Consider the following 57,671-nt stretch of genomic DNA (forward strand, 5'->3'; position numbering starts at 1 on the left):
AGGAATTAGGGTAGTGATTTTTGGTGTCGAATTCATATTTCCTTCAGGATAGAAGAAACTGACCTGGATAGCTCCCTTGTCAGTTATAGCAATACTTTTAGTCACTGTAGTACCATAGTTATTAGTTTTACTTGATATAGGAACACCATTGCTAGCTGCCTGATTAAATACCTTGATCAAAGCTTGCTCATTGTTTATACCTAAAGTATTAAGATCTTTCATGTTTTGGGCAGATCTCTGGACATTGTGTGGATTCCCAGTTGTCACTTTGCCAAAGAAATAGTCAAATTTGCTTGGATCAACATTGTAACCCTGAGGCGATAATTGCTTACTATCGTTTCCAGCCCCAATATCGGTAGATGGTTCTTTAGCCCGAGTCTTCCAGATCCCGGCAGCGATCCCCGCCGCACTGGTTCCTGCCACAAGTGCCAGAGAGTTTATCGCAAGTTGCTTAGCTTCCGGCGAATCACCAGACATTAACGCATTGTGAATAGCTATGTTTCTGTCTGCTTCAAGCTGGATGGTTGTTACCTGAAGAATAGATAGTTCGTTCTGTTCTTCCGGAGTTAAGCCGCCATTAACACGTGCCTTTTCTAATAACTCGTTTGCACGTTTGGCATATTCAGCCTGTATAAGGCCAACTTCGTTAGCCTTATCTACACAGTTCTTGGAGCCTTTACATTCAACAACACTTTCATGTTGTTCGGCATTAATTTTCTTGTACTTATCAATAACGCCGTTTTCACAAGCAGAACTACCCTGGCACTGCGCCATCTCCTGAGAACGTGACTTGTTTTCAGCAACACTCAGCGCATTATTCTCAACGTCACTTCTGACTTTCTCTTATTCGAACCGGGCGAACGTGAGCCTGAAGATGATATGAAGTTACGTTTTGAAGCGCTGGCGGCGATGTCTGTCGAAGACCAGGAAGTGGCTAAAGCGGTACTTGATGCGATGATTGTAAAAAGCCAGGTCACACAGACCGTGGCGCGCGTCAGCAAAGCGACGGCTAAAGGAAAGAACTAATGTAATTAGCGCGGTCAGTCAGTGTCACGAGCACTGACTGACCGCTCATCACCACCAACTATCGAGGAGTTGATCATGACTGAACGCGATTCTACGTCAGAACCCGCCACACCCCAAGCCCGTCAGAGTATTGTGGGTTATCGCCCTAACCACGGGCAACCCGATCCGTATCCGCAGATCACCCTCAAGGGCCGCTGGCTCGGGCAACTCGGTTTTACTACGGGGCAGAAGCTGGAGGTGATCACACAGCCGGGACAGCTGATCATCCGGCTGGCGACTGAAGCGTAATTAGCTGACGTATAACGTAAAATCCCGCCAACAAGGGCGGGATTTTAATGACTAATAGAAGTCTGGGTCTATTCGACCTTCCGCTTTCAGGATCTCAAGAAAGCGTTTGTAGGATACCTCATCCAATCCAAGTAAATCGTCCAGCAGTTTCTCTTTGATCAGGGCCCAATGGTAAATTCCACATGCATTATTATGAAAATAAACCGCCTCAAAATTTAAGTCAGAATCAATTACAGTAACTTCTGACGCTTTATACGCTGCAAGCCCGCCATAGTTTCTTGGGAATCCCAAAAACACAGTTTCATTTCCAAACCAATAAATTGAGAATATATCGATTATCTCACCGTCTTTTTCTTGTAATTTCATTTAACTTTATCCTTTATTGAATCGATCACTTTAGACGGATCTGCCTGTATTCTTTGCGGTGTTGTAATTTTCATATCATAGGCTTGCCCAGTATTAGAGTTGTACTGGTAATGTATTGTTATTGTTGAGCCATCCGCGAGTTTTTGCTTTGCTTCCATCTTTTGGAATCCTGCTGACTGAGGGAAACGAGGATCATTATTCATTCCCTCCAATTTAACACCACCTGTAGGATTAGCCTTAACCCCATTCCACAAGACTTTCTCATTCAGATCTCTCGGGAACGGATTCTGTATCCCCTTAGCCGTCGTGATGTATTCTGCATTATTGATTAACTGCTGCTGCTCTTTTGTCAATGAAGACAAACCAGATGTTGAGTTGCTACTGAGCGGTTTATCGACTGTCAACGCTATGATAACTGAGGCAAGGATCCCTTTATTGAGATTGTTTTCATGCAGTTGCGTGTTATTCGCTACAGGTTCCAGTTCTGAGATGGAATAAGCTGCCAGTTCCTGACACTGCGCGGTACATTCTGGTGAAGCAGCAAGAGCTTTTAAATCTGCCAGTGCACCTTTCTGATCTGCTACTGATATTCCAGTAGATAACGCCTGTTTCTGATTCTCTGCATCCCGTTTTTTCAGGTCTGCCAGGACTTGTTCCTTCTCAGCATCAGTCTTCGCAGCGGCATAATTCTCAGTGAAGGTTTTGATGTCCTTATCACTCAGATAATTATTCTCAACAACTATTGTTAAAGATTTCAAACCCGCTTTATCTGCCAGATGACCATCACCGCGTACAGTAAGCCATATTCTGGTCATCAGGCAGGTACAATTCCGCTATGACTGCCTGAAGTGTGGCCGGGGCTGGCTTTTAAAAGTTAAAATCCCAACCGCAAGAGATTGGGATTTTCAGATCATAAAAGTAGTTTAGCCAGTAAACTGTTTACTTTTTCTGTATCTTCAGGATGCAGCAGAAGATACCTTTCACATGCCAGACGGACGTACTGATAGCAGGTTTCTTCGCTAACAATGACAGTATCTGCTTCAGAAGCGGGATAGCCGACGGCAAATTCAACGCCTTCAAAATGTTCGCTTTCATCATAACTTTCCATATCTGGAAAATTACAATAAGCACCATCAACATTTAACGTCCATTTTTTAGATAGTAATTCTAAAGCATCCAAAAATTTACCATCTTCATACATTCTTTCAAAATAGGATATAACGACTAAATTAAGCCCGTTATCTACATCCTGTTGACTAAATAATTCTTTTCTCATCGTTCACCTCAGTTAGGATGGAAGTTACGCACAGTTCCAGTAGTTCTATCCACGTAAATTCTGAAGTTAACCCCATCAACCGATACGTTGGCCTGGCCATTTTTGCTAGCCATAGCATCTTTGTAGCCTTTAGCCGCAGCTTGTTGACCAAGCTCTAATATTTTCTGGTCAGAGAATAACTTAGGATCGTAGATAGTCTTAGTTTCAGTAGTCGCTTTATAATCTCCGGTAAGATTTCCTGCCCGATCTTTTGTCGGTATTAAATATTTCACCTCAGTAATACCTTTTACGCCAGTAGGCGTCTCACTGACGATTTTTACATTGTATTCTTTAGCAGCATCGTAAAACGCATTGGAATTATGCCCCCCTGAGATTCCATTTTTCTGTGTAAATCCATCTACCATAGATAAATGTTTCGGTTGGTCGATGCGGAAGTTAATGCCTGAAGGATAGATGACGATGTTTCTAGTCATTACTCCTATTTTGCTGACCACAGCCGCACCCAGCACAGGTTTCAGCGAGGATGCGATCATCTGCATTCCGTCATAGGTTTCGACATAATTCTCTGCCGTCACCTTATCAACCCCAAGCTGCGACATGGCATAATTCGCCATCGCATCCTTCACCTGCTGCTGATTCTGTGCATCAACGCTGGTGAAATTCAGCAGGTTTACTATCTGACCATAAGCGTCCGGATACATCTGGCTGACTTTGTTATTGTAGTTCCCTGTTTCGTACTCACCTTTGGCCGCTATGACCTCCAGCCTTGCACTCGCACAGGCCGCACTTCCGGCATTGCCATTGCTACATGCATCAATAACCTTCTTATCGCTAGCGATATCTTTCTCACGCAGTTCATTGATGGTCTGCTGTGCCTGCTCACGTTCCGCAAGGTTTGAACTGTTAAGTTTCTGCTTAGCCAGCTCGAGCTCTGTCTTCTCCGACACGTGCAGATAGTTATTCTCAACCTCATTCTTCCCAGCCTTCGCCCCATCAATCGCCGAGCTAACATCTCCGCCAACAACGCCGCCTGCGATCCCTGAAGCTAAGGTGGCCAGAGCCACAACACCTTGTTTTTCCTCCTCTGTCAGGTCTTTGATGTCTTTGCCCGGATAGAGCTGGTCGGCGATGTATTTCGCGCCTGCGGCGGAAAGCCCCGCGCCCGCAGCCCCGGCTGCCGCATTTCCGCCCTGCATTTCGGCGACGATGGCGCCGGCGAGGGCGTGGCTGATGATGCGTTCGGCACCTTCGGCGGTGTTATTTTTGATGAACTCGGCCATGTACGGCGCGGCGGCTCCGGCGACGGCGGAACTCCAGTCGCCGCCCGTCAGGCCCTGTATGGCGGCTGTGATGGCCTGAATCGCCTGCTGTTTGTAGCTGCCGGTGCCGTATTCGTTCATCGCCGCTTTGTAGGCGTCGGTATTTTCCAGCGTTTCGTTGTAGGCGTCCCACTCGCTTTGCTCTGCGCCTTTGGTCGGCGTCGGCGGCAATTTGCCTTCTTTTGCCAGCTGCTCCTTGGCGGCTTCCTGCGCGGCGATTTTGCCTTCGGTGCGTACGATGTCCGCGACCTGCGAGCCGATCTGCGCGATGGCGCGGTTTTCGTCGATGTGCTGCTGTTCTTTTGCGGCGTCGAAAATCGGGGCGAGGGTGCTGTGCGCGTTGTCGGTGTCGCGGCTTAAGTTGGCGATATCCTGTTTTTGTGCGTTCGGGTCGCGGATAACAATCGTGCCACCGGCGATGGCGGAGCCGGTAGTGCTGGAGGCTGAACCGTCGCCGTTGAGCCCGGCGAGCATGGCGTTGGCCATGTTGCCCATGAACTGCGACGTTGAGTTGCCGCTTGAACTCATGCTGATACTGCTGCTGTCGACGCTGTAGCTGGCTTCGTTGTGGATGTCGTTCCAGCCGAGCGTGCCGGTGTCGAGGCGGTTTTTGTCGGCGCTGGCACCGGAGGCAATGACGCCGCCGTTGAGCTGGGTGTGATTGCCGGCGGTGATGTCGAACCCGCCGTTGCCCGCGAACATACCGCTCTGGTCGGTGACGCTGGCGTAGTCCGAGTTCATTTTGTCCTGCGACAGGCTGATGTAGCCGCTGCCGCCGCCGCCGCCCCAGGTAAAGCTGCCGCCCGCGGCGGCGCTTTGCTGCTTCGAATCGTAGTGGTCGGTATCCTGCAAACTCTCAATGATCAGGTTGTGGCCGATGTCGGCGGTGATTTGTTCACCGGACACCTGCGCGCCTTTAATGTTCAGGTCGTTACCGGCGCTGATGTTGAGGTTCCCGCCTGCGCCCACTTCTGAGTTAGTCCAGGTGGTGCCGTCACCGTGGTTTTTGCCAGCGGCGGCGTTGACGTCGGCGAAGACGCTGATCCCCGCCTTGTCATTACTGACGCCAAAACTGATGCCGATATCGCCACCGGCGCTGGAGTTTTTACCGGTGGTTTTTTGGGTGTTATCCGCAGCCAGCAGGTTGATGTCGTCGGTGGCGAACAGGTTCAGGTCACCGTCGGCTTTGACTTTGCTGCCAATGACGTTGAGATCGCCGTCCCGCGCTTCAATCGTGGCGTTGCCGCCTGCCATCACCGTGGAACCGGTGGCGGCATGCTGATCGGTGATCTGCTCGGAGCGGCTTTCCTGATGGCTGATGGACGCGGCAATGCCGATAAAGCTGTTATTGCCGCCGTTGTTGCCGTCGAGCTGCGTACCCTGATACGCCTGATAACCGTTCAGCGCAGCTTTGATGCCGTCGAGTGCTGCCATGCGTCCGCTGTCGTCGTCACTGGCGCTTTGGGCGGCGGTGTAGACGCTGTTTACGGCGCCACCGGCGGTACCGGCGAGGGTAATGTTCAGACCGGTAGTTTTTTGCTCGAAGGTTTCTTTGCGGTGAAGCGCGTCCTGACCGGGGTCGATCTGCACGTTTTTGCCACTGATCAGCATGTCTTCGCTGGCGATAATGTCTGAACCGCTGACGTGTACATTGTTGCCCGCCATCACCGTGACGTCGCCGCCAAGGCTGCCGACGGAGCTGGCGCTCTGGCTTTGCGTGGTGCCGTCTTCGTTGACGCGGTGGCTGGTTTCAGTGGTGCCGATGGTGAATCCCAGCCCGCCGCCGCTGAACAGGCCGCTCTTTTTCTTCTCGTCGAGACGATAGGACGACTGCTCTTCGGTGGACGCCAGAATGTTAATGTTGTTACCCGCCAGCAGGCTGACGTTGTGATCACCGATAATGCTTGAGCCGTTGACGTTGAGGTCATGGCCTGCGGTCATCGAAACGTTGTCGCCGCCAAGTTCCGAGCCTTTCTCGTGAGTGGCGTAATCCTCGCGCACCGTATGAGTGGTGGTTTTGGAGAACATTCCGCCCGAGGTTTTGGTCTGTTCGAAGAAGGAATAATCGCTTTCGGTGACGCTGTTCAGGGTGATGTCGCGCCCGGCGGTGACCGCCAGATTTCCCGTGGCATCGACCTGTGCGCCGTTAAAGGTCGCGTCCTGGCCCGCCTGAATATGGGTGTTTCCACCGCTTACCAGTTCGGTGCTTTGCTGGCGAATCGTCTCTTCGACCTGCTGCTTTTTGTTGCCGTGCGATTCGCTATAGCTGCTGATTTCTTCTGCGTTGAGATTGATATCGCGACCGGCGGCCAGCGTGGCGTCTTCCCCGGCTTTCATGCTGGCTGCCTGAGAATTGAGGTCACGCCCCGCGACCAACGCTAAATCGCCGCCCGCAGTAATCGTGGTGTTATCCACCAGATCGAGACGCTGTTCTGTCTTGTTGGTTTTGCTGTGTGCGTTCTGTTCCTGCGTTTGCAGGTTAATGTCGTTCCCGGCTTTGAGCGCCGCATCGCCTTCTGCGGTGACCTGGCTGGCACTGATATTCAGGTCATGACCGGCCTGCATCGCGAGATCGCCGCGGGAAGAAATCTGGCTGGCCTGCGTGTCGCTGCTTTCGGTCAGCGTATTTTTACCGCGTGAACTGTGCTGTTCGAGGTCACGGGTCTCAAGCGCGGCGATATTGATATCGCCCAGCGCCTGCAGGGTGAGATCGCCGCCTGAAGTGAGGTTTGCCCCGGTGATGTCGATGTTTTTACCGGCGTACATCGTCAGCGAGTCGCCTGCGGATATTGATGCAATATCGCCGATGTCGGTGTGCGAGAAGGCAAGGCTGTCGCGACCGGATTTTCCGCTAATGCTCCACTGGTTGGTCAGCGTCTGGTTAATGATGCTGCCGTTGTAGCTGATAAGTTGTACGCCCTGACCGCTGAGACTTGAGCCGATGTTGCTGATATCGCCCGTCGCAAACAGGCTGAGATCGCCACCGGCTTTCATCAGGCCCGCGTCGAGGTTATCGATCGTGCTCTGGCTGGAGACGTAAAGGCCGCTGTTGGCCTGCAGGGTTGAACCGCTGTTGGTGATGCTGCCACCGGCCAGCCCGACGTTGTTCCCGGCGATGACGCTGCCGCTGGCTGGCGCGACATCTTTCGGGGAAAGATACAGTCTTGGCACCAGCACGTTCTGGCCGTTTACGACGGCGTTTTCCCACCACAGGATACTTTTATCCAGCGAGGCGATTTGGTCGCGGGTCAGTGCGACGCCAAATGCCAGCCCGAGGGAGTGCTGTGCGCTGGCGGCGTTGTCCATCAGGTATTGCATCTGCGCCAGATCGGATCCGAAACCGCTGATATAGCGGCTGCCGGTGGCGTTGATTAATGCGTTGCTGACGTAACGGGTATCAAAAGCCGCATCGCCCAGGAAACGATAATCGTAGTCCGGGTGAAGATTGAGGCGGTCGAGGAAATACGCCGAGCCGATAAAGCTGTTTTCATCGGTGTACTGGCGTCCCGTCTCGCGTGGGACAACCGGCGCCGTCATGCCCTGCATGGCATAGATTTCGTTGAACAGGTTGTTATCGAGTTGCCCGAGTCCGTCCAGTTTCGGGTTGGTGACGATCAGATACGGGCTTTTCGGATCGGCATTAATGACGAAATAACCGTTGCTGCTGGTGGGCAGCGGGTAATCACCGGTGTTGAGCGCTGTGCCGCCGCCCAGTGCCTGAATCGTATCTGCAACGTGGTCGCGCCACTGCGGAGAATTGATATCCGTGCCGGAGGTCTGCGGTAAATCCTGCATTTTTTCACCGGCAAATTCCGTCGGTGCGCTGAGGGTGCTGAGCGCCGGAGCTACCAGATTATGGCTGATGCTGCCCGCGCTGGCGGTGGTGGTGGTATTGCTGATATCGCTGAAGAAATTAGCAATCAGATTGCCACCGGCCTGAATAACGGCGCGGTAGGAATATCCGCCGTTGCTCGTTTCATAAACCGGTGCGCCCGAAAGCTCGAAACGCAGCGTGCCGGAAGAGGCGAACTGATTACCGTATTCCGAGGCTGAAATTCCCTCACGGCAGCCTGAAGCTTTCGTGCACGTATAGGAATAAGTCTGGTACTTCGAAACTGTGCCGGTCTCGAGAGAGTTGTTGTTCAGCTGGCCGCCGCTCAGCGACATGTTTCCGCCCGCAAGAATATCGCTGGCGTTGTTATCCAGCACGCTGGCCTGAACTGTGAGATCCCTGCCTGCCGCAATTCTGCCCGCGCTGCCATCAGCGTGAGCCGTGACCGATTCGTCACTGACTAATACTTTCTGGTTGGCCAGAGACGGGCTGACCACAACGTAATAATAGGTGGTGCAGTGGTCGTTCACGCCGCCGCCGCACAGGGTGCCCTTATCAAAACTCAGGGAATCCGGGTCGAGATCCCGCCATAACACATCGATATAAGCCTGATCGCCGGAAACATAGTCGTGGGTTTCTTTGGAGAAACTCAGCCCGTCCCGCTCATTAAGCAGATGCCCGGTGTAAATACTGATATCACCGTGAGTGGTCTCGATATTGCCTGAACGGTTTACGACTTCGGTATTCGCGCTGCCGCGGGCATCTTTCATCATCCACAGGCTGTTGCCCGCCAGAATGTCGCCTTTCAGGTTGTGGATGGCGTCCGCGAGTAGCGTCATGTCGCTGGCGGAATAGAGCAGGGCAGTGTTGGTTAGTGTGCTGGCGGCGCTGAGCAGCAGGTCGCCGGTGGTGCCGATAAAGCCGTTGTTGGCGATAGCGCCGCGGCTTGTCAGGCTGACGTCGCCGCCCGATTGCAGGCTGCCGTTATTGGCCTGAGTGATGCTGCCCGCATTCACGGTGAACGCGCCGTTGCCGCCGGTCAGGATGCCCTGATTGCTGAACATCCCGCTACTGCTCAGGGCAACACTTTGCCCCTGCAATGTACCGTTTTGCGTGAAATCGCCTTCCGTGCTGACGGAAAGATTATTTCCCGCCGCCAGCGTGCCGTTCTGAGCCAGCGCATCCAGCAAGGTGAGGGTGATGTTGCCCAGCGCGACAATCTGACCGGACTGGGTCAGGGCGCGGCTGTTAAGCGTGATATCACCGGCGCTGAACAGTTTGGCTGCGGCGCTGTTGCTGAGATTTTGCGACTGAATATTCAGGCTTTGTGTGGCGAAGAGTGTTCCGTGATTATCTATAACTGACTGATTCAGCGATAAATTTGCGGCCTGAACGAAGCCGGTGTTCGTCAGGTTCCCGCCGGTGAAGAGTGATTTTCCCTGAGCAATCAGGGTGCCGCTGTTGGTCAGTGTGTCCGCGACATTGATGTTCTGGCTGTCGCTTTGCAGCCATCCGCTGTTGCGAAATTGCGGGGCGCTGAGGGTGAGTACTCCGCCGGACAGCAGGTGTCCGAGGTTATTCCCGCTTTCGGACAGGTTGAACGTAGCGTCCGTTGTGCCTTGAGCGATACCGGCGTTCGTGAAGCTGGCTGCGCTCAGGTTCAGTGAGCCGTCACTGAGCATCAGGCCGCTGGCGCGGTTATCCGCCTGACCGGAAAGCACCAGACTGGCGGCTTCGCGGGCCTGAAGCGTGCCGTCGTTGGTGAGCGTACTCGCATGCAGCGCCAGCGTGCGGGTCTGCAATTGCCCGGCGTTATCCACGGTTGCGGCATCAATGCGGGTCAGCCCGTTGCTTTGCAGTTTGCCGGACGCCTGTTGCGTCAGGTTACTTTGCAGGGTGGCGGTCAGGCTGTCGACGCCGGTGATTTCACCGCTGTTCGTTAATGTTCCGGCGGTAAGCGTCAGGTTTCTGGCGATCCATTGCCCCTGATTACCCGCCGATAACGCCTGAATAGCCGCCGCGCCGTTCGCGATCAGTTTGCCGCTTGTGGTGTTGATGAAGGTATTGGCGAGGCTGAACGTCAGCGCATCGGCGCTTTGTACGGTGCCGGTATTGGTGAAGTCCTGCGCATTGAGCAGAACGTTTACTCCCTGCCAGACGCCGTCGTTACTGACGTTTCTGGCTGTCACGGACAGCGAGCCCTGCGACAATACCGAGCCTTGCGCGGTGTTGTTCAGATCCTGTAACAGGTTCATGGCCAGGGTTTTCAGCCCGATCAGCGTGCCACTATTGGTCACCGCGTCGCTGCGGATATCCAGCGCGCTGGCCTGTACGCTGCCCTGATTGCTGAACGCGTTGCTGTTCAGGGTGACGCTGTCGCCCTGAACAATACCGTCATTGCTGAGCTGGCGGGTGTTTAGCGCCAGCGACTGGCCGCTGAGCAGTCGTCCGCTGTTCCGGTTACTGAGCGTCGTGGCGCTGATCGTCAGACCGCCGGTTCCCTGAATTGTGCCGGTATTTTCGAGGCGCTCCGTGCTCAGAATAAAATCATCCGCCAGCACCAGACCGGCGTTGGTGAACTGCGGCAGCGTCAGTTTCAGCAGGCCGCCGCTGACAATCTGCCCGTGGCTCAGGTTACTGATCGCGCCGGTATCAAATTGCAGCGCGCGGTTGCCCTGCAATATGCCGTTATTGATGAGGTTTTTCGCCGTCAGATGGATGTCATCGGCCACCACGTTGCCGTCGTTGCTGATCTGTTGCGCGTTCAGGGTGATGCTGTGTCCGGCGGTTTGACCGCTGTGCGTTAATGTTGCGGCGTGGACCGTAATATCGCCTTTGGCGGCCTCCGTGCCCTGTAAATCCGCCGATTGGGTTGCGGTCAGAGACAAGTCTTTTTGTGCCTGCAACTGCGCGGTTTTGCCGGTGATAACGCGGTTGCCAGCGCTGAGCGTCAGTGAGCCCAGTGCAGCGAGTTGTCCGTCGATTTGCGCGTCAGTCAGAGTCAGGGCGATGTCGCCGTCACTGGTGAGTAAGCTGCCGTTAGCGCTGGTAAAACGGTCGCCATTGAGTGAAACGTGCTGGCCGCCTTTTGCCATTCCCGCGAGTGCGAGCGAACCGGTGTTGAGAATAAGATTACGGCCTGCAAGCAGTTGCCCGGTGTTTGCCACCGTCAGCGCGTTGCCGGAAAACGTCAGATCCTGCTGTGCGCTGAGAATTCCGCCGAGCTGCACATCCCTCGCATTGAGCGCCAGAGAGCCGCCCGCCAGCGTATGTCCGCCGTTATTGAAGGTGTCGAGATTCAGGGCCAGATCGCTTTGCGACTGCACACTTCCCAGGTTGTTAAACGCCGTTCCGCTCAGGGTTACGCTGCGGTTGGCGGCGATATTACCCTGATTCGTCAGCGTCGGGCTGCTGATGCGGACATCCTGCCCGGCGGTGAGCTGACCTTTCCAGTCGGTGTTTTTGCTCTGCGCCAGTTCGACGTCGCGCTGTGCATCAATTTTCGTTGCGGCATCGGTGGTCAGTTCGCTGCTGGCAAGGCGCACGTTCTGGCCCGCCGTCATCTGCGCGCCGTTCGCCACTAACTTGCCGCCGCTGGTTAGGGTGAGATTTTCGTTGCCGGCAATCGTGGCGTTTTGCAGCTGAACGTCGCCTCGTCCGGTGAGCGCCACCGACTGTGCCTTATGGCTGCCGCTGAGCTGGATTTCCTGTGCGGTGGCAGTGAGATTGCCCGCCGCGGCGCTGTTGCTGAGCGTCAGTTTTCCGCTGGCATCCAGCTGCATATCGCCTTCGCGGGCGTTGATATTATTGAGGTTGACGCCCACGCCCGTTTCGCTGGAAACCAGCCGGATGCGGTTGGCGTACATTCCGCCGAGCGCGCCGGTATCGATGGCGACATGCGGGGCATTGCCCTGACCGGCAACTGGCGTGACGTTGCCGCGCGCATCGACGCGGTTGGCCCCGGCGATCACGGTCAGATCTTGGGCGCTGAGTTTGGCGTTAATTTCCGTGGCGCGGGAAATCAGCGAGAAATAGCCGGTCTGGCTGGCGTCGAGCCCTTTGCCTTCGACGGTGATTGCGCCCTGCGTGACGTCAATGGACTGAAGGTTGCCGTCGGCACCCATAACCGGTTTGCCGGTGGTCAGCGTGGCATTGGGCGTATTAATAAATCCGCAGCCGTTACAGGTGATCCCGTACGGGTTGGCGACCATCACGCTGGCGTTTTTGCCCGCGACTTCCATGTAGCCGTTGAGCTGCGAGCGGTTCGCCGAGGTGACTTCGTTGATGATGGCTTTGGCTTCGTTACCGGCTTTCAGGTTGGGGTTGTTCTGAATCAAACCGCCGAGCTGGCTTTGGGTCAGGCGGTCCGTGCTGTTATTGAGAATTAACCCTTCGCTGCCCACGTTGAAATTCTGGTACTGGTTATGCGAAACGCCCGCCTGATTAGGCGTGGCGATGTTAACAACCGGCACGCCGTTGGCGGCCTGATCGACCTGCGTCGCCCCGGTTGCCGCCTGTACACCAGCGGCCAGCGCGGGCATTACCGGCTGGAAAACAAGCAGCGAACTGAGCGCATAAGTGGTCAGGCGACGCCACGCAGAAACGGGCGGTAACGTAGAGTTTTTCACGGTCGATATCCTTATCGGGGTTACAGCACGAAGTTCAGGCGGTAATGAACGGCAACGCGATCAGGGGCTAAATCACCCGGATAACGCAGGGGCCAGCCGACGGTAAACTGGCTGGAAAAATAACGTGCGCTGCTGTTCAGCCCGACCGCACCACCCCACAGCGTGCCCGCTGCATTGATGTCGTGGTTATCGTGATGCAGGTAGCCGCCGTCAATGGCGGCCACGGCGGTGATTTGCCCGAACAGCGGCGCGGTGAACAGCGCGGTATTGAGTTCATTGCGCCAGTAACCGCCGTTATCGCCAGACAGGTATTGTTCTTTGAAGCCGCGCACCGAGCTTTCGCCGCCGAGGGTCAGCCGTTCGCTGCCGTACAGACGGTCGCCGGTCCACTGCCCGTAGGCGCTGGAAAGAAAGGTGATTTTCTGACTGACCGGCCGGTAGAAACTGCCGGAAACCGACCATTTGGAGAATTCTGCTTTGGGCGCATCCGCGGGTTTATGCTGATCGTCTTCCGCCCCTAACCACGGCACGCCGCGCGAGAAGGTCGGGTTGAGCGTCGACAGGCCGCCGAAAACTTTCTGGCTGTGATTAATCCCGACATTCACGTTGCTGAGTTTGCGGCTGCTGCTGGCAAGCGGTGCATCGTTAAGATAATTGCGCGCCATGTTGTTGCTGATGCCCAGCAAAACGCCGGTTTTGATATCGCTGTTACGGAACAGGACGCGGGAAAGATTCACCCGGTGCGTTTGCGAATCGCCGGAAGAGCGCCAGCCAAAGCCACGCGAACTGACCGTGCTGAGATAATCGCTGTAGCTGTAACTGTAATTGAGCAGCCAGTAGCCGTAAGGAACGCTCATTCCCGCCTGTACGCTGCGGGCATCGTGAGAGCTGGAAAAATCACTGCTGCGCGCACCGCTGACAAACCATTGATCCGCCAGACCTAACACATTGCTGGCCGTCAGCGAGCCGTTCATCTGGCCAGTTCCGGTACTTTTCTGGCCGCTGTTATCAAACCCTGCCCCGGCAGTGACCGGGAACTCCGGCGTTGCCGTCAGATTCACCACGGAAAAGCCCGGCTGCTCCGCCGGTAAGATTTCAATCTGCACCGGATTTTGCCGCAGCCGGTTGATTTGCTCCATTCCCTGTTCAATGTCGCGCAGATTAAGAATTTTGCCTTTAAGACTGGGAAATGCCATTGCCAGCATACGGTCATTGCGATGATCTAACTGAATATCCTGAAGCTTTCCTTCCATCACCCGGATATTTAACTTCCCCTGCGAGAGATCTTGCTCCGGCAGGTAGGCACGGCTGGTGATATAACCCTTCCTGATATACTCATCAGATATTTCCTGCACCAGTTGGGTAATATTCTTAATGCCTAAACACTTTCCAATAAACGGCGCGGTCAGTGCCTCTTTTTCACGTGCAGGCAAATGTTCCGACCCGGAAACGGTGATAGTAGAAACGGTAAAACAGTGAGCGTCGTTCAGTTCTGCGGGTTTCTGTACGGGCGCGGAGAGCGGCTGGCCCCGTTCGAGATCTTCACGTTGCAGCTGTTCCTGCTGGAGCCGCCCGCGTTGTTGCTGCTCAATCGAATCTCTGTCCGCCGGGCTGAGCGGAGCGGCATGCACAGAAAATCCGGCAAAAACTATTGCCAGAAATGAGAACTTAACATTCACTGTAAATATCCTTATTTACGAATTTATTATTTTAAATTATGAAATGAGATAACCAAACGGCTTTATATCAGGAAGTGATTAATTGTTCAAAGTTGTTTCTGAAAAAAACGCCTAAAAAAGTTTCTGACTGGAAAAGTCTTATTTACGATTCGGATTTTATTTAATGAGCGATATATTAATATTGATAAGTCAATTAAATAAGTTATCAGCATGAGATATTCCGAAATAAGGTGACGACTTTTCCGCACCGGCAGAACCGGCCTCTTTTGCTTTCAATCCTTTCCAAATCAACGCAAAATCTGTCTTCTTGAGCGGCGACAATAAGGGATGCGGGCGTGAATTCAGGTTTGATGGTGTTACACGGAAATCACTCAGAGGCGCTGAGGGATATTCTGGTGTCGTGGATGGCGGCGCATCCGCTGTCTCCGCTGGAAAACGAAGTGATTCTGGTGCAAAGCAACGGGATTAATCAGTGGCTGAAACTGGCGCTGGCGCGCGATGTGTCCGAAGGCGGCTGCGGGATCGCGGCTGCGCTGGATATCAAATTACCGGCGCGCTTTTTCTGGCAGGTTTACCGCGCGGTGCTGGGCAAAGATCAGGTGCCGGATTCGTCGCCGTTTGACCGCCCGCTGCTGACCTGGCGGCTGATCCGTCTGTTGCCGGAATTACTGCCTGAACCGGTTTTTGCTCCGCTTGCGCGTTTCTTAAAAGACGACGGTGATATGCGTAAGCTGCATCAGCTGGCGCAGCGTCTGGCGGATTTGTTCGATCAGTATCAGGTTTATCGCGCCGACTGGCTGGAAGACTGGGGCAACGGGCTGGACGTGCTGCGCACCAGCCGCAAAGGCAGTGAGCCGTTGCCGGAAAACCTGCTGTGGCAGCCGCAATTGTGGCGCGCTTTGCTGGCCGATGTGCCTGAAAGCGAACGGGGGACCAGCCGCGCCGCGCTGCATCAGCGTTTTCTGCAACATGCCCAAACCATTCCTGAAGACGAGCGTCCGGCCGGTCTGCCTGCGCGTCTGATTGTCTTCGGGATCTCTTCGCTGCCGCAACAATCATTAGAAGTTCTGGCCGTGCTGGGCCGCTGGACGCACATCTTTATGTGTGTGCATAACCCGTGCGAACACGACTGGAGCGATATTATTGCCGATAAAGATCTGCTGCGCGCGGAACGTGCGCGTCAGCGACGTAAACCGGGCATGCCGCAGGTGATTGCCGAAGGCGATTTACACCAGCATGCACATCCGCTGCTGGCGGCGTGGGGCAAGCAGGGGCGCGATTACATCGGCCTGCTCAATGAATATGACAACCACGAATCCTACGCGTCCACGCTCGCGCCGGTGATCCCGCGCATTGACCTGTTCACCTCCAACGGCGAAGACACTTTATTGCATCAGTTGCAGGAAGATATTCTGCAACTGCGGCCGCTGGCGGAAACGCAGAAAAAATGGCCGGAGATTGATACGCTGAAAGACGAATCCCTGCGTTTTTCGATTACGCACAGTGCCCAGCGAGAAGTGGAAGTGTTGCACGACCGCCTGCTGGCCGCACTGGCCGCCGATCCGACCCTGAAAGCGCGCGATATCATCGTGATGGTGCCGGACATTAATGGCTATGCGCCGCACATTCAGGCGGTGTTTGGCCTGATGGAACGCAGCGATCCGCGCTATATCCCGTTCACCGTGGCCGATCAGGGGCCGCGTCAGAATAACCCGCTGCTCGGTGCGCTCGAAAGCCTGCTGACGTTGCCGCAGTCGCGTTTTGCCGTCAGCGATTTACTGGATTTACTCGATGTGCCGTCGGTGCGTCAGCGATTTGGCATCGGCGAAGAACAGTTGCCGCTGCTCCACCGCTGGATAAGCGCCGCCAACGTACGCTGGGGGCTGCATGCGGAACAGCGTCAGAGTCTGGAACTGCCGCTATCGCCGGAGCAAAACAGCTGGTTCTTCGGTCTGCAACGAATGCTGCTCGGTTACGCCGTCGGCAGCGGTGACGCCTGGCAGGGCATTGAACCGCTGGACGAAATCGGCGGGCTGGAAGCGGCGCTGATTGGTCCGCTCTCGCATCTTTTAAATTGCCTGGATGAAACCTGGCGTCAGCTGTCTGAACCCGCGCCGCCGCAGGTGTGGGGCGAACGTTTGCAGGCGTTGCTGAGCGGTTATTTTGCCGAAGATGACGGCGACGACGGCTTTATTTTAGTGCGTCTGCATACCGAGCTGGAAACCTGGCTTCAGGCCTGTGAAAGCGTCAATCTTCAGGCCGCATTGCCGCTGTCTGTCGTGCGCGAACACTGGCTGGCGCAGTTCGACCAGTCCGGCCTGACGCAGCCATTCTTTGGCGGCGCCGTTACGTTTGCCACACTGATGCCGATGCGCGCTATTCCGTTCCGCCATGTCTACCTGCTGGGGATGAACGACGGTGATTACCCGCGCAACCGCGTGCCGATGGATTTTGACCTGATGGGGCGTGATTACCGGCCGGGAGACCGTTCGCGCCGTGAGGATGACCGTTATCTGTTCCTCGAAGCATTGCTGTCGGCGCGCGAACGCCTGCATATCAGCTGGGTCGGGCGCAGTATTCACGATAATACCGAACGTCCGCCGTCGGTGCTGGTGGCGCAACTGCGCGACCATCTGGCCGCGGGCTGGAAAGCACAGAACGACGGTGATCTGATTCATGCGCTCACCGCCGAACATCGCCTGCAACCCTTTAACCGCGATTACTTCAGCAAGGGCAGTGAGCTTTTCAGCTACGCCCACGAATGGCGCGCCGGGATGGACGCGGATATCAGCGCTGATGCGCCGCAGCCATTGCCGCCGGTCGGGCAGGAAGGGGCGCTTACGCTGCGTCAGCTGGCGGATTTTCTGTCCGATCCGGTGCGCAGTTTCTTCCGCCAGCGGCTGAATATTTACTTCGAACTGGAAGATGCGGGAAGTGAAGATCAGGAGCCGTTTGATATCAATGCGCTGGAAAACTGGCGTTTGCAGGATGAACTGATCCGCGCGCAGAAATGGGCGCTGGAGGCCGGAGAGTCGCGTCAGGATATTTTGCGTCAGCAGCTTGAACGCATCGAACGGCGCGGTGAACTGGCACCGGGCGAATTCGCCGCCGTGCTGAGTGAAGATCTCGCCGAGCCGATGGAGACGCTGTTCGCCAGTTATCAGAGCGTGCTTGATGAATGGCCGCAGACGCTGGCGAATGAAGCGCTGAGCGCTGAAACCGCAGGCGTGATTGTCTCGGACTGGCTCGGTGATTTACGTGCGAACGCCAGCGGGGATCGCGCCCGCGTGGTGCTGGAAAGCATTGGCATCATCAAAGACCGCAATTACCGCCTTGACCGTTTGCTTCCTTATTGGGTCGCGCATCTGGCCGGACACCTCGGCGGACAGCCGATGCACAGCATTATTATCAGTAAAAACGGGACGGCAGAATTACCGCCGCTGGAGATTGCCGACGCGCAGGCGCTCTGGGAGCAACTGATCGAAACCTGGCAACAGGGACAATTAAGGCCGTTGCCGCTGGCGGTCAAAACGGCCTTTGTCTGGCTGAAAAAAGACGGCACCGCGCAAAGCCCGCCGGACAGCGATGCCGGGCTTGCGGCCCGCGACGCCTATGAAAATCACGATCCCGCCAATATGAAATTTGGTGAACGCGACAGCAATCCGTATCTGGCACGCGCGTGGCCGGATTTCGCCACGCTGTGGTCCGGCGGCGAATTCGCCGAACTGGCGGATAAACTGCTGGCACCGCTGAAAAATCATCTTTCCCGCAGCAGCAAAAAAGGAGCGAAAGAATGAAGGAACGCATTTTTCCCTCTGCGCTGAATGTACTGAATTTCCCGCTGACAGGCAGCCGCCTGATTGAGGCCAGCGCCGGGACGGGTAAGACCTTCACCATCGCCGCGCTGTATGTGCGGCTGGTGCTTGGTCACGGTGGCGGGAACGCGTTCGGCCGCCCGCTGACACCGCCAGAAATTTTGGTGGTGACGTTTACGGATGCCGCGACCAAAGAGCTGCGCGACAGGATCCGCGAACGCTTGTCCAGAGCGGCGGCGTGCTTTCTGGAGGATCCGGACCAACCGTCGGCAGGCGACGAATTTTTGCTGAACCTGCGTGCGGAATATCCGCCGGAAGAGTGGGCGGGATGCGCGCGTAAGCTGCAACTGGCGGCGGAATGGATGGATGAATCAGCGGTCTCCACCATTCACGGCTGGTGTAACCGCATGCTCGGTGAACATGCTTTTGACAGCGACAGCCTGTTTACCCAGACGCTGGAAACTGACCAGACCGAACTGCTGATGAACGTGGTGCGCGATTACTGGCGCAGCTTCTATTTTTCCCTGCCGGAACCTGACATCAGGACGCTGCGCGCGTGGTGGCGTTCGCCGGAAGACCTGCACAAGAATGTCTCTCCGCTGCTGGAATACGCTGAGATGCTGGGTACCGACGAAACCCCTGCTGTCATTTTTGAGACAGTGAAGCAGCAAAAAGCCGCAGAGCTGAGCGAGCTGAAAGCGGGCTGGGTGCAATGGATAAAGGAGTTGAAAGTCCTCTTAGATGATGCGTCTGCTAAAAAATTGTTAAATGGGACCAAACTCCGGCCTGCCTATTATGATCCATGGTTCGACAAGCTCCATAGTTGGGCTACTTCAGATGAAATCAAACCTGAGTTAAATAGAGGCTGGGAGCGGTTAACTAATGCGGGTCTTAAAGATGCGTGGAAGGGCGAACCGCCTGCGCATCCGGCGCTGACGGCAATGGAAACACTGAAAGCGCGTCTGGAAACGTTGCCCGATGCCCGCAGCGGCCTGCTGCAACATGCCTGCCGCTGGATTGAAAACCGTTTTGACGTCGAACAGAAAAAACGGGCGCAGATGGGCTTCAACGATTTGCTGACCCGCCTTGACGCCGCGCTGCGCAGCGATAACGGCGAACGGCTGGCGGAGATTATCCGCACGCAATTCCCGGTGGTGATGATCGACGAATTTCAGGATACCGATCCGCTGCAATACCGGATTTTCGACACCGTTTACCGCGTGGCCGGAAACGCGCCGGAGCAGGGGCTGATCCTGATCGGCGACCCGAAACAGGCGATTTATGCCTTCCGCGGTGCCGACATTTATACTTATCTGCGCGCCCGTCGTGACACCGGTGGGCGTCACTACACGCTGGCGACTAACTTCCGTTCTACCCGTGCGATGGTGGCATCAGTTAACAGCGTATTTTCGCTGGCCGAAGACCGTACTGCCGGAGAAGGTGCATTCCTGTTCCGCCGTGGCGATGAAAATCAGGTGCCGTTCCTGCCGGTGGACGCTCAGGGACGCAAAGAAACCTGGGAGATTGACGGAAAAGAAGCCGCGGCCATGACCTTGTGGTATCCGGAAAATCAGACCGACGCGCTGCCGAAAATGCAATACGCCCAGCTGATGGCCGAAGGCTGCGCGACGGAAATTGTCCGTTTGCTGCGCCTCGGGCAGCAGGGCGCGGCCGGTTTCAGCCAGCCGGAAAAACCGTTTAAACCGGTCGAGCCGGGAGACATTGCCGTGCTGGTGAATACCGGTCGGGAAGCGGCGGCGATCCGCACGGCACTGTCCAAACGCGGCGTGCGCAGTGTGTACCTTTCTGACAAAGAATCCATTTTTCAAAGTGCGCAGGCGGGCGAATTGCAGTTCTGGCTGGCGGCCTGCGCCGCACCGGAAAACGATCGTCTTCTGCGCGCCGCGCTGGGCACGCCTTCGCTGCATTTAAGCTGGGAAGCGCTGGATCGCCTGAATCAGGATGAAAACGAGTGGGAACGCTACGTTCATCAGTTTCAGCAACTGCGTCTGTGCTGGCGCAAACAGGGCATTTTGCCAATGCTGCGGCGTCTGATGTGGGAGTTTGACGTACCGCGTCATCTGCTCGCGCACGGCGACGAAAGGGCGCTGACCGATTTGCTGCACCTTTCCGAATTGCTGCAACAGGCCAGCGTGCAGCTTGATGGCGAACATGCACTGATCCGCTGGCTGGCGGAGCAGTGTCAGGATGAAAATCAGGGCGGCGATGCGCGCAAGCTGCGTCTGGAAAGTGACGCAGCGCTGGTGAAAGTGGTTACCGTACATAAATCCAAAGGGCTGGAATATCCGCTGGTGTTCCTGCCGTTTGCCTGCGCATTCCGCGCGGTGAAAAAACAGGATTCGCCGCTGAAATGGCATACGCCGGAAGGTGAACTTGAAATTGCGCTGAGCGCCACGGAAGAGCTGCGCGAGCTGGCAGACCGCGAACGTCTGGGCGAGGATCTGCGTAAATTCTACGTGGCGCTGACCCGCTCGCGTTACGCGCTGTGGCTCGGCATGGCGCCGCTGAAAGAGTTTGAGAAAAGCGCGCCGGGTTACCTTTTTCACGGCGGCGAACCGGTTGAGGCTGAAGAGTTGCCCGCCAGTTTGCAGGCGCTGGAAACGGAAAATATTCAGGCGTGGCCGCTGCCGGTGCCGGTCGGCGTGGTGTACCGCAGCGAGCAGGCGTTGCCGGAGCTCGGACCGCGTCCGCCGTTGCGCACGCACAAAGGCCCGCGCTGGTGGGTATCGAGTTTTTCCGGCCTGCAAATCGCGCCGGCCGGTACTTATATTGTGCCGGAAGCGCTGAATCGTGAACCGCCGGTTGAAATCGAAAGTGCCGCGCAGGACAGCTATTTAGAAGATAAAAAGTCAGAGAACAAAGAGCCTGCCGACGGGCTTTTGCAGCCGATGACCGGTGAGAATTTATATGCTTTCCCGCGCGGGCCTGCGCCGGGTAATTTCCTGCACGGTTTGCTGGAATGGGCAGGCGATGAAGGTTTTGCCGCACTGGCGGAAAACCCGGAGCGAATCGCCGATCAGGTGGCGCGGCGCTGTAATACGCGTGGCTGGGAGCAGTGGATTGTTCCGCTGACCGGCTGGCTGACCGCATTGCTGACACAGCCGCTGGCGTTGCCGGGCGGAGAGAGTTTCACGCTGGCCGCACTGCCGCCATATCAGGTGGAAATGGAGTTCTGGTTCTCGCTATCGCAGGTGTCCACGCGGCGTCTTGATACTGTCGTTCAGCACTTCACTCTTGAGGGCGCAGAGCGCGCACCGCTGCTGGCGGAAGAGCTTAACGGCATGCTGAAAGGTTTTATCGATCTGGTATTTGAGCACAACGGGCGTTATTACGTGCTGGATTACAAATCCAACTGGCTTGGCGATGATGCCACCGGTTATGACCAGACGGCCATGACGCAGTCGATGCGGGATCACCGTTACGATTTGCAGTTCACGCTCTATTTGTTTGCGCTGCATCGCTTGCTGAAATCCCGTTTGCCGGATTACGACTACGATCGCCATATCGGCGGTGCGGTGTATTTATTCCTGCGCGGCAGCCACGCGCCGGGCAACGGGGTCTGCGTCCAGCGGCCGGATAAAGCATTAATGGAAGAACTCGACGTTCTTTTCAGCCGCACTGAGGAACGCGCATGAAAATCAACAGCCGTGAAGATATTTTAAAACTGCTGGCCAGCTGGGTGGAGTGCGGCTGGCTGCGTGAACTGGATCGCGCGCTGGTGACGTTTCTGGCAAAGGAAGTGCCGGATGCACACCCGCTTTTATTACTGGCGACGGCGCTGACCAGCTACCAGCTGGGGCGCGGCCATGTGTGTCTGGATTTACAGGCCACGCTGGCGGACAGCGCGTTTTCGCTCTCGCTTCCGCCCGATGGCGATCACTCCGATGGCGCGATTTCCCGTCCGTCGGCGGTGCTTGACGATCTGAGCCTGGAAGAGTGGATGGCGGCGCTGGTAAACCCGCAACTGGTGGGCAGCGGCGACGGCAATTCGCCGCTGGTGCTCGCCGGACATCGCCTGTATCTGCGGCGTTACTGGCAGTACGAGCAGAATGTGCGCGAGGCCGTTGAACAACGCCTGAGCCGAACACAGCTGAATGCGCTGCCTACTGAATCGCTGCGCATGTCACTCGATGCCCTGTTCCCGCAGGCCGGAAATGCAGGGCAGGTGAACTGGCAGAAACTGGCATGCGGGCTGGCGGCGGGGAGTGCGTTCAGCATTATTACCGGCGGCCCCGGCACCGGGAAAACCACCACGGTTGTGCGTCTGCTGGCGTTATTGCAGGCGCTGGCGCTGGAAGAAAACGGCCAGCCGCTGCGTATCCGGCTGGCTGCGCCGACCGGTAAAGCGGCGGCTCGTCTGAACGAATCGGTGGCCGGCGCGGTTTCCCGGTTAGATCTGCACGCGCTGAACAACGGCGATGCGGTGCGCGACAGCATTAATACCGACGTGGTGACGCTTCACCGTCTGCTCGGCAGCAGACCGGATACCCGGCATTTCCGGCATCATGCGGGCAATCCGCTGATGCTCGACGTGCTGGTGGTGGACGAAGCGTCGATGGTTGATCTGGAAATGATGGCAGCACTGCTGGCCGCACTGCCGCAGAATGCGCGCCTGATCCTGCTCGGCGATAAAGATCAGCTGGCCTCGGTGGAAGCCGGTGCGCTGCTCAGCGAGTTATGTCAGCGTGCCAGCAGCGGGCACTATCTGCCACAAACTCGTGACTGGCTGCAAAGCGTGACGGGGGAAAAAATCCCGGATGCGCTGGTCGATCCGGCGGGAACGGCGATGGATCAGGCCGTGGTGATGCTGCGCCACAGCTACCGTTTTGATGCGCAAAGCGGCATCGGACAGCTGGCGGAAGCGGTCAACGACGGCGATGTCAAAGCGCTGAAACAGGTCTGGAAACAGGGCTATGCCGATCTTGCTCAGCTTACGCTTAACGCGGATGACGATACCGAACTGCGTGACTGGGTCATTAACGGCGCGGCGGGGCGGTTTCCGGCTGCACAAAGTCGCAAAGGCGTCGAGCCGCCAGTCGGTTACCGCCATTATCTGAACGTGATGACAGATGAACGTCCGGCCGATGATGCGCCGCCGGAAGCGTTCAGCGCCTGGGCGGCGAAAGTGCTGCTGGCGTACAGTCAGTTTCAGCTGTTGTGCGCTTTGCGTGGCGGACGCTGGGGCGTGGAAGGGCTGAACCTGCGGATCGCGGAAATTCTGTATAAAGACGGGCTGCTGAAAGCATCGGTCGGTTGGTTCCCGGGGCGTCCGGTGCTGGTGACGCGCAATGATTACAGCCAGCGGCTGATGAACGGCGATATCGGTATCACGCTGGAAATTCCTCACCGGCTGGTGGATGGTTCCGTGGTGCCGGTGCTGCGCGTGGCATTTCTGACCGGCGACGGCACTCAGGATATCCGCTGGGTGATGCCGGGGCGGTTGCAGGCAGTCGAAACGGTGTTTGCCATGACAGTGCATAAATCGCAGGGTTCTGAATTTACCCATACGGCGCTGCTATTGCCGGACAATCTCAGCCCGATCCTGACACGCGAGCTGATTTACACCGGTATTACCCGCGCGCGTCATTGGTTCAGTCTGGGATGTGTGGGAGGAATTAACGCGGTGCTGCCGGAAGCCGTTCAGCGCAGGGTGCTGCGCGCCAGCGGGCTGATTAATTAAAACTCGTATTCGTGCATTTTTGCCGGTTTACGCAGCGGGCGGGCTTTCGGGCCCGCGACTTTCGTGGCTTTGTGCGGATCGCCCGCAACAAACTCCAGCGTGGGCGAGTAGTAAAAAGGCAGCCAGCCGCCGTAGCCATTCTCCCACTCCCAGCGAACCGGGCAGGGCCACAGAATGTCTTCGAACATAATGTAATAGGTCCATCGCCCGTGCGGACGACGCGGTTTGCGGTTATTCATAAGCAGACGGTCAGGCTCTTAAACATCACGGGGTATATTTTCGCCTGCACGGCATCAGGTTTCAAGCCCGCTGGCCGATTTGTTGATTATTTAATCAGCAAGACGTGACCAACAGACGTTCAGTACCGCAGCGGTTAGCCTGAATCAGGGCAAGATATTTGGGCAGGAAGGGCGGAGTGAAAACTGAAATACGGGATAAAGTCAGGGGCGGCGCATTTCTTCCAGAAAGATGAAGAACTGGCTGATCCGCAGGCTGATACTGCCGATATCAAACAAAACCATTCCCCAGACAATCATGATCAGGACTAACAGAACTTCTGCCACACGGAACATGCCGTGTTACCTCCTTGTATTCACACGGGAAATAACTTAACTCAAATTGATAGTGTGGACAACCCGTCCGGGGAGATTATCCCCAGATCATGGCGGCCCAGCGGAGGAGCATCAGCGCACCACAGATGCAAAGAAGCACCACCACCATTTTCCAGTGTTTGGCCATCATCCGTTTTGTCACCATTTTTCCTCCCTGTTTTGGGGGGCATTTAGCCCGCCATATGCTGATCGACATAGTGAACAACATGTTCTTTGAGTTCTGGCACCGTCTGATCGGCGAGCCATTCGAAGGCCATCAGCAGCAGGGCTGCTGTGGCCAGAACGGTTAAGAACAAACCCGCTTTTTTACGCGCTTCCATGGATCTCATTATTTCTAATTTGCCTGTTTTTTACTCTACCAGAACAGGCCGGGATCCGGGAAGAATTCAGGCGTCTGGTTCGGGAAAGGTTTAAGAAATTATACCTTTTGTGCCTTTCCGAAACTTTGATCCTGCGCCTGATGCGCGTGAGAATGCCGCGGGCCGGGCCTGAAGCCCTGTTTTCTGGCACACCAGGCAATCAGTAAACCGGCAACCAGCAGAATCTGCATTGCCCACGGGAAGACACCAATCCCGGCAGTTTCCAGCAGTATTCCGCCGGACAAACTGCCGCCCGCAATGGCCAGATTCCAGGCCACCACGACCATCGATTGCGCCATGTCTGCGTGTTCACCTGTGGCATCGGCAATCGCGGTTTGCAGTAACGTCGCCGCGCCGCCGAACGTCAGCCCCCAAACCGCAACACACAGCGTCACGATGAGCGCGGAGTGGCTGCTGAGCGCCAGCACCAGTGAGGTCACCGCAAACAGCGCCAGGCTGGTGAGCAATGTCTGGCGCAGACGTTTATCCACCAGCATGCCGGTCAGCCCGATTCCCGCCAGTGCGCCAATGCCAAACACCAGCAGGATTTGATCCGCATGACCGGCCAGACCGGAGAGCCGAAGGAACGGCACGATGTAGGTATAAAGCAGGTTGTGGGTCAGCATCCACAGCAGGATCACCGCCAGAATGCTGCGCACGCCCGGCATCTGAATGACCTGTCGCAGCGACTGTCGCTCTCCGGCTTCCTGACCGGGATAATCCGGCACCTTGCGCAGCACCCAGACCACCAGCAGTAACGTCATCGCAGACATCACTCCGAAGGCCATCCGCCAGCCGAGCAGCGTACCCATCCAGGTTCCCAGCGGCACGCCAACCGACAGTGCCACCGGCGTGCCCACCATGGCAACTGACAGCGCGCGCCCCTGCTGATGTGCGGGTACCATGCGCCGCGCGTAGCTGGCCAGTAATCCCCACGCCAGTCCGGCGGCGGCACCGGCCATCCAGCGGGCAAACAGCGTCAGGGCAAAATTCGTAGAGAACGTGGTCAGCGTGTTGAAAATCAGGAAACCGGCGATGGCCGTCAGCAGCGCCGTGCGGCGGTTCCAGCCCCGCGTCAGGGCAACCAGCGGCAGTACGGCCAGCACAGAACCGGCGGCATACGCGGTAATCATCTGACCCGCCATGGCCTGCGACACGTCAAGGCCATCGGCAATTTGCGGCAGTAATCCTGCGGGCAGCGTTTCCGTCATGATGGCAATAAAACCGGTCAGCGCCATCGCCAGCAAGGCGGAGAGCGGAAGCGGCGTCTTTTTCGGTGTCTGATTCATGACTTCACTCCATATACCGCATCGCGTAATTCATTTACAAAAGCACCCGACATCCCTTCGTACAATGTGTTGGTGAAGGCGACAACGCTCAGCCCTGCGGCGCGATCGACAAACCAGGAATGACCGTAAGCGCCGCCCCAGCGCCAGGTGCCGGAGGATTCCGGCGACGCAGCTGCCTGCGGATCGCGCAGGACGGAAAAGCCCAGTCCGAAACCGGTGCCCGGCATGTCCGGCAGTTCAAGGCCGCCGGTCTGGTCGCGACCCATTTCATCCACCTGCACCGGTGTCAGTAACGGGTATCCACCCTGACGAAGCATTTCCAGCATTTTCATCACGTCGTGCGCGCCGCTGATCATTCCGGCTCCGGCAGACGGGAAAGCCTTTGCATCCAGCGCCCTGAGAGGCGAATACGCGATGCCCACGGTGTCTTCGAAGGCGGCGACCTTTTCGCCTTCCTGCAAGCGGTGAGGCACGGGGGAATCGCTGACATACGGCGTCGCCAGTCGCGCCGGATTGGCGGTATAAAACGCGGTGTCGTTCATGTCCAGCGGGCCGGTCAGCAGGTTTTTCACCACGTCGCCGAGCGGTTGCTGACAAACCTGTTCAAGCATTGCACCAAGCACGTCTACAGCAAGGGAATATCCCCATGAGGTGCCAGGCGCATACAATAAAGGGACAGCGGCCAGACGACGCAGGTTTTCCTCCAGCGAAATCCCGCTGTTATCCATGCCGTCAGAAACACCGGCAAGTGCATACGGACCCTGCTCATCAGGCTCGAAAAAGCGGTAACTCAGGCCGGCTGTATGGCTTAATAAATTTCGCACGGTGATCTGCGCGGGCTGGCCACCGGCAAGGGAAGGGGAAAATTCCGGCAGCCATGTCTGAATATTGTCATCGAGCGCCAGTTTACCTTGTGAAACTAAGATCATCGCGACGGTTGATACGATGGGTTTGCTGACTGACGCCAGACGGAACAGCGTATTTTCTGTCATTGGCCGCCCGGCCTCGCGGTCAGCCAGCCCGGCGGCGTGGTGATAAATCAGCTCGCCTTGTTTAGCGACCAGCAAAACGGCACCCACAAGGCGTTGTGAGGCGATCGCCGTTTCAATGACGAGGTCGAGGCGGGATTTCAGCGTGGAGGAATTCATGGTGTTATCTCAGTTTCTGAATGTGTTAAATCACGATAGAGAACTCCTCAGTACGGAAAAAGTAGGGTAGATTTCCAGAATATACGGACACAAATGTCCGCAATGAGAGGTGGCAGTGGAAAGTCTGAGCAGCCTGAATGTGTTTGTACACGTCGCGGAAACCCGCAGTTTTGTTGCGGCCGGTCGCCTGCTGGGCGTTTCCGCCTCGGCGGTGGGCAAAACTATTGCGCGCATGGAAGCCAAGCTGAATGTTCGCTTGTTTCACCGCAACACCCGCAGCGTGACGCTGACGGCAGAGGGCGCGCTGTTTCTCGAGCGCAGCCGCCGGATTGTTGCTGAACTGGAAGCGGCGGAAAGCGAGTTGTTGCAGCTTTCCGAATCCCCGCGTGGTCGTTTGCGGCTGAGCCTGCCGCAGGTCAGCACGCTGCTGTTGCCAGTGCTGGGCGAATTTATGCGGCGTTACCCGGATATCGAACTGGATCTTGATTTCACCGATCGCATTGTTGATGTGGTGGACGAAGGGTTTGACGCCGTGGTGCGCACCGGTCAGATGGCGGATTCGCGCCTGTCAATGCGTAAACTGGGGACGTTTCGCCATTTACTGGTGGGTTCACCGGCGTATTTCAAAGAGTATGGCGTTCCGGTTTCGCCGCCCGATTTGCTGAACCACCGGTGCCTGCATTTTCGTTTCCCAAACAGCGGAAAGCTGGAAACCTGGCCGCTTTCCGGATATCAGGATCTGGCTCTTCCGGTTTCGATGGTTTGTAATAATATCGAGACGCGCCAGTGTTTTGCGTTGCAGGGCCTGGGCATTACGTGTCTGCCGGATTTCAGTATCCGCAAAGAGCTGGCAAAGGGGCAACTGGTCACCGTGCTCAATGAGTATGTCAGCCGCAGCGCCGACTTTTTCATTCTCTGGCCGTCGGGTAGGTATATGACGCCGAAACTGCGGGTGCTGATCGACTTTCTCAGCGAGCGGGTTTTCCCTGAAATCCCGGAACTGGCTTTACTCTGTCTTAATTAACCGTGTCTGTAATGTAGGGAGTTTTTTGATGAACAACGCTGTTGTAATTGAACGCTTTTCTGCCGCTGACCAGCGCGGCGTGGTAGAGGTGATTTTGCCTATTCAGAATCAGGAGTTTGGTATTCCGATCACTGAACACCAGCAGCCAGATCTGAGCGATATTCCGCAGTTTTATCAGCAAGGTTCCGGCGATTTTTGGGTGGCCAAAAGTTGCGGAAAAGTGGTGGGTACGCTGGGGCTGAAGGATATCGGTAATGCACAGGCGGCGTTGCGCAAAATGTTTGTCAGTGCGCCCTACCGTGGTCGGGAATTTGGGGTGGCTGCATTGCTGCTGAATACGTTGTTGCAACACGCGCAGTCTGAAAACGTCAGGGACATTTTTCTGGGTACAACCGACAAGTTTCTGGCCGCGCATCGCTTTTACGAAAAAAACGGGTTTGAAGAAGTGACAGTACCTGAACTGCCGCAAGCTTTCCCACGGATGGTTGTAGACAGCAAGTTCTATAAGCTAACTTTCTGATTGTAAAAGTTGTCACTAAGCTGTCGTGTAGATGTCAGGTTGCTGACGTGTTGATTGCCGGTCACGTATTGCATGCTGTTTCTGTGTTCAACATTCACGTAAAGGTAAAAATATGAATCAGAGCAAAATCAGACAACTCAGGATCTCCCGCGCGTGGTCGCAGGAACAGCTGGCAGAACTTTCTTCACTCAGCGTGCGCACCGTTCAGCGTATCGAAAACGGCGAACAGGCGAGCCTTGAAACGCTCGGTGCGATTGCGGCAGCGTTTGATATCAAGGTTTCAGAACTGACAGAAAACGATCCGCAATTTGGGGCGACGCCCGAACAGGCGCTGGACGGTCAAATCGAAAAAGCCAGAAAGCAGGTTGAGGAAGAAAGCGGGTTTTACCGTTCGGTGGTCTTCTGGGCGGTGATCAATATCGGTTTGTTTGCGATTAACCATTACACCTCGCCTCATACCCTCTGGTTCGTCTGGCCGCTGTGTATCTGGGGCGGCATTTTGCTGATCCGCGGACTGGGGATTTTTGTGTTCCGCGGCTCCGTCGAACGCTGGCAAAAAGCGCGTTTACAGAAACTGATCCGCAAGCCGTGATGTGCGGGCGTCATAATTAGGACAGAGTGCTGCCTGCAAATTCAAAGAAGACCGCCCTGACTGAGACATATCAAATTTCCGGCTGAACATGCTGCTATCCTCTGTAGTATTCATGGTTATCAGCTCAACGGACAGAGAATGGATCAGCCCCGGCGGTTTGCATTTACTCTTAAAAGACTGATATTGCTTCTGGCTCTGGTGAGTACGCTCATCATTTTGCTCAGCAGCTATCTGGCTATTTTTCAGGTCGAGAGAAAACTTCTTATCGATTCCTCGCTGCGCGCCAGTCAGTCCTACGCGGCGCGACTGTCCCTGACGGCCGATCTTTTCTTCAATGCTGCGCAAAAACAGCTGGTCTTCAGCGCCGGTTTGCTGGGCGAAGAGTTCGATAATCTTTATGCCGTCGCCGAAGAAGCGGACCGTTTGCAGATCCAGAGCAAGCGCTACAGTTCTGTTCTGGTGGTGGACAAATCCGGCGTGGTTCGCGCGGCGTCGAGAAACTCCGCCAATATGACCGGTCTCAGGCTGGTGTCAGACGCCAACACGCAGGCGCTGACCACGCAAAATCCGGTGATCAGTTCCCCTTTCCGCACCGCACAAAATAATCACATTATTGCCATGTCAGTACCCATCCGTAATACGCGGGGAAAGTATCTCGGCTACCTGGTGGCGGAAATTACCCTGCAACAGGGCGGCATTATTGATTCGCTGATCAACGCCCGGAATTACCGCAAGGACGCGTATATCTACGTGATCGACAACGAAGGCGACGTGCTGTACCGCGCCGCTGACGGCTGGACGGAAAGTACGCCTCAGGGAAACGTGAACAAAGCGCTGCTCGAAGGCCGCGATCAGGGTTTCCTGCACATGAAAAATTTGCAGGGCGAAGATTCTCTGGCCGGGTTCTCCACGATGGAAATCTCAGGCTGGACGGTGCTGGTGCTGCACCCGGCGCGGGCTGACGTCGTGCTGCTGTATCAGGTAATGTTGCAGGTTCTGATTTATACGCTGCCATTTGTCATTCTGGTGTTTATCGTGATCTGGCTGCTGGCGCGCTACATTTCCCGCCCGCTGCGCCAGCTCGCGTCGAAAGCCGACACCATGGATTCACAAGATGTGTCGGCAGAAATTCAGCAGATTAACGCCTGGTATTATGAAGCGTCGAAGCTGAAAAGCGTGATGTTGCAGGGCATCCGCCTGTTACATCAGCGCATTGAGAAGCTCAGTACGCAGGCGCATACCGACCCGATGACCGGCCTGCTGAACCGGCGCGGGTTGTATGAACAGGTGGATAAGTTGCTCGGCGAGGAGTCGCAGATCGGGGTGATCACCCTCGATATCGATCACTTTAAGGTGATCAACGATACGTTCGGGCATGACGTGGGAGACGCAGTGATTACGCAGCTTTCGCGTCTTATTTTGGGAAACTCGCGCGATGACGATTTGCTGTGTCGCATGGGCGGGGAAGAGTTTCTGTTGCTGCTGCCGGGCACCTCGCTGACGCGGGCGGTTCAGCTGGCGGAACGGTTGCGGCGTCAGGTCGCCGGGCATAATTTTGAAGGTGCCGGAAACGTGACGATTTCGCTGGGCGTCACCCATTTTAATCCCGCAAAAGTGAACATCGACAGCGCGCTGAAATCGGCAGACAAGGCTTTGTATCAGGCGAAAAATGACGGGCGAAACTGCGTGGTGAGCCGTTAATGCGTTGAAGGGAGTTATCGTAAGGTTACTGTAAAAAGGCCCGGTTTTTGACCTGGCCTTTTGTATTGCGTATCGCTTAGCGGCTGCCGGGCAGCAACGATTCTGCACATTTGAAGACATCTTCACGGAATTTCCGCGAGGCGTCGTCCAGATCGGCCTGATTGGCGACGTCGGCACGGTTAGCTTCCAGCGCCTGATTGACGGCCACGGTAAAGGCATTTTCCTGACTGGCGTTCAGCACGTTGCCCACGCTGCCAAACAGCAGGCGCATGGCGGAAATCTGCACCAGCAGTTCACGGTTTACGCGTTCAAGCTGGTCTACACGTTTCGTCAGGGTTTCGTCGTTCATGGGTGTCTCCTTATTTAATTGCCGCACACCATAGCAAAAGCACCGGCATGAAAAAACCACCTTGCGGCGGCGATGGAGACGTCTTCCTGTTTAACGCACCATTTGCTGCATCTGGCGGCTCAGTTGCATCAGCTGCGCATTCAGCGGCACCAGTTGCTGCTGGATGGCGTTGTATTTATCCAGCTGTTTCTGGTTGGCAAATTGCAGGCGATTCCCGGTAATGGTGACATTTTTGCCCTGACTTTTGATGAAGTCGGCTTTTGCCACAATCAGGTTGAGCACCTGGGGCAGCAAATCAAAGACTTGTTCGGTGACGGCCGCCGGTTTGCTTATCGTTTTCTCATAGGCCAGGTCGTACACTTTTTTCAGGTCATTCGGCTGCCTGAGCGCCGCGTGCTGCGTGTCGGCCTGCGTTTTGAGCAGCACGATTTTCTCTTTCCAGTTCGCGCTGCTGTCGGCCATTTTTTTCAGGTCGTCGCGTTGATCAAGCAGGTTATTCACACTGTTAACGCCGTTCATTCCGGCAAAAACCGGCACCAGCGAGGAATCCAGCTCGATATTCATCTGATGATGGAAGCCGGTAATGATCGCGTAATCTTTGCTGTAATCCCCAAACTCTTTGGTTTGTGCCTGCGTCAGTTGAGGGACGGCTAAAACCGGCTTGTCCAGAATGCGGGACTGGAGAAAATCCATGAAGGCTTTGCGCTGGGCCGGTTCTTTGTCGCCGCATCCGCTGACCACAAAAATCATCAGCAGCAGCATAAAAGGCATCAAAAATGCGCGGCTAAAGTGTGAGTTCTGCATAAATTCCTTGCTCCCTAAGCTCCGTTATCTGGATCCTAACCTTACTGAGAAAGGCTATTTTTTGCTAGATAGTTGCCGATATCTTCGTTAACGTCTTCGGCAAAGCCATTGATTCAGGGAATGTTTAACGTTGAACGTAAAGCGATTTTCAATTAACCGATCTGCCGTGATGCTGGCTGTGATGATCCTCGCCGGATGTACAACGGGAAAGAAAACCGAAGCGCCTGTGCAGAATCCGCGTGACGTCAAAGCCGATATCGTGCGGCTGATGCCGTCTTCCGCACCGGACAGAAAAGGCTGGGCGACGGACATTACCGCCGCTTTCACCGCGCAGGGTATTCCGGCGACGACGGAAAATATCTGTTCGGTGCTGGCGGTAGCGCAGCAGGAATCGAATTTCAATGCTGATGCGCCGGTACCGGGGCTGGGAAAAATCGCGTGGAAAGAAATCGATCGTCGCGCGGATGCGGTTCATGTGCCGAATTTCCTGGTTCACACCGCGCTGCTGATTAAATCTCCGAACGGAAAGTCCTACAGCGAGCGGCTGGATAACGTAAAAACCGAGAAGCAGCTCAGCGCCATTTTTGATGACTTCATCAACATGGTGCCGATGGGGCAGAAGTTGTTCGGGAATCTGAATCCGGTGCATACCGGCGGGCCGATGCAGGTCAGCATCGCGTTTGCCGAAGAACATGCCAAAGGCTACCCGTACACAATTGACGGCACAATCCGCAATGAAGTGTTCAGCCGTCGCGGCGGCGTCTATTTCGGCGTGAAGCATCTGCTGGGGTATCCGGCCAGTTATTCCCAGCCGCTGTACCGTTTTGCTGATTTTAATGCCGGGTGGTACGCCAGCCGGAACGCGGCTTTCCAGAGCGCGGTGAGCAAGGTGACGGGAATTCCGCTGGCGCTGGACGGTGATCTGATTAACTACGGCACCGATAAACCGGGTGGCACGGAGCTGGCGGTGAGAACGCTGTCGAAGCGGCTGGACATCAGTCATTCCGCCATACGTAAAGCGCTGGAGAAGGGCGAGCAGCCGGAGTTTGAGGAAACCAACTTGTACAAACAGGTTTATGCGCTGGCGGATAAAACCACCGGTAAGCGTCAACCCCGCGAGTTGTTGCCGGGGATTACGCTCGAAAGCCCGAAAATCACCCGCAAGCTGACCACCGCGTGGTTCGCAAAGCGGGTAGACGGACGCCGCGCGGATTGCATGAAACGCGCATCTGCCGGGTAATCCACTGGAGGGAATATTCCTAAAGCCCGCTGATTTTCAGCAGGCTTTAGGTTTTATCATCAGCCTGTAGCCACCGTCAGCGGCGGGTTGCGCGTTATTTCCCAACGAATATAAATTGCGTCAATATAATAGCGATGAAATAAAAGCTTGCTTAATAAATCCCCCTGTGTGTAAATAGCGTCAACGGTTTGTAGTTAAGACCTATTTATGTAAGACATTTTAGTAAAGTAGTTCCTGGTTCAAGTGATATAGCAAATCCTTTCTCCGACGAATTTCCTTCTCTGATGCATCCATAAGTATTTCAAATAAAAACAGACCCCTATTGCCCTATGGCATCATAAAATAAAAACGAAGAAGGTATTTCCTATGTCTACTAAAATGACTGGTTTAGTAAAATGGTTCGACGCTGGTAAAGGTTTCGGTTTCATCAGCCCTGCAGACGGCAGCAAAGACGTGTTTGTTCACTTCTCTGCAATTCAGAGCAATGATTTCAAAACCCTGGACGAAGGTCAGAACGTTGAGTTCACCATCGAACAAGGCCAGAAAGGCCCATCAGCCGGTAACGTTGTCGTTCTGTAATGTCGCCAGATATTGAAAGTAATCACTCTGCAATAGCGAAGATGGGGCAAACCCGGAGCAGCCAGAATAATTAATTCAGTATCGACATGAATAATGACAAAAATAAGCCCTGGCCAACGCCGGGGTTTATTATTTAAAAGCTTCCAGAATTATTTCGGGAGCCACAACAGAAAAGCCGGTTAGCATATTTTATTCGTTTAGCCGTTTTTTCTGTTGTGACAAGGCCGTGCTCAGGCCGCGTAATGTTGGAGTGTACGATGAACGCTTACGCCATAATGTGACAGCCGGGAAAGCACCGGCAAATTCCCTTCATCCTTTTGGCTGGCTCTGCGTTGGCTGCCTTCACTCACCCCAGTCACATACTTATTGTATGCTCCCGGGGATTCGCTCCGTTGCCGCCTTGCTCCCACCCAAATGATTTCGGGAATTGGCTACGGTGTCTGTGTTTCAAAATCTAAAAATTTCCTGAAAAAAAGCCAAAAAAAAGCCCGCACACGGCGGGCAAAATAACAGGGTTCTACAGGGGTATTACACAGGGACTTAACACAGGAACATCACACAACATTTGATGGATTTAAGATAACAAACGCTGTGTATGGTTTTGTCATTGTCCGGTAATGTTACTCCAGTAGATGTAAGCCTTATTTGTCTGCGTAATGACCAATGATCTGATCTATTTTGGCGTCAGCCATCGCAATTCCCTTCTGTATCAAAGACTCAGAGCCGATACTCGCCAGCACAATAACCGCAGCAACAATCATTAATCCTTTCCAGGTCATGATTTTCCCTTCCGTTTGTCACAGTGAATGGCAGCATTATGCGGCGATACGCAAAGTATCGCCACCGGGCAGGGCAAAACAATGAAAAGGCGTTAAGCGCCTAAGTGGCCGACGGTGAAGTAAGTGACCAGGCCGACGATGACCAGCAGCGCAATCGCCGCAGCGGTGTAGAGGATGATGCGTTTGGGGCTGTAAAATGCCATAAAAATATCCTTATTTATCCGTGGTGTTCAACGTTGCTGGATTAGAAAAGTTCCATCATCAGTGCCATCACGTAGCCGATTCCTACAGAACCGCCCGCCATGATTAACCAAAATGCTGTTGCCTTCATTTCACACTCCTTGTGCGTGTTGCGGGACAAATCGCCCGAATGATCGATTTCAGGACGTGATTATAACAAACATATAATCCGTATGGATAATTATCCGTTCTAATTTTAGACACTTTACCGGAGTAAGGGTGGCTTTTGTGATCTTATTTCAGATAGTCGCTGCGGGAAGTCAGTTTGCTGTGTGCGCTGGAGTCCAGTGTGGTGGACGGGCGGGAACCGCTTTCGCTGGCTTTGCGGCTAAGTTCAGAAGCCACTTCCTGTGCGCTGGAAGGGTAAACCACGGCAAAACTGTTCATGGCGGTCATCGCCAGCATAAGACTGAAAAGAGCGAGGGTGGTGCGTTTCATTAACGGGTGTCCGGTCTGTTCACATTTGTTCATAGGATTTTCGTGAATCAGCAACCGGCTTTATATGCTTCACTCATAAGAAACGGGAGCAAATTATGCTCCCGTTCATCATTTATGATGCGTACAGCTGCTGCTTTACACGTGCTGGAGCGTATTATGACCGGCTTCTGATTTATTCGGTAAGCGAATCGTGGCAGAAAGAATCAGTGATACGATCAATAGTGCGGTGATGATGCTAAACGTTACTGCGAAGCCGCCGAACAAAGACGCCACCAGAGAAGCGAAGATGCTGCCGATACCGAAGCCGAGGTAAAGAAGACCGTAGTTTTTGGTCATGTTGTTCAGGCCGAAGAAATCGCTGACCAGTGAAGGATACACGGTGATGGTACCGCCGAAGCTGAAGGCCACACAGGCAACGGAGATGAAGAACATCGTTTCGTTCATGTGGGTGAACAACATCATGCTCATACCGGCCAGGGAAACGATCTGTGCGATGGAGATAACGCGGATACGCTGCATTTTGTCAGACAGAACGCCCAGAACCAGACGGCCGCTCAGGTTAGCAATCGCTATCACGGTCACGGCGTTCGCGGCGGTCAGTGCGTCGAGTTTAACCAAACTCTGGCCGATATCTTTTGCCACACCAATCACGTACAAGCCGCTCATGCAGGCTGTCAGGAACATCAGCGCCAGCATCCAGTATTGCGGAGCGCGCACCGCTTCAGCCAGCGTGAAATCACGGCTGTCATTGCTGCTATCGTTCAGGCTGTTTTCTTCGCGGGTCACATCGGCGGTTTGCTGTTTCGGCGCATCTTTCATCATCATCGCACCGACAATCACCATCACCATCGCCACGCCACCCCAAATCATGAAGGTGTTTTGCAGGCCTTCGGTTGCCAGTAAATGCCCGCAAACGAATTTGAATAACAGGCTGCCTAAACCGTAAGCACCGATTGAACAGGCTGAAATCAGGCCTTTGCGTTCAGGGAACCATTTTACGCAGTTGGTCAGTGTCAGCAGGTAACCGGCGCCATCCGCCAGGCCGACCAGCACACCGGCGCTGATGTACAACATGATCACGTTGTCAGAATGCGCGGTCAGGAAGAACCCGGCGGCCATTAGTAAACCGGCGGCGATAGTCACGGTACGTACACCGAAACGTTCCTGAAGTTTACCGGCGACGGAAGAGGCGAGAGCCAGACACAAGCTCAGGATCCCGAAAGTCAGTGCCACGCTGCTGATAGGTTCGCCCAGCTTCTCGGACAACTGGCCGTTGAACAGGCTCCAGGTGTAAACGGAACCCAGAGCAAGCTGAGTAAGAATGGTACCGACCAGTGTCAGCCAGCGGGTACGGTTGGTGTTCTGCATGCCAGATTTGTCACTCATAGCGGGTTCTCCCGAGCGAAGTAGATTCAATTAACTGTCGCTATGATAGTCCTCGTGAATAAACGCAGTTCATTTGCGGCGTGAGATGCATGAGTTGTGGAATGAAATGCATCTCACGAGGCATGAGTCGCCATTTTGGCTTCAAAAACACCCTGAAATTGGACTTAAAACGTGGCTGCAGCCCTTGCGGGGCGCGGGTTTTAGTTGATCTGGATCACTAATCCTTCAATTAACCTTTTCGTGCATTCTCACAAGTTTTGTTACAAACCTTTCGTTGTATCATTTGGTACATAACGTTGTGCTCACGGTCATTTGGTCGTACCCTTCCGGCACTTCCTCTTTTTACTTTCAGTGCTAATTAAATGACTTCTTCAGCGGAACGGGCGCGCGCGTCACATTTTCAACGTGCCCGTATTCTGACGCCATCGCGGATTTTTATTCTCAGCCTGCTGCTGTTACTGGGCGGAATCATGTATTCACTGACGATTGGCCGATATCCGATTTCATTTGCTGAGCTGATTGGTTTTTTCCATGCAGATGCGTCAGCACCGCGATATGGGCTGTTGCACAACATCATTATCGATTCACGCCTGCCGCGCATTCTGGCCGCGGTGCTGGTCGGTGCCGGTTTGTCCGTTTCCGGCGCGGCTTATCAGGCCGTATTCCGCAATCCTCTGGTGTCGCCCGGTTTACTCGGCGTGCTGAGCGGCTGCGCGTTTGGTGCATCGCTCAGCATTGTGTCCGGGCTGAACGGTTTGTGGATCCCCGCGCTGGCCTGTTTGGCCGGTTTACTGGCGGTCGTACTCGGCGTGGCGATTGCCAGCCTGTTTGCTTCACCGTCCATTCTTATGCTGATTCTGGGCGGCATTATCAGTAGTGCGCTGTTCACCGGATTGCTGTCGATCGTCAAATATGTCGCCGATCCGCAGGATCAGTTGCCAACCATTATTTACTGGATGTTGGGCAGTCTGAGTGCGGTAGACAATCATGCGTTGTGGGTGACAGCCCCGGTGCTGGTTATCGCGATTGCGCTGCTGGCGGGGCTCGGACGGGTGCTGGACGTCATGACGCTCAGCGAAGATGAAGCTTACAGCCTCGGTATTCCGGTTCGTTTTTATCGCTACGGCATTATCGTGCTGGCGACGCTGATATCTGCCCTGACTGTCAGCATTGCGGGCATGGTCGGCTGGGTCGGATTGCTGATCCCGCATCTGGCACGGCTGCTGGTGGGTGCGAGTAATGTCTGGCTGTTGCCGGTTTCAGTGTGTCTCGGCGGCTGTTTTTTGCTGTTGTGTGACGGGCTCGCACGCACGCTGGCTCCTGGGGAAATTCCGCTGGGGATCATTACCGAATTACTCGGCGCACTGGCGTTTATTGCTTTGCTGAAATACGTCCGCGGGGGCTGGCTATGATTATCTCCGCCCGCGATCTCTGCTATTCACTGCCTCAGCGCCCGCTGCTCAGCGATATCTCGTTTGATCTTTATGCCGGGGAATGCGTGGCGCTGCTCGGTGCTAACGGTGCCGGGAAAAGCACGCTGCTGAAGCTGCTTTTGCGGCTCTTGTCACCGGAAAGCGGCAGTCTCCGGCTGGCGGGAAAACCGCTGGAAACCATGAAACGCCGCGAAATCGCCCGGCATATCGCTTATGTGCCGCAACATCATCAGCCGCATTTTCCGTTTACCGCCTGGCAGGTCGTGATGCAGGGCAGGTTGCCGGTGAACGGCCTGGCTCGCAGCCCTTCGCCACGGGACATTTCCCGCGTTGAAAATGCGTTTGAAGAGAACGGTATTGCGCATCTGGCTTCGCGGATTTACACCCATCTTTCCGGCGGTGAGCGCCAGCGCGTGCTGATCACCCGCGCATTAGTGCAGGACACGCCGGTGATTTTGCTCGATGAACCGGTGAATGGCCTCGATTATGGCCACCAGCTGCATCTGCTTTCGCAACTTAAGACCCTCGCCTCGCAGGGCTACACGTTGCTGATGATTACCCATCAACCTGAACACGCACTGATGGCCGCCAGCCGGGCATTAGTGCTGCATGAAGGTCGGCTGATAGCCGACGGTGTGCCATCCGATGTCGTGGATAGCGCGCTGATTTCCCGCATTTATCAGGCACAGGTACAACAAATCGACCTGAACAGCGGACATCGTTTTTTTATTCCTTAAGGGATTGATTACAAATGCAAAGAAAAATAAAAGCGCCGTTAGTGGCTGGCGCCTGTGGTCTTCTATTGTCTGCAGGTACTGCGCTGGCCGCAGTAACGACCGACACGATGACTGTGAATGGCAATGTGAAAAATGGTGAAACGGCGTCGGGTGACCCTTCGGCCTCAGATTCACAAACCGCGACCGTCGGCGTTCTGGGCAAACGTGATGTGCTGAATACGCCGTACTCCGTGCATTCTGTGCCGGAAAGTATCATTACCCGCCAGCAGGTAAAAAGCGTCAAAGACGTTTATAAATATCTGCCGTCCGTGCAGGGTGACGGCGCCCGCCCGCAGACGCGCGGGATCCAGGGCAGTGTGGTGCAAAACTCTATGATCGACGGCCTGAACGTCGTCTCCACCACAGATTATCCGGCCGAGCAGTTCCAGCAGATTGAAGTGCTGAACGGGCTGGCGGGATCGCTTTACGGCCCGGCAAACCCGGCAGGGATGTTTAACTTCGTTTCCAAACGCCCGGGATATACCACCAAAAACAGCATTACGCTGGGAATGGGCACCGGGATTTCCGGTCTGGGTGCGCTGGATTTAAGCGGTCCGCTTGATGATGGCGAACGTGTTCGTTACCGGCTGAATCTGCTTAACGATCAGGGCGGCAGCTATACCTCCGGCAGCCGCAAGAAACGTCAGCTCGCCAGCCTGGCGCTGGATTTTCAGCTGACGGATCAAACCGTGCTGGAAACCAATTTCAGCTATTACCGTTATGAGGAAAAAGGCTTGCCGGGCACGTTTGCGCTGGCAAGTGGCGTAGCCTTCCCGAAAGCCATGAACCCGACGCAGCGTAACCTGGGGCAAACGTATGCCGGGAATGACAACCACACCAGCACTTACAGCGCTCATCTTAAACATGATTTTGATGGCAACTGGCAGTCTGATATCGGTTTCCTGCATCAGGTGGCTGACCGTCAGTCCACGGCGGTGACCAATACGCTGGTCAACAATAAAGGGGATTACAAAACTACGGTATCCAGCGCCACGGCGACCCGTTTTGTGATCAACAGTTATATGGCGACGTTGAACGGTTCACTGAATACCGGCTGGCTACAGCATGATTTATCTTTCGGTATGCGCGGTTTTGTGTGGAAAAACTATAACCCGATCAACGGTGGTACGGCGACGCTGGGCAGCGGAAACATTAATAATCTGCAAAGTTTCCCTGAACCCGCATATCCGGACTTCTCTAACCGTTATCAGTCTGCAACCAGCACTCAGCAGGCGTTTTCCGTCGGTGATACGCTGACCTTCTCGCCAAAATGGAGCCTGCTGGTGTCGGGCAGCGAAAGTTTCCTCACCTCTGCCAACTACGCCAAAACCCGTCAGCGCACCAGCGATTCGAACGACAGCGGTTTCAGCGGTTCAGCCAGCCTGATGTATAAGCCGGTTGAAAACCTGACGCTCTATACAACCTATGCCGACAGCCTGCAACAGGGCGATACAGCTCCGGCTGGTTCGACCAACGCCGGGCAAATCACCGCGCCTTACCGCAGCAAACAGATTGAAGTCGGCAGCAAACTGCGCGTCGGCAAGACCAATCTGTCGGCGGCGCTGTTCCAGATTGATCGCCCGTTTGCGTACACGCTGGAAGACGGCGAATTCGCCAACGACGGCAATCAGCGTAACCGCGGCCTTGAGCTGATGGCCGACGGCAACGTCAGCCGCGACGTGCATATTTACGGCGGCGTGACGATCCTCGATCCGAAACTGCGCGATACGGCGTCCTCTTCCAGCGATAACAAACAGATCGTCGGGTTATCCCGCGTGACCGCAAACCTGCTGACCGTCTGGAGTGTGCCAGCCGTCGAAGGTCTGGATCTGGATACCAACGTGCATTACGTCGGCAAACGTCCGACAGACAATGCCAACGACAACTGGGTCGGCAGTTACGCCGTCTTTGACGCCGGCAGCAGCTACCGCACGCGTCTGTTCAATACCAACACCACGTTCCGGTTTGACCTGACCAACCTGACTAACCGCCATTACTGGACCAACATCGTGCCGGGCGGCCTGAACGGTTACAGCGGCGCGGGCAATGCGTCCGCACAACTGGGTGCACCGCGTATGGCGCAGGTTTCCATGCAGCTCGAGTTCTGAGGATAAAATGAAATTACCGACACGTTTGATTCTGGCGGGCGCGCTGAGCCTGCTAAGCCTGAGCGGCTACAGCGCCACCCGCGAAGTGACTGATGATGCGGGCCATCAGGTTATTCTGCCCGCGAAAACTGACCGGATCGCCGACGCCTGGTACGCACATCATTCTTTGCTGATGACGCTGGGCGCGGGCGGCAAGATTGTGGCGACGGTCAATCATCCGGAAAGTCAGCCGTGGATGTTCCGCGTTCAGCCTTCGCTGAATCAGGCGTTGTCGGTAAAAGGCACCACGTTTAATGCCGAAAGTTTGCTGGCGGAAAAAGTGGATGTGGTGTTTGTCAGCGCGGGCAACCGGGATGCGGTGGCCTTGCGGCAGGCGGGTTTACCCGTTATCGAAATGAAATTTACCGATTTTGATTCAATGAAACATTCCCTGCGTACAACCGCGCAGGTGCTGGGAACGCCTCAGGCGGCGCAGCGTGCCGGAGATTACATTCATTATCTTGACGACAATCTTCAGGCCATCAGCGCAAAAACGGCAAGTCTGACCCAACAGCAACGCCCGCGAGTGCTGCACATTCAGTCACTTAATCCGCTGAAAGTCGATGGCAGCGATACGCTGATTGACCAGTGGATCCGCGTCGCCGGTGGCCGGAATGCCGCCGAAGGGCTGAAGGGCAACATGCAGCCGGTTTCTGCCGAGCAACTGCTGGCGTGGCAACCGGATGTGATCATTCTGGCGGCCAGCGCCGGGGATATCTCAACCTCCGCTTATGCCAGCCAGTTTGCATTGCTGGACGCAGTGAAAGCGGGGCGTGTGTGGCGAAATCCGGCAGGCGTTTTCCCGTGGGATCGCTACGGCACTGAAACGGCATTACAGATCCAGTGGGTTGCACAAAAACTGCATCCGCAGCTTTTCCCGACGCTGGATATTGTGAAAGCGACGCAGGATTTCTACAGCCGGTTCTTCGATTATCCGCTGACGCCAGGGGAAGCGGAGGAGATTATCGCAGGAGAGTTTTGAGGGCGAAATCAGGTGAGGATATATATTTTTCCTAATGTCATTTTTTCAAGGTTTTCGCCACTGATGCGGGGATACACTTCCGGCGTGCATGAGGACGTATGCATATGGCTGTTGACGAATGTCAACGGGTGATTATACTACAGCCACAGGAGGCCAATGAAGGCGCATCCTAATAAGCATATTCACGCAGCCGTTGAATATGCCATTTCTAAAGGCTGGCATTTTGTCGCTGGCGGCAGCAGTTCACACTGTTTCGGACGGGTTCGTTGCGGTATTCCTGCACATCGCGAACATATGATGAGCATCTGGTCTACCCCGCGAAATCCGGAAAACCATGCCGTGCAAATTATCAGAAGGGTTGATCATTGTTCTCCTGATAAGACATAACACTCAGGCGGGAAACCGCCTTTTTAGCAATTATCCGGACAACGAGGTTTTGTGGCACCTTTTAACTTCACGCTGACGCTTTCAGGCGTTACATCTGATACAGAAAAACTGGAAGATGCGCTCTTTGAGAGCGGCTGCGATGACGCGCTGATTTCTTTCTATGGAACGTCGGTCTATCTGGAATTTGACCGGGAAAGCACTTCATTCGCGAAAGCGCTGCTGACGGCGATCCGGGATATTGAATCTGCGGGCCTGAATGCACGTGTCGAGTCGGTCGATTCGGCGCTGGTCGGGCTCAGCGATATTGCGGACCTGACCGGGCTGACCCGCCAGTCGGTGGCATTATTGAAAGACGGATCTCGCGGATCCCGTAATTTCCCTAACCCTGTTCAGCGGCTCAAAGGAAACTCACCGCTCTGGCGCTGGAAGAGTGTGGTGGATTGGCTGGTCGCAGAGGGAAGATTACCCGCCGGAGATCATCGTGTGGAAGGTTCCCGCATCCTGGAAAATATCAATCTGGCGCTACAGTTACGTTCTTCTTCTGAGCCCAAACAGGTTAAGCAATTTGCACACCTGCTTGAGCATCAGAAAGAAATGACCGATTTGTAATACGTACTTATAAAACTTCTGCATTCAGCGCCGCATTGATTGCCGCCGCCACGCCGGTGGGATTTTCCCACATCATCGAATGACCTGCCTGCGGTACCACGGTGGTATGCACACCATGCTGAGGCAAAATCGCGACATCAGGTTCTGGCAGTGAAAACTCGCCAAACAAAACGGTGGCCGGCATTTCCAGGTTGTAGAGCTGTTCGCGCCACGACGTCGGTTCGCCATTGACCAGCCCGACGGCTTGGCGGTGAATGGCCAGCGGAGACGCCACGCTCATCGATCCCGCCCAGACTGGATCATTGCTGCGCACGGCGACATTAATCAGATGCGCGTGGCCTTTAGCCAGATAGTCTTCTTCTGAATATTCCGCGACTGCGCGGCTGAATATTCCGCCGCCTGCATCGAGATTGGGTTCAGCAACAATCAGGCGCTGAATCAGGTCAGGCCGTTGCGCCGCCACCATGATGGCAATACTGCCGCCCATGCTGTGGCCGATTAAATTGACCTGCGGTACGCCGAGGCTTTCCAGTAATGCGATGACGCACAGCGTATGATCCTGCAGGCTGTAGCTGAAATCCTGCGGTTTATCACTGAAACCGGAACCGGCTAAATCCAGCAGGAACGAACGGCGCGGGCGCAGTGATGCATCGGTCGCGACCCGTGGGAAATCACAGGATGCCGCGCATCCCAGACCGTGGATAAAGACCAGCGGGACGCCCAGACCTGACAACTCATGGAAACGTAAGACCATTTCCGTTCCGGGTACTTTGAAAGATTTCATCTCAATCCTTTGTTAACTGCTCAAGTGCAATCTGCGGATTATAGGCAGGATTTTTCTGAGCAGCAGTACAAAAAACAAGTAAACGAACAGAGCCATCCGTTTTACTTCGAAGTGTTCACGCATTCATTTATCAGATTTCTGTTTCAGTTAAATTTTGGAATATTCCCGACCGCCTCCGGCGGGGTAATCAGTAGCGATAATCGTCAGCGGATCCTCTGCATGTAGCTTCATATTTGTCTAAAAAAACGCCGTTCATACCGCGTACAGTCCCGAATTTGGCTTAAAGTATTTAGCCCGTGAAAATATCTTTTGCGGGCTCTTTTCATCGGGCAGCCAAGTGATAGCATGGAACTCTTGCTCACTTTATGGATTTATCTGATGGTCAGGTTAGGCGGTTGTGTGGCGGTTGTCTTGGCGCTGGCGTCGTTTTCAGCATCGGCTGTCACGCAGTATCAATGTATTTTAACGCATCATACGCAGTCGGATGACGGCAATGATGTTTCTGAAGTTGTGAATAAAGATGCGCGTGTTTATGACGCCGGAAATACGTTCAGTTTTTCCCCGGACGGCAGCAAAATGGTGACCAGTCCTGAACTGACGGACATTATCGGTAAAGACAATCAGCCGATGAAAGCCGGTGCGCAGGATAACCTGATGTATATCCATGTAAAAGACAGCTTCGTGGTTGCGACGCAAACCGAAGGTTATGTTTATGGCGACTGCAAGGTCAACACGGCGAAGTGATGCGCGGCATATTTCGCCGGAATAACCTGTCGTTAATAAATAGAAACACTCCTGCCACTTCATTAGCACACTTCTTATAGTCGCCCGTTTCCCGACGGGCTATCCTTGCGCACTTTTCCAGCCCCGAATTTTTCTTTTTTCGCCCGCTTTAAGAAGCAGACAATAAAGGTATTTGCCCGCTTATGGCCTTACTTAACGACGAAATCCGCGACCATACCGCAGAGTCCGTCCTTTTCGTTCGTCGCGCCGTGATCGCGTTTCTGGTTGTGGCCTTAATGTCTGCCGCTCTGGTCTTCAATCTGTATCATTTGCAGGTCGGAATGCATGATTTTTACCAGACCCGCTCGAATCAGAATGACATCAAAATGCTGCCGATTGCCCCGAGCCGCGGGTTGATCATGGACCGTAATGGCGTGGTGCTGGCGCAAAATATTACGCTTTACCAGATTCAGGTGATCCCCGGAAAAGTGCCGGATCTTAAAGCGACCCTGAATGCACTCAAACCCATTGTCGATCTGACGCAGGACGATCTGGACAGCTTTCATGACGCGATGATTCATGGCCGTCACTTCGCGCAAATCCCGTTAAAACTGGCGCTGACCGACGTCGAAGTCGCCCGTTTTTCTGTGAACCAGTTTGATTTCCCCGGTGTTTCAATCAGTACTTATCAGCAGCGTCGTTATCCGTACGGTGCGGAGCTGGCGCATGTCGTCGGTTATGTGTCGAAAATCAACGATAAAGACGCGAAACGCCTCGACGAAGAAGGAATTGCGGAGAACTACGCGGCTGACCACGATATTGGTAAGCAGGGCGTTGAAAAGTATTACGAGAATATTCTGCATGGCCGCACGGGTTATCAGGAAGTGGAAGTGGATAACCACGGGCACGTCGTGCGCCTTCTCAAAGAAGTGCCACCGCAGGCCGGGCAAAATATCTACCTGACGCTGGATCTCGGTCTACAGCAGTACATCGAGAAAGTCCTGAAAGGGCAACGCGCCGCCGTGGTGGTGATGGATCCGCGGGATGGTGGCATCAAAGCAATGGTCTCGAGCCCGAGTTATGATCCGAATCCGTTTGTGAACGGAATTTCCAGTAAAGAATACAGCGCGTTGCTGAAAAACCCGGATCTGCCACTGATTAACCGCGTGACACAGGGACTGTATCCTCCGGCCTCGACGGTGAAACCGTTCATGGCAACGTCTGCCTTATTTGAAGGGGTGATTACACCGCAAACCACTTTCTTCGGTGCACCGACCTGGACGCTGCCGGGTACCGAGCGTCATTACCGCGACTGGCTGAAAACCGGCCACGGCCTGCTGAATGTCACCAAAGCCATCGAAGAATCCGCCGATACGTTCTTCTATCAGGTGGCGTATGAAATGGGCATCGACCGCATTCATACCTGGCTGAGCAAGTTCGGTTACGGGCAGTCCACCGGTATCGATCTCGACGAGCAATATAATGGTGTTTTGCCAAGCCGCGAATGGAAGATGAAGGTTCATAAAAAAGGCTGGTATCAGGGAGATACCGTTTCGGTGGGCATCGGCCAGGGTTATTGGGTTGCAACGCCAATCCAGATGGTGCGTGCGCTCAGCGCGCTGGTGAATAACGGCAAACTTGAAACACCGCATCTGCTCTATTCTTCAAAAAGCGGCAAAGTGATCACGCCCTATAAAATGCCGCCGACGCAGCAAATTGCCGATGGCAAATCGCCAATCTGGGGAATAGTGAAAAACGGTATGTTCGGAATGGCGAATTTCCCGAACGGTACCGGTTATAAACTCTTCCACACCGCGCCTTATCAGATAGCCGCGAAATCAGGGACGTCTCAGGTATTCAGCCTGCGCGAGAATCAGGTCTATAACGCCAAAATGACGCCTGTCCGCCTGCGTGACCATATTTTCTATACGGCATTTGCGCCCTATAAACATCCGACAGTGGTGATGGCGCTTATTATGGAGAACGGTGGGGGCGATGGCGTGGTCGCCGGGCCGACGGCGCGCGCCATTCTTGACCATATCTTCCTGCCGCCGCAGGCCACGATGTGTGACCCGGCGAAAGCAGACAATCCGGCAGACTGCGAACAACCGGTACCAACCCCGAATTCACTGGGGTTCAGCGAGCACTGACAGGCTCTTAATCAATCACTGATAACGTGATGTCATTAAATGGCGACAGATGCAGTTTGTTGTGTCGCCATTTGGCGACATTTAAGCAAATGATTAAAAACAACTTTATATTTAAGTAAAAAACATGTTGGGAAATGACGACAGCAAGCGTGATTTTTATGCAAAGATCGCAGCCATTTTTTGAATGAGATCTTCACTGATAAATAAAAATTGTTAACTATCAGTTACATGTAATTTAAATATTATAACTGGCACGCTTCGTGCTATATTCTGGCAGTTGCTCATTCACCTGATTATGACTTGCTCACGCGAAAGCGTTGATATGCTCATAATGCCCGAATGACGCCAAAGAAACGGTGCCTATCGTTCACCCGACCGATAATCGTTGCGTAAGCACGTTATCAAGCATCGAACGACACGTTGAGTGAGGCACCACCTCTTCCGGTTTGCTGGATATCCATCAGGATATCCAGCAATACCACTCCTTCGGATGCTTCCTGTTTCTTTCAAATCCTCTTTCACAATCTCTGTGACGCACTGGCTGTTCAAACCGTTGTCAGTTAGCATGCTTTATCTGTGGAAAATGAGATGAATGCGTTGAAAAGAGGACGTTTATTCCCCGGTTCTTTACGTCAGCTGGTATTGATGGCGTTCCTGTTAGTTCTGTTGCCGTTACTGGTGCTGGCCTGGCAGGCTTATGACAGCCTCGACCAGCTCAGCCGTCAGGCGGCGCATATTAACCGCACGACATTAAGCGATGCGCGCCGCAGCGAATCCATGTCCAGCATCGCGCTGGAAATGGAACGCAGCTACCGCCAGTATTGCGTTCTCGACGATCCGACCCTTTCCCGCCTTTATCAGAATCAGCATAAACAATATTCGCAGCTGCTGGATGCGCACGCCTCTGTTCTGCCGGATTTACGTTACTACCAGACGCTGCGCACATTGCTGACGCAGCTGACCGAACCCATCTGCCACAATAATGCGCCGGATAATGACTCTTCCGCGCGGCTGGAAAATTTTTCGCGCACGAATGCCGAAATGGTTCAGGCGACCCGTGAAGTGGTCTTTTCCCGCGGCCAGCAACTTCAGCGTGCGATTGCCGAACGCGGCCAGTTCTTTGGCTGGCAGGCGCTGGTGCTGTTTCTGCTCAGCGGGGCGCTGGTGGTGCTGTTTACCCGTATGATTATCGGGCCGGTGAAAGGCGTGGAGAGAATGATCAACCGGCTGGGCGAAGGGCGTAATTTGGGGGATGTCACGCGGTTTAAAGGCCCGCGCGAAATCCGTTCTCTGGTGCAGCGTATCGTCTGGCTGAGTGAACGTCTGGCGTGGCTGGAATCACAGCGACACGAATTTTTACGTCACATTTCCCATGAGCTCAAAACGCCGCTCGCCAGCATGCGCGAAGGCACGGAGCTACTGGCCGATGAAGTCGCCGGACCGTTGACGCCGGATCAAAAAGACGTGGTGGCGATACTCAACAGCAGCAGCCGTCACCTGCAAACGCTGATCGAACAATTGCTCGATTACAACCGCAAACTGGCGGATGCGCCCGCGCTGAGCGTGGCTGTCGATCTGAAAACCTTAGTGAATGACGTCGTGATAGCGAACAGTCTGCCCGCGCGCGCCAAAAAGATCCGCAGCGAAGTCGTTATCGAAGCGTCACAATGTCTGGCGGAACCTACACTGCTTAAGCGCGTGCTGGATAATCTCTATTCCAATGCGGTGCACTACGGGGCTGAATCCGGTACTATTTGGGTCCGTAGCCGGGAAGAAGCAGGGCGGGTGGTTATTGAGGTGGCAAACACCGGAACCCCGATCCCCGAAGCCGAGCGCGCGATGATTTTTGAACCTTTTTACCAGGGTAGCCAGCAACGAAAAGGGGCTGTAAAAGGCAGCGGTCTGGGATTGAGCATTGCTCAGGACTGCATTCGCCGCATGCATGGAGAGCTGCAACTGGTTGCCGTTGAAGGTGCGGACGTTTGTTTTCGCATTGAATTGCCCCTGACGGCTGAGAAAAATTGATAATGATCCTATTTGCAGGCTGGTGCGGCCAATGAACGCATTAACCTTTATGTCGAAATTCGTTTCCCGTCTGGTGCGCGCCGTCGCTCGCCGCCGGGTTCTCCTTCTGAGTGCGCCACTGGCGCTGGCGGGCTGTGTGCAACATTCCGCCGATAACCGTTATTACCAGCAAGTTTCCGACCAGATTGTCCCTGACAGCAAAGTGATCGACTTCCGCATCGCACCCTGCGAAACCCTGTGGGCGCTTGATGACAGCGAAGCGATGACCAACTCACTGTACTGGCTGCGGGCGATGGATTGCGCCGATCGTATGAGCGATGCACAGGCGCGTTTCCAGGCGCAGCAAATTTCGGCGACCAACTGGCAGCAGGCTTTCAAACAAAGCATTCTGCTGTCAGGTGCTGAACCGGATCAACAACAGCGCCGCGCATTGCTGGCTAAAGTGAGCGAATTCCGTGGTCAGATGCCGGGATCCATTCGTCCTCTGGTGCAGTTGTGGCGTGAGCGTCAGAATCTGCAAGTTGTGCTCGGTGATGAAAAAGCCCGCAACGCACGCCAGCAGACTGTCAATGAAGACAAACTTCAGCTGATGACTGCCGAACAACTGGTGCTGGAAAATAATTTAGCCGATACCCGCCGCAAGCTGGAAAACCTGACCGATATCGAGCGTCAGCTTTCCTCGCGTAAGCAGATCCAGGGCGATCTGCCGGACAACGACGCGACCTCGTCGTCAAAACCGGCCACCGGATCCACGGTGAAACCGGCAGAAACCTACGTGCCGCCTCCAAAGGAATCGAACGCAAAATGACGATACGTAAAGCAGCCAGCCTGTTGCTGGTGGACGACGATCCCAGCCTGTTAAAGCTGCTGGGCATGCGTCTGACCAGTGAAGGTTTTCGTGTCACAACCGCTGAAAGCGGTGCTGAAGCGTTGCGCGTATTGCACCGTGAACGAATCGATCTGGTGCTGAGCGATTTACGCATGGATGAAATGGATGGCATGGCGTTGTTCGCTGAAATCCAGAAATTCCAGCCGGGAATGCCGGTCATTATTCTGACGGCGCACGGCTCGATTCCCGACGCGGTTGCCGCCACACAGCAGGGCGTTTTCGGGTTTCTCACCAAACCGGTCGACCGCGATGCGCTGTATAGAGCCATTGATGAAGCACTGGCACAGTCCAGCCCGTCGGTGGATGAAAGCTGGCGCGAGTCGATTGTAACCCGCAGCCCGTTGATGTTGCGTTTGCTGGAGCAGGCCAATATGGTCGCGCAGTCTGACGTCAGCGTGCTGATCAACGGCCAGAGTGGAACGGGTAAAGAAGTGCTGGCACAGGCGATCCACGGCGCCAGCCCGCGCGGAAAGAACGCATTTATCGCCATCAACTGCGGCGCGCTGCCGGAACAGTTGCTGGAATCTGAATTATTCGGCCACGCCAAAGGCGCGTTTACCGGTGCGGTCAGCAGCCGTGAAGGGCTGTTCCAGGCAGCCAACGGCGGTACGTTGTTCCTCGATGAAATCGGCGATATGCCGCTGTCATTGCAGGTCAAACTGCTGCGCGTTTTGCAGGAGCGTAAAGTCCGCCCGCTGGGCAGCAATCAGGATATCGACGTCGATGTGCGGATTATTTCTGCCACGCACCGCGATTTGCCTAAAGCGATGGAAAAAGGCGAGTTCCGCGAAGATCTGTTTTATCGTCTGAACGTCGTGAGCCTGAAATTGCCAACGCTGAGCGAAAGGGCGGAAGACATTCCGCTACTGGCAAATCACCTGCTTCGCGTGGCGGCGCAGCGGCACAAGCCGTTCGTCCGCAGTTTTTCCACCGATGCGCTGAAACGGCTGATGGCGGCGAGCTGGCCTGGCAATGTGCGTCAGTTGGTGAATGTGATTGAGCAATGTGTTGCGCTGACTTCTGCGCCGGTCATCAGCGAAGCGCTGGTTCAGCAGGCGCTGGAAGGCGAGAACACTGCGCTGCCGACGTTTGCCGATGCGCGTAATCAGTTCGAACTGAATTATCTGCGTAAGTTGCTGCAAATTACCAAAGGCAATGTGACGCAGGCCGCCCGTATTGCCGGGCGTAACCGCACCGAATTTTACAAGTTGCTTTCCCGCCACGAGCTGGAAGCCACGGATTTTAAAGAGTAACGGGAATTTACTTTCAGCGGCATCGGGTACATTCCTGCCGCTGAACTATGATACCTTTAGCGCCTTCGCATGCTACGGCATCCGAAACCAGACTGTGAACCATGCTGCCGCTCAGGAAGGCGGAAAGCAAACGAATGATTATAAGGGTCCGCCATGAAAAAGATTGATGCGATTATCAAGCCGTTCAAACTCGACGACGTCCGCGAAGCACTGGCTGAAGTTGGGATCACCGGGATGACCGTGACCGAAGTGAAGGGTTTTGGTCGTCAGAAAGGTCATACCGAACTGTACCGTGGTGCGGAATACATGGTCGATTTCCTGCCAAAAGTAAAAATCGAGATTGTGGTAGCAGATGACATCGTGGATACCTGTGTTGAAACTATCATGACTACCGCGCAGACCGGCAAAATCGGCGATGGCAAAATCTTCGTGTTCGACGTGGCGCGCGTAGTGCGAATCCGCACCGGCGAGCAGGACGAAGAAGCTATCTGATTTCATTGCGCGTCTGAAACAGAAAAGGCTGACATTGCGTCAGCCTTTTTGCTTTTCAGCGCGGGTATTCTCAAAGTCAGATGACTTTATGCGGGCCGAAACATTCGTAGTGAATGTTGGCTTCGGCAATGCCCACTGCCAGCAGTTGTTTTGCGGCAAACTGCATGAAGCCCACCGGACCGCACAGGTAGAAGTGCATCGCCGGATCACTGATTTTATCGCTGACTTTGCTCAGATCCATAAAGCCCTGGTATTGAAAATCTTCGCCTGGCAAGTCATTCGTCCGGGGCTGGTTATACCAGACATGGCTTTCCAACTGCGGGAGTTGCGTCTGCGCGCTTTTCACTTCACCGGCAAATGCATGAACCGCGCCATTTTCGGCGGCGTGAAGCCACTGAACAGGCGCTTTATGGCCACGCTGCGCCAGCGTGTTGAGCATGCCTAACATCGGTGTCTGACCGACACCGGCGGAAATCAGCGCGACCGGTGTGGCCTCGCCGACATCCATAAAGAAATCACCGTGCGGTGCGGCAACATGAATGATGTCGCCCGGCTGCGCAAAGTGATGCAGGAAGTTGGACACCGCGCCCTGACCTTCACGTTTTACCGCGATGCGGTACGTTTTGCCGTTCGGTGCCTGCGTCAGGGAATACTGACGGATTTCCTGATTTTCCAGGGAAGCATCGCGGATATACACCGCCAGATATTGTCCCGGCTGGAAATCCACTACCGGTAATCCGTCTACAGGTTCCAGCAGGAAAGAGGTGATGAGCTCACTTTGCGGTTGTTTTTCGGCAATACGGAATTCACGGGTGCCGCTCCAGCCACCGGTTTTTTCGGCGCTTTCTTTATAGATTTCTGCTTCACGATTGATAAATACGCCCGCCAGAACGCCGTAGGCTTTGCCCCACGCATCCAGCACTTCCTGACCCGGACTGAACATTTCATCCAGAGTCGCCACCAGATGACCGCCGACAATATCGTATTGCTCAGGCCGGATCATGAAACTGGTATGTTTTTGCGCGATACGTTCAACCGCCGGTAACAGTGCAGCCAGATTTTCAATATTGGTGGCATAGGCGCAGATGGCATCAAACAGCGCCTGACGCTGATCGCCGTTGCGCTGGTTGCTCATATTGAAGATGTCTTTAAGCTCGGGATTGTGTTCGAACATGCGGTCATAGAAGTGTGCGGTCAGTTTCGGACCGGTTGCTGCGAGCAAAGGAAGGGTGGATTTAACGGTAGCGATAGTGGCTGAATCAAGCATAGTGAACTCCGTGTCTTTTTAAATTTAATTAAACATGTATTTTAAATGCATCTTATATAAATCCACAATTTCTGTAAACACCCCCTAAAGGGGTAAGGGCTTTTTAAGGTGACGTGTGCGGTGAGGGCTGAGTCACAAAGCTGAAATTTGAGCATGTTCAGTTGAAAATTTATCCCTTGATTATGGGCAGAGGTTCGCAGATCAAAGCCTTGCTGTATCTGGAGCCAATCGTTTGCTTAAAAACCTGAAACTGACCCTATCCGAAGGCGGCCTAAACATTTACACTGTTGCGCAGAACCCGGAAGGGGCGTTTATTTTTAGTTTGTTGAGTCAGGAGATGCGGATGTTAAAGCGTGAAATGAACATTGCCGATTATGATGCTGAGCTGTGGGCAGCAATGGAAAAAGAAGTTGTTCGCCAGGAAGAACATATCGAGCTGATTGCGTCAGAAAACTATACCAGCCCGCGCGTTATGCAGGCTCAGGGTTCGCAGCTGACCAACAAATATGCCGAAGGCTACCCGGGCAAACGTTATTACGGTGGTTGTGAGTACGTCGACATCGTTGAACAACTGGCTATCGACCGCGCAAAAGAATTGTTCGGTGCAGATTTCGCTAACGTTCAGCCACACTCCGGCTCACAGGCGAACTTCGCGGTTTACACCGCATTGCTGCAACCGGGCGACACCATTCTGGGGATGAACCTCGGGCATGGCGGTCACCTGACACACGGTTCACCGGTCAACCTGTCCGGTAAACTGTATAACGTAGTGCCTTACGGCATCGACGAAAGCGGCGACATCGACTATGACGACGTTAAGCGTCAGGCAGAAACACACAAACCAAAAATGATCATCGGCGGCTTCTCAGCCTTCTCCGGTATCGTTGACTGGGCAAAAATGCGCGAAATCGCAGACAGCGTTGGCGCGTACTTCTTCGTCGATATGGCACACGTTGCCGGTCTGATTGCGGCGGGCGTTTACCCGAACCCGGTTCCGCACGCGCACATCGTGACCACCACTACGCACAAAACGCTGGCTGGCCCGCGCGGCGGTCTGATTCTGGCGAAAGGCGGTGACGAAGAGTTCTACAAAAAACTGAACTCCGCCGTCTTCCCTGGCGGCCAGGGCGGCCCGCTGATGCACGTGATTGCCGGTAAAGCGGTAGCACTGAAAGAAGCGATGGAACCTGAGTTCAAAACTTACCAGCAGCAAGTGGCTAAAAACGCCCAGGCAATGGTGGCTGTGGTTCTGGATCGTGGCTACAAAGTGGTTTCCGGCGGCACGCACAACCACCTGTTCCTGATGGATCTGGTTGATAAAAACCTGACCGGTAAAGAAGCCGATGCTGCACTGGGTCGCGCTAATATCACCGTCAACAAAAACAGCGTGCCTAACGATCCGAAGAGCCCGTTCGTGACTTCAGGCGTGCGAATCGGTACTCCGGCTATCACCCGTCGTGGCTTTAAAGAAGCTGAAGCGCGTGAACTGGCTGGCTGGATCTGCGACGTGCTGGACAACGTGAACGATGAAGCCACTAGCGAACGCGTTAAAGAGAAAGTTCTCGACATCTGTGCACGCTTCCCGGTTTACGCGTAATATTTGCGAAGCCGTAAAGCTGCTAAAACCCGCTCCGGCGGGTTTTTTTATGGGCATGTATCAGAATTTGTGAGCTGGCAGACATTACTGGAGTAAGAAAGCGTCTGCGGATTGCTAGCGATTGTGAGCTTTGTCAAAGTATTGGCCTCACACCGGAGGATTTATGGAATTGCGTTCCACGCGCTGGCTTGCACTCAGTTATTTCACCTATTTTTTCAGTTACGGTATTTTTCTTCCCTTCTGGGGCTTGTGGCTTAAAGGCGAGGGCATTTCCTCCGAAAGCATCGGCCTGTTGCTTGGCGCTGGTTTAGTCGCCCGTTTTCTCGGCACGTTAATCATTTCGCCTTCCATCAAAGACCCTTCGCATCTCATCACCGGTTTGCGGATCCTGGCGTTGCTCACGCTGGCGTTTGCGGTCGGCTTTTGGTTCGGCAACGGCTGGGCATGGCTGATGATCAATATCGCCGGTTTCAGCCTGTTCTTCGGCCCGCTGGTGCCGCTGACCGATGCGCTGGCGGGCACGCTGCAACGCCAGATCAATATGGATTACGGCAAAGTGCGCGTCTGGGGCTCGATTGCGTTTGTGATTGGCTCGGCGGTCACCGGCAAACTGGTTGAGGTCTACGGGCATAACGCAATCCTCTATACGCTGACGGCTGGCGTGGCGGCCATGCTACTGGGGATGTTGCTGCGCCCGAGTGTGAAACCGGTCGGTGAACCACGAACCAGCGGCGCACCGGCCATTTCATGGAAAGCATTGCTCGGCGAAAAACCGGTCTGGCGGTTCCTGTTATGCGTGACGTTATTGCAGGGCGCACATGCCGCTTACTATGGTTTCAGTGCGATTTACTGGCAGGATGTCGGCTATTCCTCTACCACCATCGGCTATTTGTGGTCGCTGGGCGTAGTGGCAGAAGTGCTGGTGTTTACCTTCAGCAAACAACTGTTCAGCCGCTGGTCGGCGCGGGATCTGTTGTTACTTTCCGCCATCTGCGGCGTGGTGCGCTGGGGAATGATGGGCGCGTTCACCGGGCTGCCGTGGCTGATTATGATTCAGATTTTGCATTGCGGTACCTTCACTGTCTGCCATCTGGCGGGAATGCGGTTTATCGCGGCGCGTCCGCGTGATCAGGTGATCCGTCTGCAATCGGTGTATTCCGCGCTGGCGATGGGCGGCGGCGTGGCGGTGATGACGATGGTTTCCGGCTTCCTGTTCGAGCATCTTCACGCCGGATTATTCTGGGTGATGGCGCTGCTGGCGGTACCGGCGATTTTCCTGCGTCCGCAGGTCACGCCGTCCGTACCGGAGGCGTCAGCCAGCTAGGGCGCTTCGAGCAGCGAGCGGATACGTTTTCGCTGCTCTTTCGCCAGCGGCAGTTGAGTGTGGATGACTAAAGGATCGGCGTCGGTGCTGCGGATGGCGTAAGGTGTGACAATCATCGCCACGCCGCCCGGCGCGCCGAACTGATAAAAATCTGCCAGCGTCTGATACTTGATATTGAGCGGCAGCAGCGTGGCTTCGCGCAATTGCTGCTCGACTGCTTCTTCCAGCTGCGGATTGTTATGCGTCAGCAGCAAAATCTGTTTTTCCTGCAAGGCATTTCCCTGCATCAGCCAGGCGCCAAACGTAATCGCCACCAGCCCGATTTCATCTTCTGAAAGACTGATCAGGTATTCGTGTTCAAACCCTTTCAGCGCTTCGCGCGTGGTGCGTACCAGACGCGGATACATCCTGTTCACTTCTTCCTGCATCAGATTATCGATACCAATACCGAAATGGCAGCGCTCAATGGCCGGGCCGAGATGCGCGAAAAGCTGGCCGACCAGCCCTTCGTAGCTGCTGAATTTCATGCCGGCGATTTCCTGAAAGCGCGCCACCATATTTTCAATTTCCAGCAGCAGACGCTGATCTTCCGTCGAACCGGAACTCTGGTAACTGTGGTTTTTTAACATGCGCAGCATCAGGGTAAAAAATTCGCACTCGCAGTCATCCAGCAAACCGTTACTGAGGCTTTGCAACTGAACATAAATTTCACGCGCTGCCGCGTATTCCGGTTTTTCCCGCAGCCAGCGGCGCTGTTGTTCCGTGAAATTTAAGCCGGTGGGGCGGTCGTTTTGCCATAAACAATACTGGAGGCAAATCTGCATCAGCTGGCGATCGTGCCCGCTGAGCGGTTTGGGCAACAGCGCGCCGCAATCTTCCAGGATCATGCCCAGAATGTCGGTGCGCAGCGCGGCCTTCGGGCAGGTCTGGCCCTCAAACGCGATGTGCAGCCAGGGAATAAAGTGGCGGGAGACGAAATCCGGTGAAATACGTAAGGTGCGGCGTAAGCCCTGAAATAAACACAGACGCTGGGCGAGACTGTCACCCTGAATGCGGCACTGTTTTTCACTGTACTGCAACACATCCAGGTGATGGATGCGCTGAATTTCACAGGTCACTTCCGCCAGATCTTCCCAGGTTGTGGCCAATCCGACGCCGTTAATTTCACTGATGATCTCCAGCTGAACCGCCGTCAGCGGCGCGTACAGCATCAGCAACACATGGCAGCGGCGTTGCGTAGCGGAAAGCGCAGGGGAGGGCTGTTTTTCTGGATTCATATCACCTGCCAAAAAGGTATCGCCTGAAATTATTAGTCAAGCATAGCAAAGCGGATGCCCGCAATAAGGCCGCGGGATTGGGTTTTACTCCGGCTTACAACTCAGATCACAGATATTTTTGACGACTGCTTAATTGCACAGCAAAATAGTGTTACTAAGTAACAATATCATGGCACTTTATAGGGATGTGACTTTGAATCCGAACAGGAACCGGCCCCTTTTTCGTAATGCAAAACGTCATGCAAAATGGCTGGGATTAGCGCTTTTTTGCCTGCCTGCCAGTGTCATGGCGCACCCGCACAGCTTTATTGATATGCAGACGACCCTGGTGGCCAATGAAACCTCGCTGACCGGGTTGAAAATGGTATGGACGATGGACGAAATCACCTCGGCAGATTTGCTTTACGACGCGCAGAACGCCAAACCCGGTTCCGATATCTGGAAGAAACTGGCGGCTGAAGTGATGGCAAGGGTGCTCAGCCAGCACTACTTCACGGATTTTTATCGTGAAGGAAAACCAGTGAAATACCTCGATTTACCCAGTGAATATGCGCTTTCCCGCAAAGG

Annotated in this window: 46 protein-coding genes (1 of these 46 running past the window's edge); 26 read left to right on the forward strand and 20 right to left on the reverse strand. The window is 54.6% G+C overall.

The window, feature by feature from the left end:
* A partial coding sequence (locus J1782_RS16310; RefSeq protein ID WP_217153517.1) for a hypothetical protein occupies positions 1 to 774 on the reverse strand: 774 nt, incomplete at its 3' end.
* Between the two features lie 105 nt (positions 775 to 879).
* Here J1782_RS16310 and J1782_RS16315 point away from each other — a divergent pair.
* Positions 880 to 1,026, forward strand: coding sequence for a hypothetical protein (locus tag J1782_RS16315; RefSeq protein WP_208950474.1), 147 nt, complete (start codon positions 880 to 882; stop codon positions 1,024 to 1,026).
* Positions 1,027 to 1,101: 75 nt separating this feature from the next.
* Positions 1,102 to 1,314, forward strand: coding sequence for a SymE family type I addiction module toxin (locus J1782_RS16320; protein ID WP_208950475.1), 213 nt, complete (start codon positions 1,102 to 1,104; stop codon positions 1,312 to 1,314).
* A 51-nt stretch (positions 1,315 to 1,365) separates the two neighbouring features.
* Here the strand turns inward: J1782_RS16320 and J1782_RS16325 are convergent, their stop codons facing one another.
* The 5 genes from J1782_RS16325 to J1782_RS16345 form a co-directional block, all read right to left on the reverse strand.
* The gene (locus tag J1782_RS16325; RefSeq protein ID WP_208950476.1) at positions 1,366 to 1,680 is read right to left on the reverse strand and encodes a hypothetical protein; all 315 of its coding nucleotides are present in this window, start codon (positions 1,678 to 1,680) and stop codon (positions 1,366 to 1,368) included.
* Complete coding sequence (locus J1782_RS26400) at positions 1,677 to 2,495, reverse strand: hypothetical protein (protein WP_254303096.1); 819 nt, start codon at positions 2,493 to 2,495, stop codon at positions 1,677 to 1,679. Before J1782_RS26400 ends, J1782_RS16325 begins: the two co-directional genes overlap by 4 nt.
* 95 nt (positions 2,496 to 2,590) lie before the next feature.
* Positions 2,591 to 2,956, reverse strand: coding sequence for a ribonuclease toxin immunity protein CdiI (gene cdiI / locus J1782_RS16335; RefSeq protein ID WP_217153518.1), 366 nt, complete (start codon positions 2,954 to 2,956; stop codon positions 2,591 to 2,593).
* A gap of 8 nt (positions 2,957 to 2,964) precedes the next feature.
* Complete coding sequence (locus tag J1782_RS16340) at positions 2,965 to 12,735, reverse strand: hemagglutinin repeat-containing protein (protein WP_217153519.1); 9,771 nt, start codon at positions 12,733 to 12,735, stop codon at positions 2,965 to 2,967.
* A 20-nt stretch (positions 12,736 to 12,755) separates the two neighbouring features.
* A complete protein-coding gene (locus J1782_RS16345) occupies positions 12,756 to 14,414 on the reverse strand; it encodes a ShlB/FhaC/HecB family hemolysin secretion/activation protein (protein ID WP_217153520.1) in 1,659 nt (552 codons plus the stop codon).
* A gap of 350 nt (positions 14,415 to 14,764) precedes the next feature.
* On the opposite strand from J1782_RS16345, the gene recC reads away from it, so the two are divergent.
* The 3 genes from recC to recD are packed head-to-tail and all read left to right on the forward strand — an operon-like array spanning position 14,765 to position 23,930.
* A complete protein-coding gene (gene recC / locus J1782_RS16350; protein ID WP_217153551.1) occupies positions 14,765 to 18,211 on the forward strand; it encodes an exodeoxyribonuclease V subunit gamma in 3,447 nt (1,148 codons plus the stop codon).
* A complete protein-coding gene (gene recB, locus J1782_RS16355) occupies positions 18,208 to 21,885 on the forward strand; it encodes an exodeoxyribonuclease V subunit beta (protein ID WP_217153521.1) in 3,678 nt (1,225 codons plus the stop codon). The genes recC and recB overlap by 4 nt, the downstream gene beginning before the upstream one ends.
* A complete protein-coding gene (recD, locus tag J1782_RS16360; protein WP_217153522.1) occupies positions 21,882 to 23,930 on the forward strand; it encodes an exodeoxyribonuclease V subunit alpha in 2,049 nt (682 codons plus the stop codon). Before recB ends, recD begins: the two co-directional genes overlap by 4 nt.
* Here recD and J1782_RS16365 read toward each other — a convergent pair.
* The 6 genes from J1782_RS16365 to J1782_RS16385 form a co-directional block, all read right to left on the reverse strand.
* On the reverse strand, positions 23,927 to 24,169 hold the full coding sequence (locus J1782_RS16365; protein WP_193333085.1) for a hypothetical protein: 243 nt from the start codon (positions 24,167 to 24,169) through the stop codon (positions 23,927 to 23,929). The genes recD and J1782_RS16365 overlap by 4 nt on opposite strands.
* Before the next feature lie 201 nt (positions 24,170 to 24,370).
* Complete coding sequence (locus tag J1782_RS26475; protein ID WP_256443914.1) at positions 24,371 to 24,502, reverse strand: hypothetical protein; 132 nt, start codon at positions 24,500 to 24,502, stop codon at positions 24,371 to 24,373.
* Between the two features lie 76 nt (positions 24,503 to 24,578).
* Positions 24,579 to 24,686 (reverse strand): small membrane protein YniD, encoded by a 108-nt coding sequence (gene yniD / locus J1782_RS16370; protein ID WP_095923072.1) that lies wholly within the window; start codon positions 24,684 to 24,686, stop codon positions 24,579 to 24,581.
* Between the two features lie 25 nt (positions 24,687 to 24,711).
* Entirely contained in the window at positions 24,712 to 24,861 is a 150-nt protein-coding gene (locus J1782_RS16375) for a hypothetical protein (RefSeq protein WP_165056865.1), read from the reverse strand.
* 98 nt (positions 24,862 to 24,959) lie between these two features.
* Positions 24,960 to 26,189 carry an MFS transporter gene (locus J1782_RS16380; RefSeq protein WP_217153523.1) on the reverse strand — a complete coding sequence of 410 codons (1,230 nt, stop codon included), beginning with the start codon at positions 26,187 to 26,189 and terminating at the stop codon, positions 24,960 to 24,962.
* Entirely contained in the window at positions 26,186 to 27,337 is a 1,152-nt protein-coding gene (locus J1782_RS16385; RefSeq protein ID WP_217153524.1) for a serine hydrolase, read from the reverse strand. Before J1782_RS16385 ends, J1782_RS16380 begins: the two co-directional genes overlap by 4 nt.
* Positions 27,338 to 27,452: 115 nt before the next feature.
* Between J1782_RS16385 and J1782_RS16390 the strand changes: the two genes are divergently transcribed.
* The 4 genes from J1782_RS16390 to J1782_RS16405 all read left to right on the forward strand — a co-directional run bounded on the left by J1782_RS16390 (position 27,453) and on the right by J1782_RS16405 (position 31,174).
* Positions 27,453 to 28,361, forward strand: a complete 909-nt coding sequence (locus J1782_RS16390) for a LysR family transcriptional regulator (RefSeq protein WP_217153552.1) — start codon at positions 27,453 to 27,455, stop codon at positions 28,359 to 28,361.
* 28 nt (positions 28,362 to 28,389) lie between these two features.
* The gene (locus J1782_RS16395) at positions 28,390 to 28,881 is read left to right on the forward strand and encodes a GNAT family N-acetyltransferase (protein WP_217153525.1); all 492 of its coding nucleotides are present in this window, start codon (positions 28,390 to 28,392) and stop codon (positions 28,879 to 28,881) included.
* Positions 28,882 to 28,993: 112 nt separating this feature from the next.
* Positions 28,994 to 29,473: a 2TM domain-containing protein gene (locus J1782_RS16400; RefSeq protein ID WP_217153526.1), complete on the forward strand. Its 480-nt coding sequence runs from the start codon at positions 28,994 to 28,996 to the stop codon at positions 29,471 to 29,473.
* Positions 29,474 to 29,611: 138 nt separating this feature from the next.
* Positions 29,612 to 31,174 carry a sensor domain-containing diguanylate cyclase gene (locus J1782_RS16405; protein ID WP_217153527.1) on the forward strand — a complete coding sequence of 521 codons (1,563 nt, stop codon included), beginning with the start codon at positions 29,612 to 29,614 and terminating at the stop codon, positions 31,172 to 31,174.
* A 76-nt stretch (positions 31,175 to 31,250) separates the two neighbouring features.
* Here J1782_RS16405 and J1782_RS16410 read toward each other — a convergent pair whose 3' ends face one another.
* Both J1782_RS16410 and J1782_RS16415 read right to left on the reverse strand, forming a co-directional pair.
* The gene (locus J1782_RS16410; protein WP_165058524.1) at positions 31,251 to 31,523 is read right to left on the reverse strand and encodes a hypothetical protein; all 273 of its coding nucleotides are present in this window, start codon (positions 31,521 to 31,523) and stop codon (positions 31,251 to 31,253) included.
* A gap of 90 nt (positions 31,524 to 31,613) precedes the next feature.
* Positions 31,614 to 32,327 (reverse strand): DUF3053 domain-containing protein, encoded by a 714-nt coding sequence (locus J1782_RS16415; RefSeq protein ID WP_208950485.1) that lies wholly within the window; start codon positions 32,325 to 32,327, stop codon positions 31,614 to 31,616.
* 169 nt (positions 32,328 to 32,496) lie between these two features.
* Between J1782_RS16415 and J1782_RS16420 the strand changes: the two genes are divergently transcribed.
* Positions 32,497 to 33,567, forward strand: coding sequence for a DUF1615 domain-containing protein (locus J1782_RS16420; protein WP_217153553.1), 1,071 nt, complete (start codon positions 32,497 to 32,499; stop codon positions 33,565 to 33,567).
* A 366-nt stretch (positions 33,568 to 33,933) separates the two neighbouring features.
* Positions 33,934 to 34,146, forward strand: a complete 213-nt coding sequence (gene cspA / locus J1782_RS16425; RefSeq protein WP_101076387.1) for an RNA chaperone/antiterminator CspA — start codon at positions 33,934 to 33,936, stop codon at positions 34,144 to 34,146.
* 641 nt (positions 34,147 to 34,787) lie between these two features.
* Here cspA and J1782_RS16430 read toward each other — a convergent pair.
* From J1782_RS16430 to J1782_RS16440, 3 genes are all read right to left on the reverse strand, one after another.
* Positions 34,788 to 34,925, reverse strand: a complete 138-nt coding sequence (locus J1782_RS16430) for a hypothetical protein (RefSeq protein WP_165058520.1) — start codon at positions 34,923 to 34,925, stop codon at positions 34,788 to 34,790.
* Between the two features lie 474 nt (positions 34,926 to 35,399).
* A complete protein-coding gene (locus J1782_RS16435; protein WP_217153528.1) occupies positions 35,400 to 35,603 on the reverse strand; it encodes a hypothetical protein in 204 nt (67 codons plus the stop codon).
* A gap of 135 nt (positions 35,604 to 35,738) precedes the next feature.
* Positions 35,739 to 36,989: an OFA family MFS transporter gene (locus J1782_RS16440; protein ID WP_217153529.1), complete on the reverse strand. Its 1,251-nt coding sequence runs from the start codon at positions 36,987 to 36,989 to the stop codon at positions 35,739 to 35,741.
* Positions 36,990 to 37,351: 362 nt separating this feature from the next.
* On the opposite strand from J1782_RS16440, the gene J1782_RS16445 reads away from it, so the two are divergent.
* The 6 genes from J1782_RS16445 to J1782_RS16465 all read left to right on the forward strand — a co-directional run bounded on the left by J1782_RS16445 (position 37,352) and on the right by J1782_RS16465 (position 43,323).
* The gene (locus J1782_RS16445) at positions 37,352 to 38,401 is read left to right on the forward strand and encodes an iron ABC transporter permease (protein ID WP_152324594.1); all 1,050 of its coding nucleotides are present in this window, start codon (positions 37,352 to 37,354) and stop codon (positions 38,399 to 38,401) included.
* Positions 38,398 to 39,159: an ABC transporter ATP-binding protein gene (locus J1782_RS16450; RefSeq protein WP_165058516.1), complete on the forward strand. Its 762-nt coding sequence runs from the start codon at positions 38,398 to 38,400 to the stop codon at positions 39,157 to 39,159. Before J1782_RS16445 ends, J1782_RS16450 begins: the two co-directional genes overlap by 4 nt.
* Before the next feature lie 14 nt (positions 39,160 to 39,173).
* Positions 39,174 to 41,306 (forward strand): TonB-dependent receptor, encoded by a 2,133-nt coding sequence (locus J1782_RS16455; protein WP_371819791.1) that lies wholly within the window; start codon positions 39,174 to 39,176, stop codon positions 41,304 to 41,306.
* A 7-nt stretch (positions 41,307 to 41,313) separates the two neighbouring features.
* Complete coding sequence (locus J1782_RS16460; RefSeq protein ID WP_165058514.1) at positions 41,314 to 42,327, forward strand: ABC transporter substrate-binding protein; 1,014 nt, start codon at positions 41,314 to 41,316, stop codon at positions 42,325 to 42,327.
* A 156-nt stretch (positions 42,328 to 42,483) separates the two neighbouring features.
* Positions 42,484 to 42,714 carry a hypothetical protein gene (locus J1782_RS26405; protein WP_152324591.1) on the forward strand — a complete coding sequence of 77 codons (231 nt, stop codon included), beginning with the start codon at positions 42,484 to 42,486 and terminating at the stop codon, positions 42,712 to 42,714.
* A gap of 51 nt (positions 42,715 to 42,765) precedes the next feature.
* Entirely contained in the window at positions 42,766 to 43,323 is a 558-nt protein-coding gene (locus tag J1782_RS16465; protein ID WP_217153530.1) for a DNA-binding protein, read from the forward strand.
* 7 nt (positions 43,324 to 43,330) lie between these two features.
* Here J1782_RS16465 and J1782_RS16470 read toward each other — a convergent pair whose 3' ends face one another.
* A complete protein-coding gene (locus J1782_RS16470; RefSeq protein WP_152324589.1) occupies positions 43,331 to 44,107 on the reverse strand; it encodes an alpha/beta fold hydrolase in 777 nt (258 codons plus the stop codon).
* Between the two features lie 345 nt (positions 44,108 to 44,452).
* Between J1782_RS16470 and J1782_RS16475 the strand changes: the two genes are divergently transcribed.
* From J1782_RS16475 to glnB, 6 genes are all read left to right on the forward strand, one after another.
* Entirely contained in the window at positions 44,453 to 44,851 is a 399-nt protein-coding gene (locus J1782_RS16475; protein WP_254303097.1) for a hypothetical protein, read from the forward strand.
* A 182-nt stretch (positions 44,852 to 45,033) separates the two neighbouring features.
* Entirely contained in the window at positions 45,034 to 46,980 is a 1,947-nt protein-coding gene (gene mrdA, locus J1782_RS16480; protein ID WP_152324588.1) for a penicillin-binding protein 2, read from the forward strand.
* A gap of 588 nt (positions 46,981 to 47,568) precedes the next feature.
* On the forward strand, positions 47,569 to 49,005 hold the full coding sequence (locus J1782_RS16485) for a HAMP domain-containing sensor histidine kinase (protein WP_152324587.1): 1,437 nt from the start codon (positions 47,569 to 47,571) through the stop codon (positions 49,003 to 49,005).
* A 31-nt stretch (positions 49,006 to 49,036) separates the two neighbouring features.
* Positions 49,037 to 49,813 (forward strand): two-component system QseEF-associated lipoprotein QseG, encoded by a 777-nt coding sequence (qseG, locus tag J1782_RS16490; protein ID WP_235937325.1) that lies wholly within the window; start codon positions 49,037 to 49,039, stop codon positions 49,811 to 49,813.
* The gene (glrR, locus tag J1782_RS16495) at positions 49,810 to 51,147 is read left to right on the forward strand and encodes a two-component system response regulator GlrR (RefSeq protein WP_152324586.1); all 1,338 of its coding nucleotides are present in this window, start codon (positions 49,810 to 49,812) and stop codon (positions 51,145 to 51,147) included. Before qseG ends, glrR begins: the two co-directional genes overlap by 4 nt.
* Positions 51,148 to 51,300: 153 nt before the next feature.
* On the forward strand, positions 51,301 to 51,639 hold the full coding sequence (glnB, locus tag J1782_RS16500) for a nitrogen regulatory protein P-II (RefSeq protein WP_013574351.1): 339 nt from the start codon (positions 51,301 to 51,303) through the stop codon (positions 51,637 to 51,639).
* A 76-nt stretch (positions 51,640 to 51,715) separates the two neighbouring features.
* Here glnB and hmpA read toward each other — a convergent pair whose 3' ends face one another.
* Positions 51,716 to 52,906, reverse strand: a complete 1,191-nt coding sequence (gene hmpA, locus J1782_RS16505; RefSeq protein ID WP_217153531.1) for an NO-inducible flavohemoprotein — start codon at positions 52,904 to 52,906, stop codon at positions 51,716 to 51,718.
* Positions 52,907 to 53,249: 343 nt separating this feature from the next.
* Here hmpA and glyA point away from each other — a divergent pair, with 343 nt between their 5' ends.
* Positions 53,250 to 54,503 carry a serine hydroxymethyltransferase gene (glyA, locus tag J1782_RS16510; protein WP_217153532.1) on the forward strand — a complete coding sequence of 418 codons (1,254 nt, stop codon included), beginning with the start codon at positions 53,250 to 53,252 and terminating at the stop codon, positions 54,501 to 54,503.
* Between the two features lie 163 nt (positions 54,504 to 54,666).
* Positions 54,667 to 55,827 carry a 3-phenylpropionate MFS transporter gene (locus J1782_RS16515; protein WP_165058507.1) on the forward strand — a complete coding sequence of 387 codons (1,161 nt, stop codon included), beginning with the start codon at positions 54,667 to 54,669 and terminating at the stop codon, positions 55,825 to 55,827.
* Here the strand turns inward: J1782_RS16515 and csiE are convergent.
* Positions 55,824 to 57,104: a stationary phase inducible protein CsiE gene (csiE, locus tag J1782_RS16520; RefSeq protein ID WP_152324582.1), complete on the reverse strand. Its 1,281-nt coding sequence runs from the start codon at positions 57,102 to 57,104 to the stop codon at positions 55,824 to 55,826. The two genes, J1782_RS16515 and csiE, sit on opposite strands and share 4 nt — an antisense overlap.
* Before the next feature lie 286 nt (positions 57,105 to 57,390).
* Between csiE and J1782_RS16525 the strand changes: the two genes are divergently transcribed.
* Positions 57,391 to 57,671: the 5' end (the start) of a DUF1007 family protein gene (locus tag J1782_RS16525; RefSeq protein ID WP_254303103.1), read on the forward strand. The gene runs 298 nt beyond the window's last position; the window shows 281 of its 579 coding nt (coding positions 1-281); its start codon is at positions 57,391 to 57,393; its stop codon lies off the right edge, out of view.

It is taken from the genome of Rahnella sp. BCC 1045 (assembly GCF_019049615.1).
In the GTDB taxonomy this organism is placed as follows: domain Bacteria; phylum Pseudomonadota; class Gammaproteobacteria; order Enterobacterales; family Enterobacteriaceae; genus Rahnella; species Rahnella contaminans.

Excerpts from the sequence above, each read along its gene's own strand:
- J1782_RS16315 (WP_208950474.1), top strand. The coding sequence starts at position 880 with ATGAAGTTACGTTTTGAAGCGCTGGCGGCGATGTCTGTCGAAGACCAG.
- J1782_RS16320 (WP_208950475.1), top strand. The coding sequence starts at position 1,102 with ATGACTGAACGCGATTCTACGTCAGAACCCGCCACACCCCAAGCCCGT.
- J1782_RS16325 (WP_208950476.1), bottom strand. The coding sequence starts at position 1,680 with ATGAAATTACAAGAAAAAGACGGTGAGATAATCGATATATTCTCAATT.
- J1782_RS26400 (WP_254303096.1), bottom strand. The coding sequence starts at position 2,495 with ATGACCAGAATATGGCTTACTGTACGCGGTGATGGTCATCTGGCAGAT.
- cdiI (WP_217153518.1), bottom strand. The coding sequence starts at position 2,956 with ATGAGAAAAGAATTATTTAGTCAACAGGATGTAGATAACGGGCTTAAT.
- recC (WP_217153551.1), top strand. The coding sequence starts at position 14,765 with ATGGTGTTACACGGAAATCACTCAGAGGCGCTGAGGGATATTCTGGTG.
- recB (WP_217153521.1), top strand. The coding sequence starts at position 18,208 with ATGAAGGAACGCATTTTTCCCTCTGCGCTGAATGTACTGAATTTCCCG.
- recD (WP_217153522.1), top strand. The coding sequence starts at position 21,882 with ATGAAAATCAACAGCCGTGAAGATATTTTAAAACTGCTGGCCAGCTGG.
- J1782_RS16365 (WP_193333085.1), bottom strand. The coding sequence starts at position 24,169 with ATGAATAACCGCAAACCGCGTCGTCCGCACGGGCGATGGACCTATTAC.
- J1782_RS26475 (WP_256443914.1), bottom strand. The coding sequence starts at position 24,502 with ATGTTCCGTGTGGCAGAAGTTCTGTTAGTCCTGATCATGATTGTCTGG.
- yniD (WP_095923072.1), bottom strand. The coding sequence starts at position 24,686 with ATGGTGACAAAACGGATGATGGCCAAACACTGGAAAATGGTGGTGGTG.
- J1782_RS16375 (WP_165056865.1), bottom strand. The coding sequence starts at position 24,861 with ATGGAAGCGCGTAAAAAAGCGGGTTTGTTCTTAACCGTTCTGGCCACA.
- J1782_RS16380 (WP_217153523.1), bottom strand. The coding sequence starts at position 26,189 with ATGAATCAGACACCGAAAAAGACGCCGCTTCCGCTCTCCGCCTTGCTG.
- J1782_RS16385 (WP_217153524.1), bottom strand. The coding sequence starts at position 27,337 with ATGAATTCCTCCACGCTGAAATCCCGCCTCGACCTCGTCATTGAAACG.
- J1782_RS16395 (WP_217153525.1), top strand. The coding sequence starts at position 28,390 with ATGAACAACGCTGTTGTAATTGAACGCTTTTCTGCCGCTGACCAGCGC.
- J1782_RS16400 (WP_217153526.1), top strand. The coding sequence starts at position 28,994 with ATGAATCAGAGCAAAATCAGACAACTCAGGATCTCCCGCGCGTGGTCG.
- J1782_RS16405 (WP_217153527.1), top strand. The coding sequence starts at position 29,612 with ATGGATCAGCCCCGGCGGTTTGCATTTACTCTTAAAAGACTGATATTG.
- J1782_RS16410 (WP_165058524.1), bottom strand. The coding sequence starts at position 31,523 with ATGAACGACGAAACCCTGACGAAACGTGTAGACCAGCTTGAACGCGTA.
- J1782_RS16415 (WP_208950485.1), bottom strand. The coding sequence starts at position 32,327 with ATGCAGAACTCACACTTTAGCCGCGCATTTTTGATGCCTTTTATGCTG.
- J1782_RS16420 (WP_217153553.1), top strand. The coding sequence starts at position 32,497 with ATGCTGGCTGTGATGATCCTCGCCGGATGTACAACGGGAAAGAAAACC.
- cspA (WP_101076387.1), top strand. The coding sequence starts at position 33,934 with ATGTCTACTAAAATGACTGGTTTAGTAAAATGGTTCGACGCTGGTAAA.
- J1782_RS16430 (WP_165058520.1), bottom strand. The coding sequence starts at position 34,925 with ATGACCTGGAAAGGATTAATGATTGTTGCTGCGGTTATTGTGCTGGCG.
- J1782_RS16435 (WP_217153528.1), bottom strand. The coding sequence starts at position 35,603 with ATGAAACGCACCACCCTCGCTCTTTTCAGTCTTATGCTGGCGATGACC.
- J1782_RS16440 (WP_217153529.1), bottom strand. The coding sequence starts at position 36,989 with ATGAGTGACAAATCTGGCATGCAGAACACCAACCGTACCCGCTGGCTG.
- J1782_RS16445 (WP_152324594.1), top strand. The coding sequence starts at position 37,352 with ATGACTTCTTCAGCGGAACGGGCGCGCGCGTCACATTTTCAACGTGCC.
- J1782_RS16450 (WP_165058516.1), top strand. The coding sequence starts at position 38,398 with ATGATTATCTCCGCCCGCGATCTCTGCTATTCACTGCCTCAGCGCCCG.
- J1782_RS16455 (WP_371819791.1), top strand. The coding sequence starts at position 39,174 with ATGCAAAGAAAAATAAAAGCGCCGTTAGTGGCTGGCGCCTGTGGTCTT.
- J1782_RS16460 (WP_165058514.1), top strand. The coding sequence starts at position 41,314 with ATGAAATTACCGACACGTTTGATTCTGGCGGGCGCGCTGAGCCTGCTA.
- J1782_RS26405 (WP_152324591.1), top strand. The coding sequence starts at position 42,484 with ATGAAGGCGCATCCTAATAAGCATATTCACGCAGCCGTTGAATATGCC.
- J1782_RS16470 (WP_152324589.1), bottom strand. The coding sequence starts at position 44,107 with ATGAAATCTTTCAAAGTACCCGGAACGGAAATGGTCTTACGTTTCCAT.
- J1782_RS16475 (WP_254303097.1), top strand. The coding sequence starts at position 44,453 with ATGGAACTCTTGCTCACTTTATGGATTTATCTGATGGTCAGGTTAGGC.
- mrdA (WP_152324588.1), top strand. The coding sequence starts at position 45,034 with ATGGCCTTACTTAACGACGAAATCCGCGACCATACCGCAGAGTCCGTC.
- J1782_RS16485 (WP_152324587.1), top strand. The coding sequence starts at position 47,569 with ATGAATGCGTTGAAAAGAGGACGTTTATTCCCCGGTTCTTTACGTCAG.
- qseG (WP_235937325.1), top strand. The coding sequence starts at position 49,037 with ATGAACGCATTAACCTTTATGTCGAAATTCGTTTCCCGTCTGGTGCGC.
- glrR (WP_152324586.1), top strand. The coding sequence starts at position 49,810 with ATGACGATACGTAAAGCAGCCAGCCTGTTGCTGGTGGACGACGATCCC.
- glnB (WP_013574351.1), top strand. The coding sequence starts at position 51,301 with ATGAAAAAGATTGATGCGATTATCAAGCCGTTCAAACTCGACGACGTC.
- hmpA (WP_217153531.1), bottom strand. The coding sequence starts at position 52,906 with ATGCTTGATTCAGCCACTATCGCTACCGTTAAATCCACCCTTCCTTTG.
- glyA (WP_217153532.1), top strand. The coding sequence starts at position 53,250 with ATGTTAAAGCGTGAAATGAACATTGCCGATTATGATGCTGAGCTGTGG.
- J1782_RS16515 (WP_165058507.1), top strand. The coding sequence starts at position 54,667 with ATGGAATTGCGTTCCACGCGCTGGCTTGCACTCAGTTATTTCACCTAT.
- csiE (WP_152324582.1), bottom strand. The coding sequence starts at position 57,104 with ATGAATCCAGAAAAACAGCCCTCCCCTGCGCTTTCCGCTACGCAACGC.